This window comes from Shewanella sp. 10N.286.52.A9 (genome assembly GCF_041468985.1).
GTDB classification, from domain to species: Bacteria; Pseudomonadota; Gammaproteobacteria; order Enterobacterales; family Shewanellaceae; genus Shewanella; species Shewanella japonica.
In genome coordinates this window covers 57,672-115,342 of record NZ_JBFRJQ010000016.1, presented here as the reverse complement: position 1 = coordinate 115,342, position 57,671 = coordinate 57,672, and the positions used below count along the sequence as shown (strand labels likewise).

General features: G+C 40.8%; 44 protein-coding genes (2 of these 44 cut by a window edge). 24 read left to right on the top strand and 20 right to left on the bottom strand.

Going from position 1 to position 57,671, the window contains the following annotated elements:
• The 6 genes from aroG to AB4128_RS13715 all read right to left on the bottom strand — a co-directional run.
• Nucleotides 1–144: the beginning of a 3-deoxy-7-phosphoheptulonate synthase AroG gene (gene aroG / locus AB4128_RS13740; protein ID WP_080914932.1), read on the bottom strand. Its footprint begins 909 nt before the window's first position; only the first 144 of its 1,053 coding nucleotides appear in the window; the start codon lies at nt 142–144; its stop codon lies off the left edge, out of view.
• A gap of 385 nt (nt 145–529) precedes the next feature.
• A complete protein-coding gene (locus AB4128_RS13735; RefSeq protein WP_080914931.1) occupies nt 530–1,750 on the bottom strand; it encodes a lipopolysaccharide assembly protein LapB in 1,221 nt (406 codons plus the stop codon).
• Nucleotides 1,751–1,937: 187 nt separating this feature from the next.
• Nucleotides 1,938–2,222, bottom strand: a complete 285-nt coding sequence (locus AB4128_RS13730; protein ID WP_225442173.1) for a hypothetical protein — start codon at nt 2,220–2,222, stop codon at nt 1,938–1,940.
• A gap of 167 nt (nt 2,223–2,389) precedes the next feature.
• Nucleotides 2,390–3,640, bottom strand: coding sequence for an ammonium transporter (locus AB4128_RS13725; protein ID WP_055022617.1), 1,251 nt, complete (start codon nt 3,638–3,640; stop codon nt 2,390–2,392).
• A gap of 10 nt (nt 3,641–3,650) precedes the next feature.
• Complete coding sequence (locus tag AB4128_RS13720) at nt 3,651–3,989, bottom strand: P-II family nitrogen regulator (RefSeq protein WP_055022618.1); 339 nt, start codon at nt 3,987–3,989, stop codon at nt 3,651–3,653.
• Between the two features lie 450 nt (nt 3,990–4,439).
• Nucleotides 4,440–5,798: a polymer-forming cytoskeletal protein gene (locus AB4128_RS13715; RefSeq protein WP_372038008.1), complete on the bottom strand. Its 1,359-nt coding sequence runs from the start codon at nt 5,796–5,798 to the stop codon at nt 4,440–4,442.
• 226 nt (nt 5,799–6,024) lie between these two features.
• On the opposite strand from AB4128_RS13715, the gene AB4128_RS13710 reads away from it, so the two are divergent.
• Both AB4128_RS13710 and zapE read left to right on the top strand, forming a co-directional pair.
• Nucleotides 6,025–6,645 carry a response regulator transcription factor gene (locus AB4128_RS13710; protein ID WP_055022619.1) on the top strand — a complete coding sequence of 207 codons (621 nt, stop codon included), beginning with the start codon at nt 6,025–6,027 and terminating at the stop codon, nt 6,643–6,645.
• A gap of 293 nt (nt 6,646–6,938) precedes the next feature.
• On the top strand, nt 6,939–8,135 hold the full coding sequence (gene zapE, locus AB4128_RS13705; RefSeq protein WP_372038006.1) for a cell division protein ZapE: 1,197 nt from the start codon (nt 6,939–6,941) through the stop codon (nt 8,133–8,135).
• Nucleotides 8,136–8,205: 70 nt separating this feature from the next.
• Here the strand turns inward: zapE and AB4128_RS13700 are convergent, their stop codons facing one another.
• The 3 genes from AB4128_RS13700 to glnE form a co-directional block, all read right to left on the bottom strand.
• On the bottom strand, nt 8,206–8,487 hold the full coding sequence (locus AB4128_RS13700) for a DUF3081 family protein (RefSeq protein WP_055022620.1): 282 nt from the start codon (nt 8,485–8,487) through the stop codon (nt 8,206–8,208).
• Between the two features lie 179 nt (nt 8,488–8,666).
• Nucleotides 8,667–9,635 (bottom strand): sensor domain-containing diguanylate cyclase, encoded by a 969-nt coding sequence (locus AB4128_RS13695; RefSeq protein ID WP_372038004.1) that lies wholly within the window; start codon nt 9,633–9,635, stop codon nt 8,667–8,669.
• A gap of 210 nt (nt 9,636–9,845) precedes the next feature.
• Nucleotides 9,846–12,707: a bifunctional [glutamate--ammonia ligase]-adenylyl-L-tyrosine phosphorylase/[glutamate--ammonia-ligase] adenylyltransferase gene (glnE, locus tag AB4128_RS13690; RefSeq protein ID WP_372038077.1), complete on the bottom strand. Its 2,862-nt coding sequence runs from the start codon at nt 12,705–12,707 to the stop codon at nt 9,846–9,848.
• Between the two features lie 238 nt (nt 12,708–12,945).
• Between glnE and AB4128_RS13685 the strand changes: the two genes are divergently transcribed.
• The 8 genes from AB4128_RS13685 (at nt 12,946) to AB4128_RS13650 (ending at nt 19,738) form a co-directional block, all read left to right on the top strand.
• Nucleotides 12,946–13,914, top strand: a complete 969-nt coding sequence (locus AB4128_RS13685) for a hypothetical protein (protein ID WP_055022623.1) — start codon at nt 12,946–12,948, stop codon at nt 13,912–13,914.
• Nucleotides 13,915–13,923: 9 nt separating this feature from the next.
• Entirely contained in the window at nt 13,924–14,823 is a 900-nt protein-coding gene (locus tag AB4128_RS13680; protein WP_055022624.1) for a DUF350 domain-containing protein, read from the top strand.
• A gap of 4 nt (nt 14,824–14,827) precedes the next feature.
• On the top strand, nt 14,828–16,576 hold the full coding sequence (locus tag AB4128_RS13675) for a polyamine aminopropyltransferase (RefSeq protein WP_282167260.1): 1,749 nt from the start codon (nt 14,828–14,830) through the stop codon (nt 16,574–16,576).
• 81 nt (nt 16,577–16,657) lie between these two features.
• On the top strand, nt 16,658–17,071 hold the full coding sequence (locus AB4128_RS13670; RefSeq protein ID WP_055022625.1) for a YjfI family protein: 414 nt from the start codon (nt 16,658–16,660) through the stop codon (nt 17,069–17,071).
• A gap of 10 nt (nt 17,072–17,081) precedes the next feature.
• The gene (locus tag AB4128_RS13665) at nt 17,082–17,771 is read left to right on the top strand and encodes a PspA/IM30 family protein (protein WP_065109827.1); all 690 of its coding nucleotides are present in this window, start codon (nt 17,082–17,084) and stop codon (nt 17,769–17,771) included.
• Nucleotides 17,772–17,778: 7 nt separating this feature from the next.
• Nucleotides 17,779–18,435: a hypothetical protein gene (locus AB4128_RS13660; protein WP_055022627.1), complete on the top strand. Its 657-nt coding sequence runs from the start codon at nt 17,779–17,781 to the stop codon at nt 18,433–18,435.
• Nucleotides 18,436–18,465: 30 nt separating this feature from the next.
• Nucleotides 18,466–18,789, top strand: coding sequence for a hypothetical protein (locus AB4128_RS13655; RefSeq protein ID WP_055022628.1), 324 nt, complete (start codon nt 18,466–18,468; stop codon nt 18,787–18,789).
• Between the two features lie 124 nt (nt 18,790–18,913).
• Nucleotides 18,914–19,738 (top strand): ion transporter, encoded by an 825-nt coding sequence (locus AB4128_RS13650; RefSeq protein WP_372038002.1) that lies wholly within the window; start codon nt 18,914–18,916, stop codon nt 19,736–19,738.
• A gap of 63 nt (nt 19,739–19,801) precedes the next feature.
• On the opposite strand, the gene AB4128_RS13645 is transcribed toward AB4128_RS13650, so the two are convergent.
• Nucleotides 19,802–21,283 carry an inorganic triphosphatase gene (locus AB4128_RS13645; RefSeq protein WP_372038000.1) on the bottom strand — a complete coding sequence of 494 codons (1,482 nt, stop codon included), beginning with the start codon at nt 21,281–21,283 and terminating at the stop codon, nt 19,802–19,804.
• Between the two features lie 224 nt (nt 21,284–21,507).
• Here AB4128_RS13645 and AB4128_RS13640 point away from each other — a divergent pair, with 224 nt between their 5' ends.
• The 8 genes from AB4128_RS13640 (at nt 21,508) to AB4128_RS13605 (ending at nt 31,372) form a co-directional block, all read left to right on the top strand.
• Nucleotides 21,508–22,191: a TIGR00153 family protein gene (locus tag AB4128_RS13640; protein ID WP_055022631.1), complete on the top strand. Its 684-nt coding sequence runs from the start codon at nt 21,508–21,510 to the stop codon at nt 22,189–22,191.
• A gap of 25 nt (nt 22,192–22,216) precedes the next feature.
• On the top strand, nt 22,217–23,485 hold the full coding sequence (locus tag AB4128_RS13635; protein WP_065109824.1) for an inorganic phosphate transporter: 1,269 nt from the start codon (nt 22,217–22,219) through the stop codon (nt 23,483–23,485).
• Between the two features lie 310 nt (nt 23,486–23,795).
• A complete protein-coding gene (locus AB4128_RS13630) occupies nt 23,796–24,317 on the top strand; it encodes a TIGR04211 family SH3 domain-containing protein (protein ID WP_231919176.1) in 522 nt (173 codons plus the stop codon).
• Between the two features lie 374 nt (nt 24,318–24,691).
• The gene (locus tag AB4128_RS13625; protein ID WP_156669182.1) at nt 24,692–24,832 is read left to right on the top strand and encodes a hypothetical protein; all 141 of its coding nucleotides are present in this window, start codon (nt 24,692–24,694) and stop codon (nt 24,830–24,832) included.
• A 107-nt stretch (nt 24,833–24,939) separates the two neighbouring features.
• Nucleotides 24,940–28,116 (top strand): bifunctional proline dehydrogenase/L-glutamate gamma-semialdehyde dehydrogenase PutA, encoded by a 3,177-nt coding sequence (gene putA / locus AB4128_RS13620; RefSeq protein WP_372037997.1) that lies wholly within the window; start codon nt 24,940–24,942, stop codon nt 28,114–28,116.
• 352 nt (nt 28,117–28,468) lie between these two features.
• Nucleotides 28,469–29,797, top strand: coding sequence for a Na+/H+ antiporter NhaC family protein (locus AB4128_RS13615; RefSeq protein WP_372037995.1), 1,329 nt, complete (start codon nt 28,469–28,471; stop codon nt 29,795–29,797).
• 211 nt (nt 29,798–30,008) lie between these two features.
• Nucleotides 30,009–30,656 (top strand): hypothetical protein, encoded by a 648-nt coding sequence (locus AB4128_RS13610; RefSeq protein ID WP_055022635.1) that lies wholly within the window; start codon nt 30,009–30,011, stop codon nt 30,654–30,656.
• Between the two features lie 14 nt (nt 30,657–30,670).
• Nucleotides 30,671–31,372, top strand: a complete 702-nt coding sequence (locus tag AB4128_RS13605; RefSeq protein WP_055022748.1) for a pseudouridine synthase — start codon at nt 30,671–30,673, stop codon at nt 31,370–31,372.
• A 22-nt stretch (nt 31,373–31,394) separates the two neighbouring features.
• Here AB4128_RS13605 and AB4128_RS13600 read toward each other — a convergent pair whose 3' ends face one another.
• The 6 genes from AB4128_RS13600 to AB4128_RS13575 all read right to left on the bottom strand — a co-directional run bounded on the left by AB4128_RS13600 (nt 31,395) and on the right by AB4128_RS13575 (nt 40,853).
• Nucleotides 31,395–33,551 carry a S46 family peptidase gene (locus AB4128_RS13600; RefSeq protein ID WP_065109820.1) on the bottom strand — a complete coding sequence of 719 codons (2,157 nt, stop codon included), beginning with the start codon at nt 33,549–33,551 and terminating at the stop codon, nt 31,395–31,397.
• Between the two features lie 216 nt (nt 33,552–33,767).
• A complete protein-coding gene (locus AB4128_RS13595) occupies nt 33,768–34,973 on the bottom strand; it encodes an amino acid permease (RefSeq protein WP_080914913.1) in 1,206 nt (401 codons plus the stop codon).
• A gap of 423 nt (nt 34,974–35,396) precedes the next feature.
• Nucleotides 35,397–36,860 (bottom strand): catalase KatB, encoded by a 1,464-nt coding sequence (katB, locus tag AB4128_RS13590; protein ID WP_055022638.1) that lies wholly within the window; start codon nt 36,858–36,860, stop codon nt 35,397–35,399.
• Nucleotides 36,861–37,452: 592 nt separating this feature from the next.
• Nucleotides 37,453–37,704 (bottom strand): YgjV family protein, encoded by a 252-nt coding sequence (locus tag AB4128_RS13585; protein ID WP_055022639.1) that lies wholly within the window; start codon nt 37,702–37,704, stop codon nt 37,453–37,455.
• A 59-nt stretch (nt 37,705–37,763) separates the two neighbouring features.
• Complete coding sequence (locus AB4128_RS13580; RefSeq protein ID WP_055022640.1) at nt 37,764–38,210, bottom strand: PaaI family thioesterase; 447 nt, start codon at nt 38,208–38,210, stop codon at nt 37,764–37,766.
• A gap of 141 nt (nt 38,211–38,351) precedes the next feature.
• The gene (locus tag AB4128_RS13575; RefSeq protein WP_372037992.1) at nt 38,352–40,853 is read right to left on the bottom strand and encodes a S8 family serine peptidase; all 2,502 of its coding nucleotides are present in this window, start codon (nt 40,851–40,853) and stop codon (nt 38,352–38,354) included.
• 635 nt (nt 40,854–41,488) lie between these two features.
• Between AB4128_RS13575 and AB4128_RS13570 the strand changes: the two genes are divergently transcribed.
• A complete protein-coding gene (locus tag AB4128_RS13570; protein WP_119967665.1) occupies nt 41,489–43,027 on the top strand; it encodes a curlin in 1,539 nt (512 codons plus the stop codon).
• A gap of 131 nt (nt 43,028–43,158) precedes the next feature.
• Here the strand turns inward: AB4128_RS13570 and AB4128_RS13565 are convergent, their stop codons facing one another.
• Together AB4128_RS13565 and AB4128_RS13560 are read right to left on the bottom strand one after the other, a co-directional pair.
• Nucleotides 43,159–43,824, bottom strand: a complete 666-nt coding sequence (locus AB4128_RS13565) for a LuxR C-terminal-related transcriptional regulator (RefSeq protein ID WP_055022643.1) — start codon at nt 43,822–43,824, stop codon at nt 43,159–43,161.
• A 227-nt stretch (nt 43,825–44,051) separates the two neighbouring features.
• Nucleotides 44,052–44,657, bottom strand: a complete 606-nt coding sequence (locus AB4128_RS13560) for a DUF2238 domain-containing protein (RefSeq protein WP_055022644.1) — start codon at nt 44,655–44,657, stop codon at nt 44,052–44,054.
• Between the two features lie 151 nt (nt 44,658–44,808).
• On the opposite strand from AB4128_RS13560, the gene serA reads away from it, so the two are divergent.
• Together serA and ygfZ are read left to right on the top strand one after the other, a co-directional pair.
• A complete protein-coding gene (serA, locus tag AB4128_RS13555; protein WP_065109814.1) occupies nt 44,809–46,038 on the top strand; it encodes a phosphoglycerate dehydrogenase in 1,230 nt (409 codons plus the stop codon).
• Nucleotides 46,039–46,220: 182 nt separating this feature from the next.
• A complete protein-coding gene (gene ygfZ / locus AB4128_RS13550; protein ID WP_372037990.1) occupies nt 46,221–47,183 on the top strand; it encodes a tRNA-modifying protein YgfZ in 963 nt (320 codons plus the stop codon).
• A gap of 95 nt (nt 47,184–47,278) precedes the next feature.
• Here ygfZ and AB4128_RS13545 read toward each other — a convergent pair whose 3' ends face one another.
• Together AB4128_RS13545 and AB4128_RS13540 are read right to left on the bottom strand one after the other, a co-directional pair.
• The gene (locus AB4128_RS13545; protein ID WP_055022647.1) at nt 47,279–48,298 is read right to left on the bottom strand and encodes a two-component system response regulator; all 1,020 of its coding nucleotides are present in this window, start codon (nt 48,296–48,298) and stop codon (nt 47,279–47,281) included.
• Nucleotides 48,299–48,368: 70 nt separating this feature from the next.
• Nucleotides 48,369–53,648, bottom strand: coding sequence for a PAS domain S-box protein (locus tag AB4128_RS13540; RefSeq protein WP_372037989.1), 5,280 nt, complete (start codon nt 53,646–53,648; stop codon nt 48,369–48,371).
• A 397-nt stretch (nt 53,649–54,045) separates the two neighbouring features.
• On the opposite strand from AB4128_RS13540, the gene AB4128_RS13535 reads away from it, so the two are divergent.
• The 3 genes in view from AB4128_RS13535 to AB4128_RS13525 are tightly spaced (each overlapping or abutting the next) and all read left to right on the top strand, a layout consistent with a single transcriptional unit that may run on beyond the window.
• Entirely contained in the window at nt 54,046–54,714 is a 669-nt protein-coding gene (locus tag AB4128_RS13535; RefSeq protein WP_055022749.1) for an ABC transporter ATP-binding protein, read from the top strand.
• Nucleotides 54,707–57,340 carry an FtsX-like permease family protein gene (locus AB4128_RS13530; protein ID WP_372037987.1) on the top strand — a complete coding sequence of 878 codons (2,634 nt, stop codon included), beginning with the start codon at nt 54,707–54,709 and terminating at the stop codon, nt 57,338–57,340. Before AB4128_RS13535 ends, AB4128_RS13530 begins: the two co-directional genes overlap by 8 nt.
• Nucleotides 57,340–57,671: the 5' portion of a lipocalin-like domain-containing protein gene (locus AB4128_RS13525; protein WP_372038076.1), read on the top strand. 895 nt of this gene lie beyond the right edge of the window; only the first 332 of its 1,227 coding nucleotides appear in the window; the start codon lies at nt 57,340–57,342; the stop codon falls past the right edge of the window. The genes AB4128_RS13530 and AB4128_RS13525 overlap by 1 nt, the downstream gene beginning before the upstream one ends.

Genomic DNA, 57,671 nt, shown 5'->3' with positions numbered 1-57,671 from the left:
GTTTAAAATACGGTGAATGCCATCACGTGCGTTAAAGACTGTTGCTGATGCAGTTTCTGATGCTGGAAATCGCTCTAAAATGGCAATTGGAGGCAATAGTTCTTTTATTTCATCAATTCTAACGTCATCATTTTGGTAATACATAGTTTATAAAACTCCAGCAAACAGTTTATTTATGCCAACGTTTAACATTGGCAGTAAAGCATAGCGATCAGCTCTATAATTCAAACAGTACCACACAATAATTCGTTCAATCTATGGTTTTATCAGTTTTATGTATTTAAATGACTGTTAATCAATAAGTTTAGATAAACAAAAATAAAATATATAATAAATTCATTAAGTTCGGTTTAGTTGAATAAATATGAAATTTTTATTATCTGCGCTTATTTGGCTAGATTGAGTTAATATCACACAGCGTGCTCAAAGTCATAAACGAAAAAACCATGAGCAACACACGTTGAGCATGGTTTTATAATGAGCCACGACGAGGCTTTTGTTTTTCACACTTATTTGCTGGGCTATCGGACTAATGGCGCATCATAGCTTGCAACTTGCCTTTGTAGCGATGTTGGTTTACTTCATCAATACTCAAATCCAGTGCTTTTTTCATATTCTTTTTCGCACGCCTCTCATCACCTGTCGCCCAGTAAGCGCGAGACAGGCCAAAATAAAACTCATGTCGATAGTCGGCTCTTTCAACCGCGCGCTTATACCAGACTAGCGCCTCTTGATACTGCTTTTCAAAATAAGCTTGTTGCGCCATATCAAAGTAGTAGAAAGGGTTTTTAATCCGTGCAAGCTCCAATACTTTATGTACTTGTTGCCATTCATCTAATCTGTTTTGTTCACCTAATATCAAGGCTAAGTTATATAAAGTCGTAATGTTCTCAGGCTCAAGCTGTAATACATGCCGATACGCTTGCTCTGCGAGTTTGTTTAAACCTTTATGGCGATAAATCACAGCTAAGGTATTAATGCTATTTACATAATATGGATCTAATTCTATCGCTCTTTTAGATAGTGCATAAGCTAAGTCATACTCGTTTTTAACTAATGCTTCTGCTGCAACGTTATTGAAGTACATACTCGATAAAGTCTGCTTGTTTATCTGCTTTATTCTATAGGCTCTAATTGAACGCTCAGGTAAAAAGTCGACTAAAATTTCAGACCCTCTAAAGCTGTATGAGTTGATGTCGTCTCGATGGAGCAGCTTCATATTCACATGACCATTAACAAGATAAAAACCGCCACGTCTATCCCAAATAGGCTCGACATCTATGTCTTGATACTTAACAGGGACATTTAATGCCTCAGCTATTGCAGTGGACAGCACAACTAAAGACATGCAATTGCCTGCTCGTTCTTGTGCGGTAACGCTGGCCATTCGCGTATAATGATCACGATATTCAAATCCACCATTTTCTGCATCAATGTACTCAGCAAGCCAAACATTAACCGGCTTTTTATTTCCAACAACTCCACCTGAGCGGGCATACGCTTTCTTAATCTCATTAACCATGCCCTCAGGTAACTCATAGATTGTTTCTGTTGCTGGTATTGCCGTTGGTGTGAAATAGCTGTCATTAAACAACTCCGTGGCATTGGCTGAACTTTGATGGGTTTGAGTGCTAGAGCAGCCAAAAAGAAAGAGAGGTAATAGCAATGCCAAACAAAGGCTTAGCTGTATATTATTGCGAGGTAAAATTGCATTATTATTTTTTTTGTTATTTTCATATTTTTGAAACATATTTATGCCCCGCACAAAACACCTTTATTAAGCATAGATGCATGTACGAAAATTGAGATATATAAATGTGACAAAAAATATTTTCAATAAGGTTAAGGCTGTTCAGCAACAATCAACTGAAACGGAATAAACTGGGCAATGTATATCGCTAAGAACATAGCGAAGCACATTACCAAGAAGATAGTAATTACTTTACTTGTGGTATTTTAGGCGGGTCAATTTGAATAAATAACTCTTGATTTTGATGCATATAAGGTCGGTACATACTGCCTGCACAATTATAATAATGGTATGGAACAGCGACTGCGAGGCACCCTAAAGGCAACGCTTGAAGGATTTGAATTTGTTGTTGCATACGTAGCATTTCTTGCCACTGATGATCTTGCTGAACCGCATCTCTAACGGCAAAGGCATCAAAAGGTTCAGATGATTTACGAACCACAACTTTACCCGCATGACTTAGCGTACTCATCGTTATTCCTGCAAGTGCTATAACACTAATAAGAAGCGTTAACCTAAGTGACTTAGCCATAGTGAGACCTATTCAAATAAGAGCATTGGTATTTCATCAGTATAACAAAAAAGCAGAGCTAAATAGCTCTGCTTTTATACACGATTTTATAAACGATTTTTCAGTTATTAACCCGCTGATTTAATCGATACAAACTCTGGGTATGCATCAACACCACAGTCTGATGCATCCATACCGTTATACTCTTCTTCTTCAGTAACACGAATACCAACAGTTGCTTTAAGGACAAACCAAACAGCAAATGAAGCGGCAAATACCCAAGTGAAGATTGCTGCAGCACCAAATAACTGCGAGCCAAAGCTTGCATCAGCATTTGATAATGGCACTAGCATTAAACCTAGGAAACCACATACACCATGCACTGAAATTGCACCTACTGGGTCATCGATTTTAATGCGGTCAAAACCAACGATTGAGAAAATAACCACACCACCAGCAACGACACCGATAACTGCAGACATCAATAATGAAGGTGATAATGGGTCAGCGGTAATAGCTACTAGACCAGCTAATGCACCATTTAAAATCATGGTTAAATCAGCTTTACCCCAAACAATTTTACAAACAATGAGTGCTGATACTGCACCAAATGCGGCTGCAGAGTTTGTGTTAACAAAGATTTTTGCTACTGCTGATGCATTTTCAGCATCTGATACTAATAACTGAGAACCACCGTTAAAACCAAACCACCCCATCCATAGGATAAACATACCTAATGTCGCCATTGGTAAGTTTGAACCAGGAATTGGGTTTACTGCGCCATTCGCGCCATATTTCCCTTTACGAGCCCCAAGTAACAGTACGCCAGCAATCGCTGCTGCTGCACCAGCCATGTGCACGATACCACTACCTGCAAAATCAACAAAACCAGCAGCAGAAATAAAACCACCACCCCATGTCCAGTATCCTTCAATTGGGTAAATAACACCTGTTAATACCACTGAGAAAAGTAAAAATGACCATAGCTTCATACGTTCAGCAACAGCACCAGACACAATCGACATTGCAGTAGCGACAAACACAACTTGGAAGAAGAAATCTGACTCAAGTGCGTGATCCGCATCGGCTGATTGTGACCCTATTAATGAACCAAATGAAGGTAACCAACCCGCTTCAACATTATCAACATACATAATGTTGTAACCGACAAGTAGGTACATGACGCAGGCAATTGAATATAAACAAACGTTTTTAGTTAAAATTTCAGTGGTGTTCTTTGAACGAACTAAACCTGCTTCAAGCATGGCAAAACCTGCTGCCATCCACATCACTAACGCACCTGAAATCAAAAAGTAGAATGTATCTAGTGCAAATCGTAATTCTGTTACTGTTGTTCCTAACGCTGCTAACTCTTCCATTTCAGCCCCCTTATAATGCTTCGTTATCAAGCTCACCCGTACGAATACGGATTGCTTGTTCAAGATCAGTTACGAAAATTTTGCCGTCACCAATCTTGCCGGTGTGAGCTGCTGTTGTGATAGCTTCAATTAACATGTCTAAATTTTCAGATTTTGTCGCAATTTCTAATTTTACTTTAGGAAGAAAATCAACTTGATATTCTGCGCCACGATAAAGTTCTGTGTGACCTTTTTGACGTCCAAAGCCTTTAACTTCAGTAACAGTCATTCCCTCAATGCCCATTCCTGCAATTGCTTCTCGGACATCATCCAATTTAAACGGCTTGATGATAGCGCTGACGAGTTTCATCTCGACCTCCAAAAGTGTGATTGTTATAAATTTGTTTGCAATAACAATTCAATCATTAGGCCAAACTTGTAAGATAATGTTTTTGTTGAAATATTTAATTTATTGCATTCAATAACCTCAAACTTTCGCACCATATAAGTGCAGCGCTATTTCGGTGCGCACAAGATTAGCGCATCCTTCTCGTCTCCAAAATTGACTCAAAAGAGCTATTAATTCATTCGTGTTCTAATAGAAATAAGCACTCAATAACAATTGAAACTCCAAGAAGAAACGTAAACTTACGGATAAAAATCAAAACAACGATAGATCAAAGGATGGGCTAAAGAAGTTGGTATGTTGTCAAAATCTGAGGAAAAAAAGCGTTGCGCCGAGTGGTGTCACACTGGGTTTCAGGCATAAAAAAGACCCTCAAATGAGGGCCTTTAAACATGTAAAATTAAGCATTACGGCTTATAAATTACCCGCTGTTGTCGTTGCTTCTTCAGTCGCTTCAGTCGCTTCTGTAGAGTCAGCTCGCTCTTCTGCTAATAAATCAGCAAGTAGGCTATCAACTTTTGTTTTATCATCTTCAACTGACGCTACAGCACTTTCGACAATATCATCAGCTTCTGTATTGATGTCGGCAGTCAATTCACTGTCAACGCCTTCTAGTTCTGCTAATAAATCAGCTTGTTCATCAGCCAAAGTCTCATTGATAGACTCATCAACACTGTCAGAAGACGTTTCGCTAACGTCTGCAACAAGCTCTGTCGCCGCTTCAGCTTCAACGGCTTTAGCTGCTGCAGCTTGATCTAACTCAGCGAGGGCTGTTTCAGCATCAATAACTTCAACTGCTGCAGTAGTTTCAACGTTGGCAATACTTGCATCTTCTACTGCTGGTTCAGATTTTGCTGATTGCGTGTTCGTCGTTGAATTAATTTTCGCCATCACGGCTTCGCCTAATTCAGGCTTTATAACTACTGCACCAGCTGCGGCTGCAGCTAATACCACACCGGCAACAACAAATTTAGTCGCACCTGATTTCTTTTGTTGCGCTTTTTCTGCTGCTGCTTTTGCCGCTAACTGAGCTTGAGGATTTGGTTGTGGCTTAATCTCAAGTTTTGACATCGGCTTAGGCGCTGGCATTGGTTCGCTTTCTGGCACGCTATTTAATGGTGCAGGAGTACGAATCTCTTGTGCTTGAGCCGGTTTTTCTGACTTGACTTCAGTCTTAACTGTCATTTCATCAGCGACAAACTCTGGCTTAATCTCAGGCGTTACATCAGGCTTTATTTCAGTTTTTACTTTAGGAGTGTCAACAGCAACGTTAGTAATAGGCTCGGCCATTACGTTAACATTACTCACTTTTGCAGCCTGAGCTATCGGCGCCTCTGCAATAGGCGCTTCAGGCTTTGGGGATGCGTAAGCCGGCTCGTCATTAAAAGGTTGAGAATAAGGAGCTACAGGCTGTTCATCAGCTGCTAGCTCAGGTAATACACCTTGCTCAGGGCCTTTAGTTCTTGCACCTAAGAATTGACCACCATCATAAATTTCCATTTTATGACTCGAAACATCACCTTCAACCACACCAGAGCTTACGATAACGAGACTGTTACAGTGTAATTTTCCTTTGAAAACACCACAAACACGTAACTCTTGACAGTAAAGTTCACCGTCAATTTCGCCACCTACTTCAATTTTAACTTGGTCTGTTGAACGAATAACACCTTTGACTTGACCAGCGATCAAAGCAGGTCCTTTTACCGTCATTTCTCCATCCAATGAAGTCTCGGGACCGATAAAAGTCACCCCATTTCCTTTGTTATTCATACCCAGCAGTATCCTTTTATTATAAATTTTCGACTTATAGTAAACTAACTAATTAAAAACAACAAATAACATTACGTTTACATAAAGTTCACCTTGTAAACATTTCGGATCAATTAAATTGATAACTCATCACTTATTGCTGGACACTGTGATTAAGAATAATTATTATTCACGAACCTATTGTTAAGGATCTTCAATAGTCGAGTTTTATAAACAAGGATGTGACATGATTGTATCGGATATTTTTTTAGGTGAAATACCTGAAAGTTTGACCCAACAGCTTTGCCAGATTACTGAACTTTTAAAATGTAATACCATTAGCCACGACCCGCTTAACCTCCAGTGGCAACAAGCAGAGCACCACAAAAAAATTCTACTGCACTATGTCAGTGATCCTAAATTACACATCCCTAACTTATCGGCAGAATTACTTGCAGACGGCAAACATTTGGCTTTTTGCCCTCAATTGACCTCTGACACTGAAAGTTTGCTCATCGCAAATGGGTTTCATGGTGGACTGTCTTTTGATGCATCGATTATTGAGATCATCGAAGCCTTTAAGAATCTGGACAATAATAAATTGTATTTCAGTCATGATGCGATGTCTCATTATATTCAATCAAGAAACCGCCAACCTATTACACAACGTCAAACAGAGCTACTGTCATTAACCACCAAAAAAGAACAGCAAGTGCTGTCTTTGGTTTGCCAAGGCTTATCTAATGAGCAAATTGCAGCAAACTTAAGTATTTCGATTAATACAGTCAAAATGCACATTCAAAACATTTTCAAAAAAACAAATGTTTCAAGCCGTGGACAGCTTTCTTACGTCTTTACACAAGTGTAATTTAGGTTAGTCGCTTATATAGATGTTTGACGTACTAACGGGGTTTACGAAGTTGATCGCGTTTTAGCAGCCGATTGGTTTTAGCACTTTCTTATTCTCGTCTTATTTCGCTCGATATAGACAAGATAGTAATGAAGCCTGAACCATGGGTATGCCTATAAGGGTAGCAAACTACTTCAAGTTGTTTTCAACTCGACGGCTCACACATAGCGCTAGTTATATTTCCCTTAAATACTTGAGCTTGTTTTTAATTGATATATTGTGACTCATAAACCAATCAATATGGTCTTGGCGTGACAACGTTATTAGAACTCTATCAAAGCAAAATAGCACAATCTCAATCATCTCAATTGCGATTACACGATGATGCTGAACAGCATACAGCGCTACTTGCCCTCAACGAGCTATTTATTCAACTCCAACATAATGTGAATGTTAATGAAGAAGTAGCAGAACTCGGTGATACCAGTCTTCAGCAGCAAGCTGCCAAAGGTGTTTACCTTTGGGGGGATGTTGGTCGTGGTAAAACATTTTTGATGGATTTATTTTTTAATCATCTTAAACAGCAAAATAAGCTTAGATTACATTTTCATCGCTTTATGGCTATGGTGCATCAAGAACTCAATCTCACAAAAGGGATTGCCGATCCTTTAGTGCATATTGCTCGTCATTATGCGGCTCAATATCAAGTCATTTGTTTTGATGAGTTTTCTGTCAATGATATTGCAGATGCAATTATTCTTGCTAGGTTGTTTGAACACCTTTTTGCTCATGGAGTCATCTTAGTCGCCACCTCCAATATTGAAATTAGCCGTTTATATGAAGGTGGATTGCAGCGTGAGCGATTTTTACCTTTTATTGATATTTTACAAACTAATGTAGACGAAATTAACTTAACTGGCGCCACTGACCATCGAATAGCTGCGCAATCTGACCGTTCGCTTGAACAACAAATACAGTTAACAAAGCACATGAGTCACCAAGATTTTGTCACTATTGCAGGACAGCATTATCCCCATCAAGCCGCGGTTTGTGAAACACATAGCTATATCGAAATATGTCATCGTACAATTGCTTTTCAAGCTAAAGTGAATCAAGTGATTTGGTTTAAATTTGACCAACTATGTGACGGGCCTCGATCTGCTTTAGACTATATCGAGCTCGCAGGCTTATTTAAGCATGTGATTATTGATGAAGTGCCCCAACTTGGAGGTGAAATTAGAACTTGGATAAAAGCACGTGGTACGGAAGATGGGGCTGAAAGTAATAAAACTAGCGAGCGTCAATTAGAATATGCAACCAGTGACGACCCTGCTAAACGGTTTATTAGTTTAGTCGATGAACTCTACGATCAACGCGTATCATTAACGGTCTGCTCAGAATGGACCATTACAGAACTGTATTCAGGCGGCGCCTTATCATTTGAGTTTCGTAGAACGGTGAGTCGCTTAGTTGAAATGCAGCGCTGGCTCAAACCAGCAACCAAATAAGCTTTATCAGTAACTTATGATTTTACTGATAAAGCATAACAACTCTAGCTAAGGTGTTTCATACTGTCGATTATTGCACAGTGTGTTTTATCACATCACCGAAGCGACGCATGAAGTTTTCAAACGCTTCGTTATCAGGGTAATCAAATTGATATTTATTATGGAAGTAGATATTCAGTGAAGTTCTGCCATCACTCAGCGTTATTGTGTAACCATCAAAGCCTGTTTCAGCTTGCAGTCCACATAAATGATAGCGAGAGTTGTAGCCATTTTCAGCTTTATGCTTTTCACCACATTCAACGATTTTATTAAAGACCTTTAACGCTTGATAAATATCGATTGCATTTCGCATGCTACATCTCCTGATTGATACCTCTATGATGCTTTCTATAAACAGGCTCGACGATTGCACCATTGAGGTGAATACGAGACGAGCTCATAGTTAGATCAGTCTAGAATAATCGCAATTCAGAACAGTGATAGAGAGCAAGAAAACATCAATGATATGGGATTAAGGTGTAACAAATTGAATCAACGTTGTTGATGATGCTTGGATTTCACTTGATACATTTCTCGATCTGCAATTTCTAAATACTCGGCTATATCAAGTTTTTGATTAGCATGTCGAGTCGCAACTCCCACACTGTATGCCAGCTCAAATACTTCTTCACTCTGTGAGTTATGGGCATTCAAGGCTGTTTGAAAACGAGCAAGTGCGACGTCAACCTGACCCTTACTGCACTCACTAAACAATACTAAAAATTCATCACCACCAAAACGAGCGATCACATCAGAATCGCGAAATTCTGAGGTAAGCAGTTGAGCAAACTGGTTTAAGGCTCGATCGCCCGCCTCGTGGCCATGATTATCATTAATTTCTTTGAAATAATCTAAATCGAAAAACACTAAGCAACTATCAATATGATTGCGATCCCATGTCGATAATGCTTGCTTCGCTAGCACTTCAAAACCACGACGGTTGGAAATACCTGTCAGCTGATCTAGGGTTGTTTGCTGGATAGAAATCAGCTCTGATACGACCATCTCTGCAAGGTCTTGTAGCGCTAGCATCTCGTCTTTATCTAGCTCTTTGGGTTTATCATCAATAATGCATAAGGTCCCGACTCTCATCCCATTTGGCATTGTCAGTGGGTGACCTGCATAAAAACGAATATGAGGCGCTTGAGTAACCAGAGGATTATCGCTGAAGCGTGCATCTTTTGAGGCATCGGTAATGACGAATGCTTCAGAGTATTGGATGGCATGACCGCAAAATGATATATCTCGAGGAGTTTCATTCGCGACTAACCCTTGGCAGGATTTAAACCATTGTCGATTTTCATCAATTAAACTGACTAGACAGATAGAAACTGAAAATAACCGTTTTGCTAGGCGGGTAATGCGGTCAAACCGTTCTTCAGCGGCAGTATCAAGTACGTTTAAATTTCGCAGTGTCGCTAAACGCGCAGCGTCATTTTCTGGTATTGGTGCGGTAAGCATAATCCCTGCCAATCAATATTAAACACAATATACTAACGTTAATATCAAATAGCAGATATGGCAATAAATCAATAGGTTAAATTTACTAGTTAGGGTGAACGAATTGACTAACTAACAAGTATGTAGCGAACCATATCAACGTTAAAGCCACTAGAATATGCGAATTCGATTATTGCCTTTCGGGTTTCAATATTGGTATTAAGCGTATTATTAATCCGCTTCTCCCAAGATATGCTGATAAATATCAATCACCTGAGCGACGTGTTTTTCTGCCTCTGAAACATCAATTTGTCCTTTTTGCTGTTGCAATGTCAGTCGATGGTTTTCATCTCTTAGCCAGCAGTAGGTCTGCGTTAAGTGCTGCGCAGTCATAAATGGAATCATTTCTAGTTCAGCTAACATTTGAAAGATACGCACGTTATCAGACCAAATAGCCAACTCTTTATGGCTGCTAGCATGGGCTAGCACCAAATACTGCGCCATAAATTCAATATCAGCGATGCCGCCAGGACTCTGTTTTAAATCGAATTTATCAGGACTTACCTTTAATAGATGATCGCGCATTTTAATTCGCATATCCCGAACCAGCTTAGCTAACTCAGGCAAATCACGTGGTTTAGATAAAATCTCAGTTCTAATCTCACTAAAACGGGCGGCCAACGCATTATCACCATAAACAAAACGGGAGCGAACTAATGCTTGATGCTCCCAGTTCCATGCCTCAGCTTGCTGGTACTCTTTAAATTGCTCAACTTCAGTAATTAATAAACCAGAGGCACCAGAAGGTCGAAGACGCATATCCACTTCATATAGTTCACCCGATGTTGTACGTGTTGCAAACAAATGCACAATTCGTTGAGCAAGCTTCAAATAAAAATGGCCAATACCTATGGGTCTTTTGCCACCAGTTTCACCAGTATTGATGCTATTTCGCAGAAACACTAAATCCAGATCGGATCCGTACCCTAGCTCTATTCCACCGAGTTTTCCGTAACCAATTACCGCAAAGCCCATTTTGTCTGGGCTGGTACCAGCAGGAACACCATGTCGACTCGCCACTTGGTGCCATGCTTGCAATACGACTTGTTCAATGATTGCTTCCGCTAAAAAAGTCAGGTGATCGCTGACTTCCATTACCGGTAATACACCTGTGACATCCGCAGCTGCAATTTTTAATTGTTGAGATAACTTAAACTGGCGCAACGCTTCCATTTGCTGCTCCATATCTTCTTCTGGCACCCGCAGTAAATATTGTCTTAGCTCACTAGGGTAATCATCAACAGAGGTGGTGTCGTATAATTGCGCAGGATCAATCAACTCATCCAATAACATTGGGAAATTGGCAAGTTCTTGGGCAATCCATGGGCTAGCACAACATAAACTAATTAACTGCTGTCGAGCACCAGGGTTTTCGCACAATAATTCAAGGTAGGTAGTGCGGGTTAAAATCTGTTCTAAAACCCCTGATACGGCAGTTAATGCCGCGCTAGGTGAAGCATGCTCTAATAGCTCGGACAATAATCTTGGCATCAGCTTTTCGAGGGTCTCTCTTCCTCTTGGGCCAATTGAACGTTTAACCGTTATAGATCGCCACTCAGTTAATGTCGGCCAAAAATTAGCATCGTCCACTAAGTGTTCTTCTAATAGCGCTGCGGCGTTGTCGGGATCTTCAATGACCCATAATTGACTAGTCCAATGTTCCGTTTGTTCATGTGCATCATCGCCACCAACAGTATCGTTGAAGTGTCTATGAATTTGTTGCATTGCTCTATCAATGTCAGCACGCAGCACCGTTTCATTTTCGCAGTTCATCGCAAAACATAAACGCTGCCAGTCGACATCATTATCTGGCAATGTCTGAGTTTGCTTATCATCAATAGCTTGCAGTAAGTTTTCTACTCGGCGCAGTAAGATATAGCTCTTTTTGAGTTCATCAACGGCAAGGTACTCGAGTTGACCTAAGTTATATAACGTATCAATAGCACCAAAAAGGCTTTGCTGACGCAGTGCAGGCTCCCTTCCACCTCGAATAAGCTGGAAGCTTTGCACCACGAACTCCACTTCTCGAATCCCGCCCGCCCCCAGTTTTATATTATTGGTAAGCTGACGACGGCGCACTTCTTGCGCAATTAATTGCTTCATTTTACGTAATGAATCGATTGCTGAAAAATCGATGTAACGTCGATAAATAAAGGGTCTTAATAAGTCATGTAAGTCATCGCTAAATTGAGTCCATGGGCCTAATACTCTGGCTTTGACCATGGCATATCTTTCCCAATCTCGGCCTTGTTCTTGGTAATAATCTTCAAGACCGCTAAAACTCACCACTAATGGGCCACTCTCACCATATGGGCGCAGACGCATATCAACCCGAAAAACAAAGCCATCAACGGTCACTTGATCAAGTAGGTTAACTAATCGCTGACCCATGCGTATGAAAAACTGCTGATTAGCTTGGGCACGACGGCCTCCGACAGTCTCGCCATGCTCAGGAAAAGTAAAAATTAAATCAATATCAGATGAAAAGTTAAGCTCGCGCCCACCAAGTTTACCCATACCGAGAATTAATAATGGCTGAGGATTACCTTGTTCATCTGAGGGTGTACCAAGCTGCTGACACATTTCTTGATATAGCCAATCTCTCGCGGCAATAACGAGGGCTTCAGCTAACGCAGATAAATCCAGTATTGACTCTTCTAATGCTGAATAATTGCCAAAGTCGCGCCAAGCTAATCTCACCATCTGGAAGTTACGATATTGACGCAGGATTGATTTAACTTCATCTTCAGACTTTATCGAAGCAAGTTTATTTGCTAATTCAATCGCAAAGCTTTGCCTATCGACTTCTGTTAATAAGCCATCAAGTAACAAGCTTATCCATTCAGGGTGGCGACACAATTGTTCTGCAATGTAGTCACTCAAACCAAAGACTGACTTTAATGCCTTTTGCTCGTCGATTGATAACGTATCAATGACTTCGGGGGAAGAATTACCTAACCTCAACCAGTAACGTTCTGCAATTTCTGATAATTCGGCAGATAAAATAGAGTTACTTTCGATTAGCATTATTATTCGATCCCTTCGGCAATTTACACATGATATGGCAGGTTTAATTCGACATAATATGTCGAATTATGCTATACCATTCATAACAAAAGTTTAATGTAAGTCTTAATTGTATATAGCATTAAGATTACTATAACCTGTATAGCAGTTATACCTAACCGTATAAATATTTGGTCGAATATGAATACATATTTATTCGGTTTGTTAATTATTTTAATTTGATTTTTATAGCATTGGAGAAAACATGGCTGGTTTGTTACCCCGTGTCCTCACAGTATTTTCCGGGTTGATATTATGCATCTCACTTTCAGGTTGCGGCGATGACCGTCCTGAAAAAATTGCGCAATATCAGCAATTGTCTCAACAACGAATAACTCAGCTTGGCGCCATGCTAGATGCTGGTGAATTGCGTAATGCCACTTTATTAAAGCAATACACGCAATTATTAAAAAGCAGCAAACCCGATCTGGTGCCGCTTTTAGATGAGTTAGCAAAAGATGCTGGCACCACAGGGCCAATGTTTCAATCGCTAAAACGACGCACAAGCGAGCTGTCTGATTCAGCCAACTTTATCGATTTAGATCAACAGCTCGAAGAAGCGCAGAACATTTATCAAGCTGCAGACTCAAGTCTCTATAATGACATGTTGTCTGATCCTGTTAACGTTGTAGCAGACTTATCTGGCGGGCAATTAGCACGGGTGAACTCAATAAGTCGTGAAGCCGCTGCACTGGCTAATGGCAGTGAAGATTTTGGTGCAGGTAGTCAACTCGTCGGTAACCCTTCATATGGTAGCTGGCAAACGAATTCAAGTGGCATGTCTTTTTGGGCGTGGTACGGTATGTACTCGATGTTTTCAAATATCATGAACCCAGTGCGTTATGATCGTTGGTCAAACAATCGTGGTTACAGCTATTACAATGACGTTGGTCGTTATCGCTACACGTCTCCAAAACAAGCAAGTGCTCAAAATCGCACTTATGAAAACACCAAGAAAACCTTTAACTCTCAGGGTAAACAATTTAATAGCCCGTACGCTAAATCCCGTACTGGCTCAACGAGCTTATCACGTCAAAGTACTTCTGCTCCCAAAGCAAGTACCACAGGCACTAGAAGTGCTAGCTCAAGTAAATTCCGTTCGACCTATTCAAAAGACAGCAGTTTTCGTAATTCATCTAGCCGCACAACTCGCGGTGTACGCCGAGGCAAATAAGGAACAATCATGACATTTTTAAGTGACTTCGGACTTACCCTAGACTTAGCGATTATTTTAGCTATCGACATTACCATTGCTGTAATTTTGTTAGCATTAATGCGCTACTTACAAGGTTGGAGTGTGCGTGTTAACAGCCGTGCAGAATTAGCAGACCGTGATAATTTTGCCTTTGGTGTTAGCACCGCTGGTGCAGTATTAGCCTTAGGCATTGTGTTAACTGGCGCCATTACAGGTGAAGCAGCAAACTCATACGCAATGGAAGCAATCGGCATGACCTGCTACGGCGTATTTGGTTTAGTGCTAATTAAATTTGGCCGTTTTTTACATGACAAAGTGGCACTCAATGAATTTGATAAAAACAGCCAAATTGTTAATGGCAATATGTCTGTTGCTATCGTAGATGCAGCAGCTGCAATAGCAACGGCTATCATTATTCGCTCAGTATTAATGTGGGCTGAAGATATTACGGTTGACACCTTTATCGCAATTTTCACTGCATTCTTGATTTCTCAATTAATGCTAGTGCTGCTAACTCGATTCCGTGAACACCAGTACGCTAAGCGTAATCAGGGTGATTCAATGCAAAAGGCGTTAGAGCAAGGTCAAGTTGCTATTGCTGTTCGTCATAGTGGTTACATGATTGCAATGGCATTTACTTTTAATGCAGCAAGTCACTTTATCATTTATGATCCGACTGCTTATTTAATGAATATTGTCGGCTGGCTGACATTCTCAGTGATCATGCTTATCGCACTGTCAGTGTTATTAGCCATCGTCAAAAAGTTAGTGTTAGCGCAAATTAACCTCACAGATGAAGTTGAAAAGCAGCATAACGTTGGCGTAGCAGCTGTAGAGCTTGCTATCAGTATTGGTATCGCACTTATTCTTGCGGCATTAATGGCTTAATTCAATGAATAATACTTTGCTTGAACATGGCCAGGAGGGCAGCAACAAGCAAAGCAGTCCTTCTAAACGCAGCTTAGCATGGTTCGATGATGCCCTTTTACTGGGCATCATGGCGCTACTTGCAGGCTGCGGTCTTATCTACGAATACCTATTATCTCACTATGCAGGCCGCATTCTTGGCGCACTAGAAGCTGCGATTTATACCATGATTGGCATTATGATCGTATCTATGGGTATTGGCGCTTTTGCCGCCCGTAAAATTCGCTGTGCGTTTACCGGTTTCGCCTTGCTTGAACTCACCGTCGCTTTTTGCGGTTCGCTCGCCATTTTAATCACAGCGGCCGTTATTGGTTTTGGCCAGCAATTACCCTTGATAATCGCCAATACATTAGGCCTGCCACCCGATCATATTCCTGATGGCGGTTTTATCGGGACACTACAAAATCTCAGTGAGTATTTACCTTATATTTGGGGCGTCATTTTAGGCTTGATGATTGGTATGGAAATTCCACTCATCGCTCGAGTTCGCCAATCCCTATCTGAAGAACACCTTCTCCATAATGCTGGTACCATTTATGGTGCTGACTACATCGGCGCTGGTGCAGGCGCTGCAATATGGGTAATGTTTATGCTCTCGCTAGACATTCAGTTAGCAGCAGCATTAACTGCCAGTGTTAACTTATTGGCAGGGTTTGTTTTTATATGGCGTTTTTGGCAACAAATTCGCTGGGCTAAATTGATTCTTATTGGTCACTTTGTTGCCAGTGGTGTACTGGTGCTATTGGCGATGCACGGCCCAAGTTGGGAACAAAACTTCAATAATTTATTGTACAAAGACAAGGTTGTTTATGCCGAAGCGACCCGTTTTCAGCAATTAACCTTTACTGAACGCCTACGTGGTAATGGCCAAGAACCTGTCTACTCTCTTTATATTAATGGCCGTTTGCAGTTCTCCAGCATTGATGAGCATATTTATCACAGCTTCTTAGTACACCCAACGATGGCAGCCAGTGCTAGACAAGACAAGGTACTCATCATTGGTGGTGGAGATGGGTTAGGCCTTAAGCAAGTGTTCAAATGGCAACCTAAGTCGGTCACCTTAATGGACTTAGACGAGAAATTAGTCGAGTTATTTACAGCCCCTGATGAAAAAATGCCAGCCCATGTCAGCCAAGCTATGCTGTCACTTAATGGCAATGCGTTAAATGACCCGAGAGTCAACTTGGTATTCGATGACGCATTTAATGGCGTAGATAACCTGATTAAAGAGAATCAGAAGTTTGATGTCATCATCGTGGATCTTCCAGATCCAAGTCATCCCGATCTCAACAAACTATACTCTGATTTATTTTATCGAAAGCTCGCTGAATTATTGAGCGCCGATGGTGCGATGACAGTACAGTCTACCTCGCCATACCATGCGCAGCAGGCATTCATTTCTGTCGGAAAAACCATAGAATCGGCTGGTTTTACCGTACAGCAATATCATCATAATGTGCCAAGTTTTGGTGAATGGGGCTGGAGTATCGCAACTCGCGCAGGAAAAGATGCCAAGTCTCGTTTAGCCCATAATCAGCCACTGCCAATAGAAGAAGACTGGTTAACACCGGGCTTAATTCATGGTGCTTTTGAGTTTCCTGGCAACTTTTATGACGATAAAGATAAGATTAAGACCAATAAAATTGGCTCATTACAGCTTTACCATTATCACTTAGCGTCTTGGTCTGATAACCAAGGGATGAATCTTTTTTAATCTAATAAAGAATAGCCTTGACATAATATGTCTAAGTGCTATCTTTGAAACCTAAGACATAATATGTCAATAAGGACAAATATGAATATCCATAAGATTGCTAACCACTTAACTGAACTAGGCGATGAGAGCCACACAGGGTTGAAGTTTGATTGTTTCCCAATTGATGGTGATGTTGAGGTGTTACAAGTCAACGTTGCTGGTCGCGAAGAGTTACCAGTATTTGTATCAGTAACTGACAACCAAGTTTTGTGTATCAGTTACTTATGGGATGAGAGCGAAGTGAAAGAAGAAACTCGCACTCAAATGTTTGAAACCATGTTGGAGTTAAACATTCCAATGCCACTATCATCATTTGCAAAAATTGACGATAAATATGTGGTTTACGGTGCACTTTCAGTCACCTCAAGCATGGAAGAGATTGAACAAGAATTATCAGTATTGTCTGATAACTGTTTAGAAGTCATCGACGAACTCGTCGAATTTTTGAAGTAAGGAGCCACACATGGGCATTTTAAATAAAATTTTAACGGCGTTTCGCGGCGGTGCTAATGAAGTCGGCCAAAACATTGTCGATGCAAATTCTACCCGTATTTTTGAACAAGAAATCCGTGATGCAGAAAAGCATTTAACCAAAGCTAAGCGTGAATTAACTGACGTAATGGCGAAAGAGATGCAAGCTAGCCGTGAAGTTGACCGCTTAAAGCGCAGCATCACTGAGCACGAAGGTTACGCTACACAAGCGCTTGAAAAAGACAACGAAGCTTTGGCTATCGAAGTTGCTGAAAAGATTGCTCAACTGGACCAAGAACTCGCTGACCAAGAAGCCGCTAACGCAAGCTTTTCTGCTCATGCCGTTCGCCTTAAAGATTTAGTTAAGAAAACTGAACGTCAGTTAACGGATTACCAGCGTCAGCTAAGCATGGTAAAAACCACTGAAAGTGTTCAAAAAGCCACTGCCACGATTACTGACTCATTTGCGTCAAGTAACTCGAAGCTAATGAATGCAAAAGATTCTTTAGAGCGCATCAAAGCACGTCAGCAATCATTCGATGATCGCTTACAAGCCTCTGAAGCATTAGCTGAAGAAAACAGCGATAAGTCATTACATGCCAAGCTAGCTGAAGCAGGCATTGGTGAGCAAAAGTCTAGTGCTAATGCTGTTCTTGATCGCCTTAAAGCGAAAAAAGGTTAATTAAGCTATGGGATTTCTAAGTGGCCTTTTCGGCAAAAAAGAAGCCCCAAAACGTCAGCTTGACCATGTGAACAAGCTACTCAAGGGAGACATGATCTCCCTTGATGATAGCTTTGCTTTACCTGAGCAACTACGTGGGCAGCAGCTTAAAGTTGAAGAAGTCCATACTTATGAGTATGAACGCTCTCAGCAATGTGAGTGGTTACTTAGAGGCCACAGCGGTACTGCAATTTATCTCTCGTATCATCAAGAAGATGAGGCTTACTTGAGTTTTTCAATCAAAGTAAACCGAGCGGTGGTAGAGCAGCTGTTTGACTTGGAGCAGTTTAGCCAAATATTTGAAGAACCTGGCAATGCAGAGCTCACGACACTTTCGTTGTCGAATGAGTTAGATAGCGAATACGGACGTTGGCTTGCTAGCGCATACCATCAAGTAGAGTTTGGTTGTTTTGGATACTTCCACCGTGAAGATTATCGTGGCCAAAAACCACCTCAAGATGATAGCAGCCAACACCGCGGAAATGCCTTTGAAAGCTATTCTTTAGTCAATAATGAAGATTCTCAGGCTGTCGATATTGAGGTCTACGAAGGTGGCGATACCGATGTCATGTTAACACTGTACCGCCCAGTAACTGACATTCGTGAGTTTTGGCCAGCGAGTTAACACTGGCAGTATAAAGGAGTAACACCTGACATGAGTAAAGGTAAATCATTACCAGATACATGGATTAAAAATCAGCAAGCAGCAAAAGCGACACAAGTGGCTTTTGACCTCGATGAAAAGTTTCAATACTTAATTCGTAAAGCAGCGCTAGATGCAGGTGTTAGCCCTTCAGATCAAATTCGCTCAATCTTAGGCTTAGAAGTGACTAAACGCCCTAAGCGCCCAAGGTTAACAGTGTCATTAAGCCAAGATGACTATGCAATATTGGCACACAGATATGGTTTAGAAGCTGATGCTCAGCTAGAAATCAAAAAACGTGTGCTAGATGATTTAGTTCAATTTGTTGATGAATAAGCACTACAACCAAGCTAAACGCAAAACACGCCCTTTGGCGTGTTTTTTTATACCTTTAGATTGTCTCTAAAAGGTTACATTGTTAGCATCACCACAACGCAATATTCTCAAAACGGATTTTACTATGATCGAAAAAAAACGTTGGTCACTAAAAGCATTAAATGGCCCGAGCCCTTTTGACTTAGCTATGATGATCCTGTCGCTGTTCTCTGTCATCGTGGTGCTAATCCTGACATTTGGAAACGTTGACGCAGAAACACGCAGGCTATTACTGTTTATCGATCTCAGTATTTGTATGATTTTTATGTCGCGTTTTTTTTACGGTCTCATAAAAGCCAACAACAAAAAATTCTATCTTCAACATCATTGGATTGACTTCGTTGCCAGTATTCCCGCCATTGAAGCACTGCGTATTGCGCGTGTATTCCAAATTCTTCGGGTTATACGCTTAATACGTGTTAGTCGCACCTTAATTATTCCACTGATTAGACAACGCAAACAAACCACTTTAGCGAGCTTGTTGTTAGCAATGGTCTTCATTTTAACCACTGCCTCTATTGTCATCTTATTGGTTGAAGCAGGTACTGAAGGCGCTAATATAGAGACCGCTGAACAAGCCATTTGGTGGACCTTGGTTACCATTTCAACCGTGGGATATGGAGATTACTACCCTGTAAGCACTGTGGGGCATGTCGTTGGCGCCCTTGTTATTATGAGCGGCGTAAGCTTTTTTGGTGTGATATCGGGCTACATGGCCTCAGTCTTTGTCGCACCAGATGACCATGAACGAAGCGAGAATAATAAGAAAGAAATTAAATTTGAACTTGAAAAAGCCTTATTGAGAATGGAAGAAAATCAGCAGCAAATGGAGCAAAACCAGCAAGTCATGTTAGCTGAAATCACTCGATTACGGGAAGAACTTAAGCAACAAAACAAGACTCGTGAATAGCGCAAGTGACATAAAAAAACCTATCGTAATGATAGGTTTTTTTTGGGGGCGCTAATCCAATGCTTACCAATAAGGCTGATTATTAAGCGCGCTTTTACGTGAGTGCTCCATTGCAAAGAGTAAACTGGCTTCTTTGTCTTGAAGCCAATCGCTGATATCCACTTCACTTTGCTCAGTTAATTTAGCTAAAAGCTGATAGCAACCTAACGTTTGAATACCTAATGCCAGATCTTGCCATGGCGCTCTAAATGCTTCTCGATCATCAGATTGGTAAAGCTCGCCATAAGCAAAACCGACCAAAATACTTTCATCTAACCCTTGTGCGACTTGTTGATAATCTAAACTGTCCATTGCCGCAGATATTGGCATTAAATCAACAATTTTTTGCCAAGAGTCCTGCTGAAGATGATTAGCAAATAAACCTAATTCGGGATAATCAACTAATTGGTGGCTCCCATTCACGGTTTTTAGTAACAACTCAACCAGTGCCAATTGTAATTGACCGTATTCAGGCAGTTGCCATAAACAGCTTAATCGTTGGTTTAAAACCAATTCATTGACGCTTTGCTGCGCGAGTGGAATGATTTGAGTTTTATCGATGCGTTTGCCCAGCAACTTTTGTGGCTCATCGAGTAATAAGCTCAAACTTTGCAGTGGCTCGATAAATTGTAATTTTTGTTCAATCACATCAAAGTGGGTTAACACATCGCTATTAAGTAAGCCAAATTGCATCAAGGTTAATCTTAATAACCTGACACATGCTCTGAGCTGACTCCATAATTTTGCTTGTTGAACAATATCATTGGTATCAATAAGTAAGGCTTCTATAACCTGCCAGCGCTCAATACCAGTTTCAAGTAACACCTCTAATGTTTTAGATAAGCTTTTATCAGTAGGCAAACAAATATAATCAATCTGTTCTAGTGCTATGGCTGGCAGGTGTCCTGCTAAATGATAGCCGCGTTGCGCTTTACTCGCCTTACCTAAACGGACAGGTATATGCTTAGCAACTTCAATTGCAAGGTGCAGTAACGCCGATGTCTCTCCAGCTAGTAATTCAAACTCAATCTCGCAAATCGGATCAACCTCTCCATTTGCGATCACTTTTCCAACATCAAACGCCACTTCAACTAAACTGCCTTCAATGTATATGTGCCATGCCTGACGGGTAAAGTTCGTTTCAAATACGCAGGTTAACTCAGCTTGTAGCGCATCAATATCCGCTTCTTGAGGCCATACTTCTTTCGGAAAAAGCGCCAACTCGGGTGTATCTTGGGAAATCGGCACATTATATTCAGGTCGAGAGTGAATCCCCCCCGAAACTGTTCCAGCTGTTTTAATGGTTTGCTCGGTGAAATTTTCACCCTTTCTGATACGCAAGCCCATTTTCCAGCTGCGAAGTTGTAACTTGGCTGTATCAAAATATTTATTTGTTAAACTTGTGATATTTTGTGGTGTTGAATCACTCATTCCGTTAAGTAATTTAACAAGCAAATCATTGTGTTGCGACTGCATAAACAGCTTAAGTTCAATCTCTGCGTCCATTGACTTTCTACTCATCTTGTCATTAAATCTTCATCAATGCGTCATAATAAATTCACAATGTCACATTTCTGTCATAAAAATCCCTTAGGATTGCGCAACTCAGTTCTATATACTGAGCCGTATTAACTGTAGATTAAATTAAAAACACAGTTTCATTATGCGGACGCTTGAGGTAACATGCGCCCGTTTTTCCAACATTGGAATCATTAAATAGGTTAACCGCAATGCCAGTAAACTCTATTTTAGGTGTGTTTGCAAAATCACCCCTTAAACCATTAGAACAGCATATAGATAAAGTGCACGAATGTGCATCTTTACTCGTACCATTCTTTGAAGCAACCACTGCTGGAGATTGGGATAAAGCTGTAAGTGTTCGTAAGCAAATTAGCTTATTAGAAAATGACGCTGACGCGCTAAAGCGTGAAATCCGTCTCACCCTTCCTAGTGGGTTGTTTATGCCAGTTGAGCGTACTGACTTGCTTGAGTTGTTAACTCAGCAAGACAAAATTGCCAACAAAGCTAAAGACATCTCAGGCCGTATTATCGGTCGCCAATTAGTGTTCCCTCAACCAGTTCAAGCACCGTTTAATGCTTACCTCAAACGTTGTTTAGATGCTGTCTCTCTTGCTAAGCAAGCAATTAACGAACTCGATGACCTTCTTGAAACAGGTTTCCGTGGTCGTGAAGTCGAATTAGTAGCCAAGATGATCAATGAATTAGATCTAATTGAAGCTGATTCTGATGATTTGCAGATCCAAGTACGTCGTTTACTACTAAGCTTGGAAGCAGATTTGAATCCTGTCGATGTCATGTTTATGTACAAGATCATCGAATGGGTTGGAGGCTTGGCTGATCTAGCTGAGCGTGTAGGCTCTCGCCTAGAGCTAATGTTAGCTCGCAGTTCATAACTAAAAAAGTTATCAAGGAAACAACATGGTTGATGTATTAGTCACCAATGGCCCAATGCTAATTGGTATTGCGGCTGTATTTGGATTTTTGATGGCATGGGGTATTGGCGCGAATGACGTTGCTAATGCTATGGGTACCTCAGTAGGTTCCAACGCCATCACAATCAAACAAGCAATTATTATTGCAATGATCTTCGAGTTCGCTGGGGCTTATTTAGCCGGTGGCGAAGTTACCAGTACTATCCGTAAAGGGATTATTGACGCTAGCTTCTTCGTCGATTCACCAGAACTTCTGGTTTACGGCATGATCGGCGCACTACTCGCTGCGGGTCTATGGTTAGTTGCGGCATCAGCATTAGGCTGGCCAGTATCAACAACTCACTCAATTGTTGGTGCGATTGTTGGTTTCGCTGCAGTAGGTGTAGGTACTGAAGCGGTTGAATGGGGTAAAGTTGTTGGCATTATCGGTTCATGGGTGGTCACACCTGCGATTTCCGGCTTTATTGCTTTCATGATTTTCCAGAGTGTTCAAAAGTTAATTTTTAATACTGACGACCCTTTAGCTAATGCAAGACGTTACGTTCCTTTCTATATGGCACTTGCTGGCTTCGTTATGTCACTTGTTACCATTACTAAAGGTCTAAAACATGTTGGTCTACACTTCTCAACCGTTGAAGCGTACGGCTTAGCAATTGCTGTTGCTATTGGTGTTGGTATTTTCGGTAAAGTCGCTATTGCTCGCTTAAACATGAGCACTGATATTAATCGTCAAACTGAATATGCAAACGTTGAAAAAGTCTTCGCAATCTTAATGGTTGTTACAGCATGTTGTATGGCGTTTGCTCATGGTTCAAATGACGTTGCTAACGCAATTGGCCCATTAGCTGCAGTTGTATCTGTTGTTAATAGTGGCGGTGCAATTGAATCGAAAGCAGCACTTGCATGGTGGATTCTTCCTCTAGGTGCTATCGGTATCGTAATGGGTCTAGCTATCTTTGGTAAGCGTGTCATGCAGACCATTGGTAAAAACATTACTCATTTGACTCCAAGCCGTGGTTTTGCCGCTGAATTAGCTGCTGCATCAACCGTGGTAATTGCTTCTGGTACTGGTTTACCCATTTCAACAACTCAAACATTAGTTGGTGCGGTATTAGGTGTGGGTATGGCACGTGGTATTGCTGCAATTAATATCGGTGTAGTTCGTAACATCGTTATTTCTTGGGTAGTAACGTTACCAGCCGGCGCTGCATTATCTATCTTGTTCTTCTTCACCATCAAAGGTGTATTCAGCTAAGATTGCTGAGATAGATAGCCAAAATAAAGCCAGTCCTTGTGACTGGCTTTTTATTGCCTAAAACAAACCGAACAGATGATGGAGCATAAAAAAATCCACCCAGTTATTAATTGATGACACTTTTGCAGCAATTTTCACGTAAAAGTCGTCAAAAAATCAGTAATCCCGCTTATTTAAATAAGACTTTGCGGTTCTTCCTTGCAATCAAGACAGTAAATAAATAGCATGACGGATAGTTCTAATGGTATGGAAAAATAACGTGTTCAGAATGCTTACAATAGTAGCTTTGCTACTGCTCTCAAAAGGTTTAATGGCTCAGACGCATTACATTACTGACGATGTGTTTATTTACATCCACGGTGGTCCAGGTACCCAATATCGTATTTTAGGCAGCATTGAGGCTGGTCAAACGATTACCTTATTAAATGAAACTCAAAATGAATACAGTAAAATTCGTGATCATAAAAATCGTGAAGGCTGGGTAAAGTCTGATTTAATTGAAACAGGAACGAGTTTACGAAATCGCTTACCGCTACTAGAAGCTGAGTTAGCAAAAACTAAAACCACCTTATCTCAACTTGATCAAAGTTCAGAGTCTGTTGCTCAGGAGCTGACTTCAGCTAACAATCAGATTGCTTCTTTACAGTCTGAATTATCAAGAGTGACAAATGAGCGTGATAGCAGTAATCAACAACTGCAATCAATGAAAGATAACGCCCAGTCAAAGATGTGGCAGCAAGGTGCAATGATTGCCGGTTTAGGCGCCTTGATTGGTATTATCTTGGTTTACTTGCCAAGACCACAACGCAAACAAAAAAGCCGCTGGATGTAAGTTTTAACGGCTAAATGAAATCTATTGCTCCAGGCTTGTATTACGACAAGCGGCTCGACTAGATTCAATCAACAATTAAACCAGTGCTTGCACTGGTTTTTTTATTTGTAGACAGCATGAGGCTTTTGTATCGCTTATTGTCTCCAGCTTACCTCTGACAAATTTCTATTAAAAATAGTTATCTTGAAACTTTCCACCTTACATTTCACTACCATTAATCCTGATCAACGGGTTGTACGACCAAAGTCCTCTGTACCAAAACATGCTATCGGGTGATAGTAACTAACACGCTAAAAAGCCGTAAAGAAACGAGCTTTGATATTTTTCAACGCAAAGTAATTGATTGTCTTTTAACGTGTTTATAGCAGGCCTCAATGAACTCAACTCTGATGCATTTACCTAAAAATGTTGATGGGATCTTAGCCATTATCATCCGAATTATTGAGCATAAAACAGTCGACACTTTTATTTACAATCACATTTCTTTGCAAACATTGCTCAATGTCACATTTTAATATTATAATCGCCTCGATTTTCGTACATTGTATACAAAATAAAAAATATCATAATAAAACAACTTGTTTACATCAGGTAGTAAACAGCTAAAGACGGAATGAAAATTATGTTTAAAGCTAGTGAAGTACTAAACGGCCATTACGACAATGCCAGCCTAGATGAGCTATTCTCAGCCATAACAAATAATTACATCGTTGATGAAGAGCAATATCTTACTGAACTCTTGAAGTTAGTACCGTCATCTGACACCGATATTAAACAAGTGACGGATCGAGCCCATGAATTAGTCACTAAAGTTCGTCAGTACGAAAAGAAAGGCTTAATGGTAGGCATTGATGCCTTTTTGCAGCAATACAGTTTAGAAACACAAGAAGGCATTATTTTAATGTGTCTTGCTGAAGCATTGTTGCGTATTCCTGATGCGGCGACTGCCGATGCGTTAATTGAAGATAAGCTTTCTGGTGCTAAGTGGGATTTACACCTTAAGAAAAGCGATTCATTGTTAGTCAATGCATCCACCTGGGGATTAATGCTTACAGGTAAAATCGTTAAGCTCGATAAGAATATTGATGGTAAGCCAAGCAGTTTATTAAATCGACTCATCAATCGCGCAGGTGAACCTGTTATTCGTCAAGCCATGAATGCCGCAATGAAAATCATGGGTAAGCAATTTGTTTTAGGGCAAACCGTTCAAGAGGGCCTTAAAAACAGCACAGCTAAACGTCAACAAGGCTATACCCACAGCTACGACATGTTAGGTGAAGCAGCATTCACAGCTACAGATGCACAAAAATATTATCTCGACTACAGCAATGCCATTCGTCAATTAGGCGCTCAGTCGTATGAAGAATCAAATACACCTTTACCGACTATTTCGATCAAGCTTTCAGCTCTTCATCCGCGATATGAAGTCGCCAACGAGGATAGAGTACTAAGCGAGCTTTATGACACTGTGATTAAACTTTGTGTTCAAGCGCGTGAGCTAAATATCGGTATTTCTATCGATGCAGAAGAAATGGATCGCTTAGAGTTATCGTTAAAGCTATTTAAAAAGCTGTATAACGCTGAAGAAATTAAAGGATGGGGATTATTAGGTATTGTCGTCCAGGCTTACTCTAAGCGTGCTCTGCCCGTTCTATGTTGGTTGACGAAGCTTTCTCGTGAGCAAGGAGATGAAATCCCATTACGTCTAGTAAAAGGCGCTTACTGGGATAGTGAATTAAAATGGGCTCAACAAGCTGGCGATGGCGGTTACCCACTTTTCACCCGTAAAGCAGGTACTGATGTGTCATACCTTGCCTGTGCAAGATACTTGTTATCAGAAGCCACTCGTGGGGCTATTTACCCACAGTTTGCCACTCATAATGCACAAACTGTTGCCAGTATCAGTGCAATGGCCGGTGATAGAAACTATGAATATCAGCGTTTACATGGCATGGGCGAAGAGCTTTATGACACCATGCTCGCTGAAGCTGGCGCTAAAGCTGTCAGAATTTATGCACCGATCGGTGCGCATAAAGATCTCTTACCATACTTAGTCAGAAGACTACTTGAAAATGGTGCCAACACTTCTTTTGTGCATAAATTAGTTGACCCTAAAACCCCTATTGACAGCTTAGTGGTTCACCCTGTTATCACACTCAAATCCTATAAAACTTTAGCCAATAATAAAATCGTCTTGCCGGAAGATATCTTCGGCGAAGAACGTAAAAACTCTAAAGGACTCAACATGAATATCATCTCCGAATCCGAGCCATTTTTCGCAGGAATTGAAAAATTTAGCCAAACTCAATGGCAAGCTGGCCCATTGGTTAATGGCGAGACGCTAACGGGTGAAACGATTAATGTTGTCAGTCCTTTTGATACTAACCAAGCTGTTGGTAAAGTGGCCTTTGCAAATAACCAAGCCGTTGAATTAGCACTAAGCTCTGCTCAAGCATCGTTCCACAGCTGGAGCCACACTCCAGTTGAAGAACGTGCCAACGCTCTTCAAAAACTGGCGGATTTGCTCGAAGAAAATCGTGAAGAGTTAATCGCACTTTGTACCCGCGAAGCCGGAAAAAGTATTCAAGACGGGATTGATGAAGTCCGTGAAGCCGTCGATTTTTGTCGCTACTACGCCATTCAAGCTAAAAAAATGATGGCTAAACCTGAACTACTCCCAGGCCCAACGGGTGAGCTAAATGAATTATTCATTCAAGGACGTGGGATTTTTGTTTGTATTAGCCCATGGAACTTCCCTTTAGCGATTTTCTTAGGCCAAGTAACAGCTGCACTTGCTGCAGGTAACACTGTAGTTGCAAAACCAGCTGAACAAACATCAATTGTCGGCTATCGCGCAGTACAACTGGCTCACGAAGCGGGTATTCCGACTGATGTTTTACAATTCTTACCGGGTACAGGCGCAACGGTAGGCGCAGCAATTACCTCTGATGAACGTATTGGTGGTGTGTGTTTTACAGGGTCAACAGGCACAGCAAAATTAATTAATCGTACTTTAGCAAATCGTGAAGGCGCAATTATTCCATTAATTGCTGAAACTGGTGGCCAAAATGCCATGATTGTCGATTCTACTTCACAGGCTGAGCAAGTGGTTGCTGATGTTGTTACTTCATCATTTACCAGTGCCGGACAACGATGCTCAGCGTTACGAGTGCTGTTCTTACAAGAAGATATTGCCGACCGTGTGCTTGATGTCATGCAAGGGGCAATGGAAGAACTCAGTATTGGTAACCCTAGCTCAGTTAAAACCGATGTAGGGCCTGTGATTGATGCAACAGCTCAAGCTAACCTCAATGCGCATATTGATCATATCAGCCAAGTGGGCAAATTGATTAAGAAAAATCAACTTCCTGAAGGCACAGAAAATGGTTACTTTGTTGCACCAACAGCGGTTGAAATTGATTCAATCAAAGTGCTTGATAAAGAGCATTTTGGACCAATACTGCACGTTATACGTTACAAGGCTGCTAACCTTGCAGAGGTAATTAATGAAATTAATAGCACAGGGTTTGGGTTAACCTTAGGGATCCACAGCCGTAACGAAAGCCATGCACTTAATCTAGCGGATAAAGTTGATGTGGGTAATGTGTATATCAACCGTAACCAGATTGGCGCTGTCGTCGGCGTACAACCTTTTGGTGGCCAAGGTTTATCTGGTACTGGCCCTAAAGCGGGCGGACCTCATTACCTTACTCGCTTTATCACTGAGAAAACACGTACTAATAACATTACTGCCATTGGCGGTAATGCGACATTACTGTCTTTAGGCGATGCGGATTAACCTTATCCAAAGATAAGGTTGACTGTCTAAGCCTTCATTTAAAAGCTCGCCACAGTGCGAGCTTTTTTTTGCCTACGAATTTATGTTCAAAATAGCATCGCCACGCTGAGTTTTTGCACTCAATTGTTAACCCAATTAAACAAAACATAATGAACAATGTAAAAGTCGCCAGAGAAGCAAAGAAGTCTAGACGTCTAGATTGACACTAATTTATAGATCTCCTATGCTTGCCAGAACTTAAGAAGTCATCATAATACTGATTATTAATACAGAGCTTGCTAAAGTAGCTTTGAACTTCGAAAGACTAGAACACTGCACTTTTGACACTAAATAAACAATAAGAGAGACAACCTTGACGACACAACAAACAACAACGAGCCCAGCCTCCTTTATTGCTTTATTGCCTCTATTTGCTTTTCTTGCATTATTTATTGGCGCGGGCGTTTACTTTCAAAGCCAAGGTGTAGACTTTGCGTTTTATCAACTACCAAGTGTAATCGCCATTTTACCAGCGATTATTCTGGCGCTTCTGCTTTCTAAGCAGAAACTAAACCAATCTATTGATACCTTTATTGCGGGTATCGGCCATAGCAATATCATTGCAATGTGTCTTATTTATTTGCTTGCTGGCGCATTCGCCTCTGTTGCAAAAGCAACGGGCGGCGTTGATGCAACTGTTGCTTTGGGACTGTCAATGATCCCATCTAGCATGTTGCTACCTGGCTTTTTTGTTATCGCCGCCTTTATTGCTACTGCAATGGGTACATCAATGGGCACCATTGCCGCCGTTGCACCTATTGCTTTATCCGTTGCCGACCAAGCCCAAATTGATTATGCCTTAATGGCGGGTGCTGTTATGTCTGGCGCATTATTTGGTGATAACTTATCGATTATTTCTGACACTACAATTGCTGCAACTCGCACTCAGGGTTGTGAGATGAAAGATAAGTTCCGTGAAAACTTAATCTTTGCCTTGCCTGCATCGATAATTACATTGGTTTTATTTGCTTTTGCAGGCCAAGGACAAGCAGAAGTTGCGCCACAAGAAATCGACTTAATCAATGTCATTCCTTACTTAACTATCTTATTTTTAGCTGTCGCAGGCGTAAACGTCTTCGTCGTGCTAACTGTCGGTATATTGCTTGCTGGTGCAACTGGACTGTTTATCGCCGATTACAGCGTTATCCAGTTCGGTCAAGATATCTATGCTGGTTTTACTAACATGCAAGAAATCTTCATTCTTTCAATGTTAGTTGGTGGTTTAGCTGCGTTAATGCAACAACAAGGTGGCTTGAAGTTTGTTAGCGAGAAAATCGAAGCACTGATTAAACGTTTCTCAAAGGCAAAAGGCGGCACTTCAACCCGCGCGGCAGAATTAGGGATGGCAAGTATTGTTGCAGCAACCAACACTTGTGTTGCTAACAATACCGTATCGATTGTTGTAGCCAGTGATATTGCTAAAGAGCTTGCTCAAAAGCATGGTGTTGCGCCTAAACGTGCAGCAAGTGTACTGGATATCTTTGCTTGTATTATTCAAGGCCTAATTCCACATGGCGCTCAAGCACTACTAATAGCATCGACGTTTGCCATTAGTCCACTTGCTGCAATTTCAAATGCTTGGTACTGCATGATCTTAGCCGTTGTTGCTATCGCTATTGTAATTCTGCGTAAGCGAGCTTAATCAAAACTATCTAATACACGTCAACAATACATCTTTAAAGCCTGATATCTCTGCCGCAACGCTGGAGCAATATCAGGCTTTTTTCGTTATTTTTGCTGATTAAAACACGTAAACAGTGATATTCTGAGTTAAACATTTAGTTAACAATGGCCCCATGTCTAGTTCAATCGAATCAAATAAACATTACGACCTTCATTTAATGATTATTTTCATGTCGTTAGCGACGGCTGTGATCAGTGGACTAGGAATTGGAACCGCATTAATCGCTGAAGTGGCACGATTGGGCGTCAGTCCGTTAAGTATACGTGCAGACACCTTGGGCGATTATATGACCTCCCCTTTAGCAATCGTTTATAATATGGGCTTGGTCATTGGTGGCGCTTGCTTAATGCTATCTATGTTAGCTCGCTATTATGTTTTTGAGGACTTTTATAGCCGTACAATCACCGTAACCGGGGCGACATTAGGCGTGCTCATTGTGTTAATTGGTATCTTTCCGATCAACTTTTTAGAACAACATCGGTTCTTTTCTACCGGATATTTGATTTGCACCTTTGTGCTACACAGCTTTTGTTTTATTGATTATTTCCGCAAGAATAGCTCTCTTTCCGCTTCCTTATTCGCTTTCAATATCATCGGCCTGATTTTTTCAGTCGCACTGATGTATTTACTGAATTGGTCTACATTGGATTTTGACCCATGCTCTCATAAGGCTCACGAAATTTGTTGGGTCTCACTGGTCATGTGGGTGCTCACTCAAGCCAATATTTTATGGTGTGTACTGCTTGGATTAACTATGCGAAAAATGATAAAAACTCAGCAGCGCCAGCTCTCGACACTGACCTTTGCGAGTAACTAGCCTTGACAGTAAACATGCGTTTAGAACAATATCTAGCTCATTGCGGCGTCAGTTCACGTCGTCAGGCCCAGCGCCTCATTGCGGCAGGAAGAGTGACATTTAATGGTCAATTAGCTAGCCCTCTTGATAGGGTCAATGCCAACGCTATCAATCCGAATATTTTATTAGACGGCGCCCCTATCGCTCCCATCGAAACCAAGCAATATTGGTTGTACCATAAACCGGTTGGTATTGATTGCCGTTTATTACCCGATTTACCTTCCAGCCTGATTCATATTCTACCAGCAGCCCCTAGACTGTATCCTGCTGGACGATTGGATAAGGATTCCCGTGGTTTGTTATTGCTGACTAATGATGGTGAGCTTACCCATAAATTAATGCACCCAGACTATGGGCATCAAAAAGTGTATTTGGTTACTGTAGATCGAGACTTTTCAGCTGAATTTATTGAAAAAATGGCAAAAGGGGTGAGCTACAAAGACGTCACTACTAAACCATGCGATGTAGAAGCAGTTTCGAGCAACCAATTTAAAATCACACTGACTCAAGGGCTGAATCGTCAGATCCGAAGAATGACTAAGGCCTTAGGTTATACTGTCATTGATTTGGTCAGATTAAGCATGATGAATTGTGAATTATTAGACTTGCCAGAAAAACAAATGCGGCCATTAGAGGCCGCAGAAATTAGCTTATTAAGGCATCAACTTAAGCTGTAGATGCCCGTTAAATAAGGCTTGCTTAATGGACGATTTCCATCTCTTCCAATAAGTTTTCAGCATTATCTAAGTACTTCATCACCCATAGCATGTAGCGGCTATCAACTTGAATTGAGCGATTAGTTTGTGGGTCGTAGCCCCAGTCGCCAATAATTGATTCATACACACCATCAAATAACAGACCGACTAATTCAGCACGGCCATTTAGTGTTGGAGAGCCAGAGTTACCACCTGTGGTGTCAAGCGTCGATAAGAAGTTAACCGGAACAGAATCTAACGATTTAACGTAGTAATCGCCATATTGTTTGTTTTTGATTAGCTCAAGCTGTTTAGCTGGCGCATCAAACGGATCTGCACCAGTGTCTTTAGCAAGGATACCTTCTAAGCGAGTAAATGGCACTGCAACTAGTCCATCTTGTGGGCTGTAACCTTTCACATTACCTACAGTCACACGTAAACTTGAGTTAGCATCAGCATATACTGGCTTACCTAACTCTTTATTGTACGCGATAATTGCATCCATATATTGAGGGCGCACCTTCATTAAATCACCAGCAAGTTGTTTACGTGCCTTTTCTTGCTTCATTCTTTCATCATAAGTGCTAACAGCATATTGAATAAACGGATCTTTTGACTTTTTAAACTCAGCAACAGACTTATCCATCCACGCCAATCGAACCGCTTTATCTGAAAGTTCAGTTTTGGCATACATCTTATCAAGGGTCTTGCTCAATTTAGCGTTATCGGCACTTTTACCAATAGCGAATGCTTTATCAAATGCTGGTAAGCGATCAGCTTGAGGTAATGCTGCGTAACGGCTCATTAAGTCTAATAACATCGCTTTATCAACACTGGCAGCATATCGACGCTCAATACGCTCCATACCAGAAGTAAAGCGAGTCATATCTCGCTCTTGATACCCAGGTTCACGATCCATATCTGCCAATGTTTTCTCGTTCGCTAAGCGATATAAACGTTCAGCTGTCGACATCATTGAACTGTAACCCATATAGCTCATGATTAAATCGCGCTCTTGCTGTTGCTGGCTTTGCTTAATTAGCTTATCCAGTTGTGCTAAGACTTCGCCATATTGTGATTTACGCTTACTATCAGCTTTTATCCACTGCGACAGTTTTAGCTCTAGCGCTTTACGATCATCAAGCATGGTCGACTTGCCATAAAACTCAATCATTGAGGTAAAGTTTTTCGCATAGTTAGCTAACCCAGCGATAGCACTCTCATACTTAATTCGTTCATCACTGCCTTCTGGCGCGGTCTCTTTGATGATTTCAATTAGGCGCTCACGAAGTACTTTCCCTTCTGGGTAAGCCCATTCAAATTGGTTCTCAACTTCATTAGCTGTGCGGTAACGATTAGTGCGACCTGGATAACCAGCAACCATTACAAAATCACCGTCACTAACCCCTTTAGCAGAGACTTTTAAAAAGCTTTTAGGCTCGTAAGGAACGTTATCCTTACTAAAGTCAGCAGGCTTACCGTCTTTACCTACGTATGCGCGATAAAAAGAGTAATCTCCCGTGTGGCGAGGCCACATCCAATTATCGATATCACCACCATATTTACCAACACTACCCGCTGGATTATAGGTTAAGCGAACATCACGAATTTCCATTTGTTTTACAAGGTAATACTCTAGACCACCATGAAAACTATAAACTTTACAACGATATCCATCTTCAGCTTCACATTCAGCAACTAATGCTTTTTCTTGTTGCTCGATACCTTTATAGAACTCATTACCGACTTTATTCATTTGACCTGACTTCACTCTATCAGTCACATCAGTTACCGCCTCGGTAACATAAATTCGTGAACCAGGGGTTGCTGGTAATTCCTCTGCGTAAGTTTTCGCTAAGAAGCCTTCTTTTAACAGGTTTTTTTCAGGGGTAGAGTTGTATTGAATTGAGCCATACGCACAATGGTGATTGGTTACAACCAAGCCTTTAGGAGACACAAATGATGCAGTACAACCACCAAGGCTTATCACAGCATTCATTGGAAATTCCGTTAACTTAGAGATTGATTTTGCATCAATTTCTAACCCTTTTGCTTTAAGTTCATCAGCCATTGCTGGTAATTGATAAGGTTGCCACATCCCCTCATCAGCTTGTGCAGAAAAAGATGCCAAGATTGCGGCACTTAATAACCATTTTTTCATGTTGTTAATTCCATTTGATTCACAATAGTGAGTGTGTTGTTTGTTATACCTATTTAATAGCAAAAAAATGAACAAAAGCAGACCACTAAACTTACTTTTAGGCCAATAAAAAAGTCAGGCATATAGCCTGACTTTATCATATTGAAACAAAGGAATAATAGCCTTAGACAAACTCAGTTACATTCCTTTCTAAAAAACGTTAACTGACGTTTACATTTAGCCCAGTGCGACCATTAATTGCGCTAGCACAATCATCACACCTAAGAGCCCTGTTACGCCCAGCGCAAGATTTCCACCAGCGACTTCATAGCCACCCATTTGCGCTTTACGTTGCTTCAATGCCATTGCAATTGGCAAAAATATGATCATGACAACTAGCGGTATAGCCGCAAAACCCAACACTTGGAAGAACCCATCAGGATAGTAAAGCGCACATAACAATGGAGGAACAAACGTGATTAACCATGTTTTAGCTCGGCCCGCTTTATCATCTCTTGCACGAGTTAATTCAGCCACATAATCAAACAAACTCATGGTCACACCCAAAAATGATGTAATCAACGCAAGGTTAGCAAATAAGTCGATAAACTGACTTACGATAGCTGACTGAGCAACACCTTGAAGAGCATTAACGAGATCAGGTAAAGAACCAGCAAAACCATGAACGGTTTCCCCACCTAAAGTACCCAGCGTCACAAGTAGCCACAATATGTAGCAAAATAGCGGTATTGTAGAACCAATCAGCAATATTTTACGTAACGATACCGCATCGCCATCTAGGTATCTGACGATCGTTGCAATACATACATGGAAACCAAATGAGGTAAATACCACAGGTATCGCAGCTAACCAAAGTTGATCCAATTTATCGCCTTCAGCGACATTGGCAGAGAAGTTAGTCAATGAAGCAACAATATTCACTTCTGGCAATAAAAAGGCAACCACAAGTACAAGCAACACCACCATAGCGGTGAATAAGACTCTTGAGACCTTATCAATCCAAGTCACGCCGATAGCAATAAAACCACCGAAGATTAAAGTAAATAGCAATACTGAGACTTGGTTATTTAAATCCACACCTAATAACGGCTCTAAACGGGTTTCAAGTAATGAAGAACCGCCCATTAGATACACCATTGTCAACGCAAATAGCAGGCTTAAAAATGAAGCACCTTGAATTAACTGACCCACTTTGCCTAAGGTTTTACCCGTTATGCCGTGAACATTATCACCCACACCAGCGCGTAAATTTATCTCAAGCATGAGTAAAGAGGTATAAGCCGATAATCCCCAAATGACAACCAGTAACATAATCGCAGGCATAATCCCTAATGCTGCAGTCGCTAGCGGCAACGCTAGCATTCCTCCCCCAATTGCAGTACCTGCAACAATGGCTATTGAGCCAAGCATTTTTAAGTTCAAAACATGAGTCCCGTTTAATTTTTATTTATTGGTCGTTATTTGGCTAGATTGAAAGTGTGTATAACATTTCATCGAGCTGTTTTGACAGTATCAGATGCTTCTTGTAACAAGCAAGACACTTAGTTATATAAAGGCTTACAAGCCTGTTAATAAACAATTACGCAACATTAATTTAAAAACTTAAATGCAATAATATTGCAATGGCGTAGCATTACGCCGCTACAATCAATATTTACACTAAATCGGCATAAAAAGACAAGTGAAGCAACTAAGAGGAATGACGTTAAGGAATAGAACAATTAGGCTAACAGCTTAGAAATGAAAAATAAACGCAAAAAAGGGAAGGCATCTGCCTTCCCTTATATTTTGAACATAACACTCTGTTTAATACTATTTAAGCATTAACAAGATTAAAGGGCATGATTACGCTTCTAACAATGCTTTAATGCGTTGTCCGTAGTCAGCATCAGCTTTAGTGAAATGTGCCAGCATTTTTTGCTGAACATCTTGAGTCACTTGACCGAGTGTACCAGCAATCGTTTCCGCAAGGCGTTGTTTTTCTTCTTCACTGAAGATGCGATATAGATTTCCAGCTTGAGTATAATCATCTTGGTCATAACGGCTGTATCTATCAGCTTCCCCATCAAGTCTTAGTGGTGGCTCAGCAAATTGGCTCGCATCTTGTAAACCCGTGTCAACTGAATTTGGACCATAGTTAGGTGTTGCATCGCCGCCTGTTTGGTTACCGTTATAAGGGCATTGCGTTCCTGCCATCGCGCCGCCACGTTGATGGTGGTTAGCCTTCGCTGCATGCGGACAGTTAACCGGAAGTTGATTATAGTTGGCACCAATTCGATAACGCTGTGCATCTGCATAAGCAAATAAACGGGCTTGCAACATCTTATCTGGAGACGCGCCCACACCTGGTACAAGGTTACTTGGTGCTAAAGCCACTTGCTCAACTTCTGCAAAGTAGTTTTCAGGTAAGCGATTAAGCTCAAGTTCACCAATTTCAATCAAAGGATAATCAGCATGTGGCCATACTTTTGTTAGATCAAATGGATTGATCGCATAAGTATTCGCTTCAGCTTCCGGCATAATTTGGACATTTACAGTCCATTTAGGGAAGTTTTTATCGTTAATTGCGGCAACCATATCACGCTGCGACGAATCAGGGTCAATCCCTTTTAATTTATCCGCTTGCTCGCCAGTTAAATTAACTACACCTTGTTGCGATTTAAAGTGGAATTTCACCCAGAAACGCTCACCTTTGGCATTCCAGAAAGAAAACGTATGCGAACCATAGCCGTGCATTTGGCGATAATTAGCAGGGATCCCACGGTCTGACATTAAAATTGTCACTTGATGCATTGCTTCTGGGTTTAATGACCAGAAATCCCACATGGCTTGTGGATCTTTTAGGTTTGTATGTGGGTTACGCTTTTGTGTATGAATAAAATCAGGGAATTTAATACCATCTCTTAAAAAGAAAGTTGGCGTATTGTTACCCACAATATCGTGATTACCTTGCTTGGTATAAAAACGTAAACCAAAGCCACGAGGATCGCGTTCTGCATCAGCAGATCCCATCTCACCGCCTACTGTTGAAAATCGAACAAATGTTTCAGTTTCTTTTCCAACGCCATTGAAGTGCTCAGCAATGGTGTAGTCACTTAAATCTTTGGTTAAGGTAAATTTACCGTAAACCCCCGTTCCCTTAGCATGAACAATACGCTCTGGAATTCTTTCACGATTGAAATGAGCTAGTTTCTCAATTAAATGCCAGTCTTGGAGTAAAACGGGGCCTCGTTCTCCTGCTGTTAATGCATTTTGATCGTCAGCTATTGGTGCGCCACTTTGGCTAGTTAAATAATGTGAAGTAGTCATTCTCTATTTATTCCTTTTAGTTATCTTGTAGCCACATTTCAATTAAGTCGTGGACGGTTGCCATGATGCTCTCTCCTGGCTCAGTATTTATTGCGATAAATCAATAATAGTGACAAAAGGTAATTAACCAAAGCGATTAAATACGATAATAACAATAGAAAATAACGATTCATGGTTAATATCTGATTTATATAGTAAAAGTGTGTAAATTAGTTTGTAATTGAGATTCATTCACATTAAAAAGGAAAGTTTTGATAAAAATAGCTGCGTTTTTCCTTCAAAAGGCGACTCTGAGCCGACAAAGAAAAAACTTAAAATGAGCTAAGAAGATTGCCGAAAATGATTCAGAAAAAATGCGATAGTTTGACTTAATTATCGCACTCAAATACCACGCAGTTTTCTGGTGTAATTTGACTGTAGAGTAATCTTTTGTGGTTTGAACTGTGGTTGGAACTATGGTTTGAACTAGCCAAGACGCTGGCTTAATAAATAAAGCCTTTCCAGGTTCTGAAAAGACTTAAGCTTGTTTCAAATCAAAGGCACAACACAACAACAAGTACCAAAAGAACGCTAGTTGATTAATCCTGTCTTATCAGGCCTTGTCATTTGAAGCAGGTTCGGGCTCTCGATACAGTTTCACTAAGTAATAAATATCAATCAATACAATAAAAAAGTTCACTAATGCCACAGGTATAGCACTAATTGCGAGTCCGTAAGCGACAAACAAAGCTGCACCAATTAAATTCCACCAGCGAAGCTTTTTAATATTCGACATCATGAGTGAAATAGCCACCACTACAGATGCTAAATAACCCACCCACTCCCATATTGTTGCAGATTCCATTCATTAATCCTTAATTGTCTTTATTACTTCAGTGTAGCTAATCTTCATAAGTTATGCTGCTAGCCTGCCTTTCTTGCCACAACAGCAGCTGTCATTCGAGAAATACAGCACAACTCGCCTGCACTATTGGTTATAAGAACCTCCCAGACTGAGCTACGCTTGCCAATATGAACAGGTTTGGTTGTAGCAATCAGCTCACCTTTACGCGATGCTTTTAAATGATTGGCATTTATCTCTTGGCCCACACAATAAAAGTTCTCAAAATCGACAACAAAATTAGCAGCATAGCTTGCAACTGTTTCCGCCAATGCGACATTAGCTCCGCCATGAACAATACCTAAGGGATTGTGAACTGCAGGGTCTGCTGGCATCGTTGCAACCATATAATCATCACCAATTTCGGTAATTTTAATGCCTAACGTTTTCATTAAGGTGCCTTTACCATGGAGCCCACTGTCCATTTTGGCGCAATTCTCTAAGGTAACTTCTCTAAACCAAATACTCATCTTGTCATCCATATCAAAAAACTGTCTTCAGTCTACTGGCTCGCTTTTTAATATCAACGCTTTTACAGATAAAGTTTTTAACAACAAAAAGGGATGGCAAGCCATCCCTTTTTCTACAGTAATCTTACTGTTTAGTGTTGATTAAAATGCTGCAACAATTGGATCAGAACATAAGCTCGTTTCTGTTTCACAGATTTTATATGTCACTTCAGCTGGAGCATTAGTAAAGCGATCACGATAACGGCCATCATTCGCTGTTGTCGCTACCATGACATCATCACGATAAATCGCCACATTGTCACCAACTGCACCACTCCAAGTTAGATCAACTAAAGCACTACCTCGACGAGACTTCATTGTACGAGTCACCGCTGCATCAATTGAATAATCAAATACTTCTACATCCATAGATACAGTGTCAGATTGGTTTTCACTATCAGTTACAACCAACGAGACATTATAGATACCACCAGCAGCATACATGTATGCTGGAGATTCATCTGATGACATGCTGCCATCACCGAAGTCCCACTCATAACTAACGATATCATCGTTGATATCTGAACTTGTGTTAGTAAAGCTAACCATTAGCCCATCAACATCATATTCAAAACCGGCAACAGGTGCAGCTGGAGCCGCTTCACCTAATGCTGAAATATCTAATCCCCAGCTATTAAGTGTACCCGTATCGCCAGTGGCATTATCTGATACAGATAGTGTCCATGTACCAGCTGCTATATCACCGTTAAAGTCTGATAGACTCCAAGTTTTAACAAGATCATCAGCACTACCACCTTCACGATCATGCAATACCACAACAGTCCCATCAGGCGATGTTAAGCTAACAATTAAATCGCCAATCCATGTGTGGCTGATATCAACGCTAACAGCTAAATCAAAGATTTGAACAGGATCTACAATTTCAATCGTGCTAGTAATTAGACTGTTATCGCTAATATCAACAGGTGAATCATTACCATAGCTGTAATCATTCAATCCAGCAGGGTAAATAGTAAGCGCAACCGCTTTATCTTTAACAGTTACGCCATCATCAGCAGAAACAGTTAATACATAGTCTCCCCAAGCAGCGTCATCAAGGGTAGCAACATCCAATGTAAAGTCATCACCAGCCATCGCTGTGTCTGTTGATAAGCTCACACCATCAAGCGCTGGTGAAGACGATACCGTTAGGCTTACTTGATCATTCCAGCCTGCAATACTGCCTACAGAGAAGTCGTAACTTACTGCACTTCCTGCTTCAACAGATTGTGAAGCTGGCGTCACTGATAACTTAAATGATGGGTCTGGATCAGCTGCCGCTAACGCATCAGCCACATTCAATCTTGTACCCGCAACCGTGATACCAGTTAAATCACCATTGACTTCACCCGAATCCATTAGCAACTGTTTCATTTCTGTCGGGCTAATATCTGGTTCAACCGACCATACTAAAGCAGCTGCACCCGTAACGTGAGGGGTCGCCATTGAAGTACCTGATATAGTGCCGTACGAATCATTAGGGAAAGTAGATAAAATCGCAGAACCTGGCGCGCCCATATCTACACTGGTTAAACCCCATTGTGAGAAGCTAGAAATGGCATCATTTCTGTCAGTACTCGCAATAGACATGACAACATCAGAGTCATAGCTTGATGGGTAATGCGGGTTAACGTCATTATCAATCGCGTCATTACCCGCTGCAGCAACAAATAAAATGCCTTGATCACCAGCTGAATCAATAGAATCTTTTAATGCTTGGCTGAAACCACCGCCACCCCAAGAGTTATTGGTCGCTTTAACATCAACGCCGTGGTTGACCTTGAGATTTGTGAAATAATCAATACATGCAATTGCATCTTCGGTTGTTCCCGTACCACTGTCCGATAGGAACTTACAACCGATCATCGTTACATCCCAGTTGACCCCCACGACACCGACGCCGTTATTACCTGTTGCACCAATGGTACCCGCAACGTGTGTACCATGACCATTGCCGTCCATTGGATCACCAGATCCAGTTATCGGGTTATAACCATGTACATCATCGATGACCCCATTACCATCATCATCTATGCCGTTACCTGCAATTTCACCAGGGTTAACCCACATATTACTGACAAGATCTGGGTGATTATAATCAACACCAGTATCAATGACGCCAATGACAACACTGTCGCTACCCGTAGTAATATCCCAAGCAGCAACGGCATCAATATCAGCCCCTGCGGTGCCTGAAGATTGACCAGTATTATGCAGGCCCCATAGGTCTACAAAGCTAGGATCATCCGGCATGCCTAAGGCTCTGTATGTGTAGTTTGGCTCTGCATATTTTACCGCTGGATGCTTGCTGATCATTTTGATTGCAGCATCTAAATCACTACCGCTTTTTAGTTGCAGTTTTGCAAGGCGACCTGATAATAAATGCTGAAATTTATCATCAACACCATCTAAATTTTTATCGGTTAACGTACCGCTAACTATGCGTTGAGCAGATAACTTTTCAAATTTAGTCACGTTGTCTTTATAAACAACGAGCAATTGATCCTTTTTATATTCAACGGTATTTTTTGCCATTGCAGGGGCGGCATTTAACGCCATAACTGAAGTAATTGCGATTGCAATTGGTGACATTTTCTTGATCATTTTCTGGCTTCCTATCTTCCATTATTAATTCCAGAACCGGTACCTCAACACTGGTAGCTTATCCATTAGCCTTATAAGCGAGTTGACATTCCACTGAGTGAAACCCGGAATTGTTGTTGCATTGTGATTGTTGTCATAGCAAAAGGAGTTTTAAAAGTGGCGAATCGTGAAATAGTAATAAACTACTAACCCTATTAGTCTAGATAAAATATCAACCTGCCAAAGTCCACAATTTAAATCTTTTATAAACATTAACTTAAACACAAATAGCACTAAAGTATTGTTGTTAACAGGGCAAATAAAAGTAGCCATTCTTCCGATTGAGCTATCAAGTATCTGTCCGTAAGTTAACCCATGTAGCTTGTCTCAGTTCATATAAAGGAAGTCATCAAGGTTCACGAGAATGCCAAAGATTTGCAAAGAAAGACGGAAGATTTCAATGCGGATTTTTCGACATTTTCTCAACAGACTTTTTGAAATGTACGGGTACCAAGTTCACTTCATGCTCGCAGTCAGGACTCATTCTGCAGCGGTTAATTCTGTATGCATTATCTGTGCTAGGAAGCGAATTTTACTATTGAGAAGGTAGTTACCAGCACTATCACTTGAATCAATATTCAAACAGGGAGCGTCTAATGAAGTCGCAAACAAAATTATCGTTAATTTCTCTCGCTATTACAGCAAGTCTTGCTTTACCGGTCAGCGCTACTGGCCTATCTCTGCCTGGTGTCACTGCTGTAGAAAAATCAGCAGAAGTCGCTGCAGCAGTTAACAGTCAATCGACTGTTGTTCAAACTGGATTAGGGCAAGATGCTTTAGTTAGTCAATCTGGTACTCGTCATGTTGCAGAGGTCACTCAAGTTGGTGATGACCAAATTGCTGAAGTGATACAGACAGGTGATTGGCAGGAGTCATACATTACTTCTGAAGGTAATGGTAATATTGTGTTAACCAATCAGGTTGATGACTGGCATATTTCAAACGTAAGTGTGAATGGTAATGACAACCAAGTTACTGTTGACCAATCAGGGTTTTGGAATACAAGTGAAACCACTTCTGTAGGCGCATCTAATATCGCTGATACAGTACAAGACGGGTTTCGAAACAACAGCATTATCCAGCAAGTGGGTGACAGCAACTTAACTCAAACCACACAAGTTGGTGAAACTAACTTGGCAATTTTTCGTGTAGAAGGTAATGACAATGACGGCATTATCTCTCAGCAAGGTAACAATAACCAAGCTGGCTTAGTATCTGCTGCAGGTGGTACAAACGTTGGCAATAACAACGATTTATTTGTCGACCAATCAGGTGATGAAAACTTTGGCGCTGTATTAGGTGTCACAGGTAATGATAACAGTTTTGAAATCGTCCAATCTGGCTTTGCTAACACAGGGGTTGTTGCAAGCTTAACGGGCTCAGATAACGATATTGTTATCGATCAAAGCGGTGACTTGAACAGCGCCGTTATTGAGTTTGCTACTGGCAATGGTAATGAAGTATTCATCTATCAAGATGGTACAGGCAACCAAGTTGGTGATAGCAACATTGCTGTAATTTCTGGTAATGACAACATGATTGATATTGATCAGTCAGGTATTGCCAACTTAACAGAGTTCGAAACAATCGGCGATTTAAACGTGATTAGTGTCGTTCAAGATGGCGAAGATAACTACGTTGCTTCAGGTACATATGGTGCTGATAACATTGTAGAAATTAGCTCAACAGGTAACAGTAATGAAGTTGCTGTGTTTGTTGAACTTGATCAAAATACAGTTTCAGTTAGTCAAGAAGGCGACACTAACTTTGCATATTCAGATACCTTTGGTTTTGAAAACAGCACGACACTTGAACAAGTCGGCTCTGACAACGAAGCCACTGTGAGCGTCGTTGGGATTGGCCAAAGTGTTGATATCGTACAAGAAGGCGAATTTAACTTAGCTGATGTTGTGTCTCTTGGTGAAGATCATATCATCGATATTGCACAAGAAGGCGCTGGTAACTGGGTTGGTGGCGATGACGGCTATTTCCTTGTCGATGGTACTAATAACAGCTTAACTATTTCTCAAGTAGGCAATGATAACTTAGTAACGGGTATGCAAGTAGGCAGTAACGATATGATCAATGTATCGCAGTCTGGCGACTTTAATACAGCAACTATTTACCAAAACTAATTATTGCTTTTACAAATAATTTGTAGATATAGAAATGAAAAAGGGAGCCATTTGGCTCCCTTTTTATGCAAACTTGTTGACTGCAATTTTAATGGAAAATCAGTAACTGTAACTTCTACCAGTATACAGATTTAAGCGAACTCAAAGTGAGCTTGATAAGTTTGCGCCCAACGCAATAATTCAACCCGATTGCGTGATTGCGTTTTACGGAAAATAGATGAAATGTGGGCTTTGACTGTATGCTCACTAATACACAACCTGTGGGCAATTTCTTTATTACGAGCACCGCTAGAAACAAGTTGAATAATCGTTCTTTCTCGGCTTGTTAGCATTTGTAGCATAGCAACCGTATCAGGCGGAATATCAATATTTGCATCCAGTTTCTGAACCAATCTGCGGAAAATCTTACTAATTAGCGGTCTATCATACCAAAGCTCATCTGCGACCATTTTTCTCAGCCCTGTTAACATCAGATCCATACGCTGATCGGCATAAAGTAAGCCTCTGACTCCTAACAATAGCGCTGACTCTTGATCAAGCGAGCCACGCTCAACTTGATATAAAGCAACAGGGACATGATTGACGAGCCGAGAAACCAGTAAAGGGATACCTTTACTGTCTAAAGCCGCTCCTTTTTGAGCGATTAGATAAAAACTATTGGTATTTTTCTCAACCTCTAGTTCACTCGCATGTTTAACTATGCGAGTTTTGAGACCAATAGACTCAGCTAAAATGGCCAAATGACATGGCGCTGCGACTTGGTGCAAAAAAACTAATTCATCAATATTTGAATTCATCACTTTTCTCCCTGAAAAGTATCCATCACATCTCGCGTCAGCGAGTTTCTTCCTGAAATGTTGAAAACATGTAACAACAATGTTCAATGATAGTATATTTTAACTAGTCCATAAGGTATTTTTGCAATACTAATGTATGAATTAATCATCTAAGTCCTTATAAAGTCCTCTATTAATAGCATAAAAAAACTTTCAGCACTGCCTAATTTAGTTTATTTACCTAAAAATTAGTGACGATTAAGTGATGCTAACTGCTTATTATGTAGTCCAGTAAGCAACACTAATGCACTAATTCCTCCTACTAATGCCATAAACATGTCAGATTGGGTATCCCAAACGTAACCTTGAGTGCCTAAAAAGGCTTCTGCATCTTCTCCCGTTAATAAAGCAACCCACCATTCTATGAGTTCGTAGAAAGCTGAAAACGCTAACACAAAACACACAGATAAAAACTGGCACCAATAGCCTGGTTGTAACACATGATTTCTCAACATCACTTCACGGGCTAACATCACAGGTATAAAACCTTGTGCGAGATGGCCAACTTTATCGTAGTTATTTCTATCACTATCCATCAGTTGTGCTAACCAATCGAATAACGGCACCTCTGCATAAGTGTATTTAGCGCCAACCAACAGCACACAGCAATGGATTAAAATTAACAGATAAGACAGTGAGGTTAAGGGGAATTTATTTCGAGTAAAAAATAGGATAGGAATAGCCAATAACGCAGGAAGCGCTTCAAGCCACCAAGTAAACATATCCTTAGGTGAGATAACAGACCAACAGAGCACGCTGCAATAAATCACTAGCCATATAACTTTCTTATTCAAACTAAATCCCTCTTAGATGATATTGTTCTAGAATTAGAATATTAACTTTAGCCATCTAGCCCTCTACAACCAGTTAAAAAAGTGCTATTTTGGTCTTGCATTACTATCAGCATAACATAAGCATAACTATTGATAAGAGGGTACCCATATCATGGCGAAACACTCGCTTGACAAGGATAAGATCAAAATCCTGCTGTTGGAGGGCGTCCACCAAACTGCGGTCGATGTACTAGAGCGTGCAGGTTACACAAACATTGAATATCACAAAGCTTCGTTACCAGAAGATGAGCTATTAAAATCCATTAAGGATGCCCATTTTGTCGGTTTGCGTTCCCGTACTCAATTAACTGCTGATGTGTTAAATCATGCTGAGAAATTAGTGGCTATTGGCTGTTTCTGTATTGGTACTAACCAAGTCGATATTGCTGCCGCTGAAAAGTTAGGTGTGCCTGTATTCAATGCGCCATTTTCTAATACTCGAAGTGTAGCAGAATTAGTATTGGGTGAAATCATCATGCTGATGCGTGGCATTCCGCAACGAAATGCCCATGCACATCGTGGTGGGTGGTTGAAGAGTGCAGCTGGCAGTTACGAAGTTCGTGGTAAAACCTTAGGCGTTATCGGCTACGGTCATATCGGTACTCAACTAGGTATTCTTGCAGAAACCTTAGGCATGAAAGTCGTATTTTTTGATATCGAAGACAAATTGCCACTCGGTAACGCGAGTCAAATTCACTCATTAGAAGCCCTATTGAATGAAGCTGACGTAATCAGTTTGCATGTACCTGAAACGCCTCAAACAAAAGACATGTTTGGCGCAACTGAGTTTGCTCAAATGCGTGAAAAAAGCATATTCATTAATGCGTCTCGTGGCACCGTTGTTGATATCGAAGCGCTATCTGAGGCATTAAAGTCTGGTCACCTTGCAGGTGCTGCGATTGATGTATTCCCTGTAGAACCAAAATCTAATGATGATGAATTTGTTAGCCCATTAAGAGGCTTAGATAACGTGATTCTTACTCCGCATATTGGTGGTAGCACCGCTGAAGCGCAAGAAAATATCGGTATTGAAGTCGCTGGCAAGTTAGCTAAATACTCAGATAACGGTTCAACTGTATCTGCAGTTAACTTCCCAGAAGTGACGTTGCCACAACACAAAGGCACTTCACGTCTACTGCATATTCACCATAACCGCCCTGGCGTATTGATCAAAATTAACCAAGCCTTCTCTGAAAAAGGTATCAACATTGCAGCGCAATATCTGCAAACCACTGCAGACATCGGTTATGTTGTGATGGAAGTTGACTCTAATCAAGCTGAACAAGCTCTTGGTGAATTGAAAGCGATTGATGGTACGATTCGTACTCGTGTATTGTTTTAATCGTTAAGTTAAACGGTCAATCAGCCCATTTAAACTTGATGACGAATTGACCAATAACATCACGAAAATATTGTGAACTAAAGCTATCTTCATTCAATTGAAGGTAGCTTTTTCTTTTGAGCATTAATGAATTCCGTTACACTCACTGTCTATCTTTTGATGGTCATCTTAAGGATCAGTTTATGACACTTGCAACAACACAGCCTGATTGGGACTTTCTACATACTTCCCCTGACTTATTTGTCGCCAATCTCACGCATTTAGGCTTAATTGAAATTACTGGTGAGCAAGGTAAAACCTTTATTCACGGCCAAGTTACCACTGATATCACCTCACTAACAGACCAGCAATGGCGTTGGGGAGCTCATTGTGATGCAAAAGGGAAAATGATCTCAAGCTTCAGAACATTCTCATGCAATGACAGCTTATTCACCCTTCACACTGCATCCGCATTACCGCTAAGTCTGGCTCAGTGGCAAAAATATGCTGTTTTCAGTAAAGCTGAATTAACTGATATCAGTGCGAGTAAATGTATTATAGGGATAGCAGGTAACACAGCAAGCCAGTTCGTTGAACAAGAATTTGGTGCGATAAATGACGAATTAACTATCGTCGATAACTCGATTATTTTAAAAGATAATGACCGATTTATATTGATTCTAAACGAAGATATAGCAAGCAAAGTCATTGTAGCTTCTAAGCAGCCATTACTTAATGCTTCTGCTTGGCAAGCACTAGAGATAAAAGCGGGTTATGCCAACATTGACGCTAACCATAGCGCTGAATTTGTGCCACAAATGTGTAATGTACAAGCTGTAAATGGGATTAGTTTTGAAAAAGGCTGTTACATGGGTCAAGAGACTATCGCCAGAATGAAATACCGAGGTGGTAATAAACGTGCCTTGTATATTTTATCTGGAACAGCCTCCGATACCGTCAATAGCGAAACACAAATCGAAGTTCAAATGGATGGTGACTATCGCCGTGCAGGTAAAGTCATTGAGTCAGTTCAGTATAATGGCCAAGTATTGCTTACCGCAGTCCTAGCAAACGACACTGATAATGATGCTGTACTTCGTATTAGCGATGACAGTCATAGCCTACTTTCAGTTGTACCACTACCTTATTCATTAGACGATGAGTAACAGCATAAGTAGTTGCGCTAATCAAACGTGATATAGAAAAGGCTGCTAATCCAATAAGGGTTAGCAGCCTTTTTATATTCTAAATAGCGGCAGTATTAAAAAGTTTCTTCGTGCTTCGCTTTGATTTCTTTCACATCATCGAGTACTGAACGAAACTGTTTTACCAAATCAGGATCGAAATGCTTGCCTGACTCTTTCTCAATTAGCGCCATCGTGTCTTCAACCGTCCACGCTTTTTTATAAGGCCTTGCTGAAGTCAGAGCATCAAATACATCGGCAATAGCAATAATACGTCCTTCTATTGGAATATCTTCACCGGATAAACCGTGGGGGTAACCACTACCGTCCCATTTTTCATGATGACTAATGGCAATGCGTTTAGCCATTTGCAATAAAGGGTCATCATGATCGCCGATAATTTCAGCACCGATTTGCGCATGCGCTTGCATCTCTTTCCACTCATCGGCATCTAACTTACCCGGCTTTTTTAATATCGAATCTGGCGTGCCTATTTTGCCAATATCATGCATGGGCGCTGCGTTATAGACTAACTCACAAAACCGAGAAGAATGACCAGATGCAATCGCTAATAATCTAGCGTAGTGGCTCATTCTAATAACATGTAATCCGGTTTCATTATCTTTGTATTCTGCTGCTCGACCTAAACGGCGAATGATTTCAAATCGAGTTTCACTCAACTCTTTAGTACGTTGGGCGACTTCTGATTCAAGTAAGCGTTTTTGATCATACAAAGATAGATGGGTTTTTACTCTCGCCTTTACCACTGCCGGGCTGACAGGTTTAGTGATATAATCCACGGCGCCTAACTCAAAGCCTTGTGCTTCATCTTCAGTCTCAGATAATGCCGTAACAAATATCACCGGAATGTGGCAGGTTAGTGGCTCACTTTTGAGTTTCTGGCAAACTTCATGGCCGTTCATGCCAGGCATCATAACGTCTAACAAAATAAGATCTGGAGCCGACTTTTGAGCCAAAGCTAACGCTTTAGGACCATCAATTGCGACTTTGATCTTGTAATCTTTACCTAAAATACCAACTAAAATGTCAATATTTTCAGGTGTATCATCAACTATCAGCACCGTCGCTTTTTCCATGTTAAATCCCTATAACTCTTCCTAGTGAATATGACTTTAAATACTTTTTCGGTAAGCTGTAAAAACCACATCAACCAATACTCTCACGAATTTTCTCAATATGTTCGACAGCATCTTCAAACTGGTAACCTTTAATCATTGCACCTACGGGCTTAAGTTTAGCCCAAGTTTGCTGATTCACCTGTAACTGTAGATTGTCGATCATATCGGTAGCTGATGCATCGCCATCGTCTAACAGCGCCAATAACTTATCGAGTAATTCCGCAAAAACTTCATCGCTGATAAGTTCAAGCTGAGTAGCCTCATCGCCAGTTTCATTGTTATTTAACCAAACATCGATAGCTTCGCAAATTGAGCTAACTAAGCTATCTAATTGACTAAGTTCATCTGAAAGCTCAGTTTCGTCAATCAAGTTCTTTTCAAGTTCTTTTGCCTGAGCGGTTAACTTATCGCAAGCTAAATTACCGGATAACCCCTTAAGAGTATGTGCATACCTGATAGCATCTTCTCGTTCATTGCTATCGATAGCATTCGTTATCTCTTTAACAATGTGACGCTTACCCTCTACAAATCGGGTCAATATTTTGCGATATAGGCGAGCTGAGTTTTGCACTAATTGCAAACCACGATCGACATCGACGTCAGGATGCTGAGGCCAAGTTTCATCGGTCTTAGTTGAACCCTTTGCGGTGAATGTTAGGTTTTCTGTTGCTATGTTTGACCCTAAATATTTAAGCAAGGTTTGATATAAAAGAGAGACTTCTATTGGTTTGGCAACATGATCGTTCATTCCAGCGTTAATACATTTCTCTTTATCACCGGCCATGGCATTAGCAGTCATCGCAATAATCGGCAGATTTTCAAATTCTGGCTGTAATCTAATTTGCTCTGTTGCGGTATAGCCGTCCATTACAGGCATTTGGCAATCCATTAGCACTAAGTCAAAATCTTGTTTCGCTACCATGTCTAAAGCGATTTGGCCATTATCAGCAATAGTTAATTCAATACCCACTTGCTGTAGAAACTCTGCTGCGACTTCTTGGTTCATGTCATTATCTTCAACTAATAACACTTTTTTGCCATTTAGCTGTTCAAGCAACTCTGCATTTAAGCTGGTCGCCTTTGCTCTAACTGGCATGTGTCCTTGCTTACCAAATGCCGACATTATGGCATCGAGTAGTCGTGAAGCGCTGATGGGCTTGGTGATATAACCGTTGATTCCTAGCTCATTTACTGACTGAGTAAACTCAGGAGTCGCATGAGCTGATACCATAATCGTTAACGGCGGATTCGCACTCTCTTTCATTATGGTTTCAGCCGTTTCCAAACCATCCATGCCCGGCATTTTCCAGTCAATTAAGGCCAATTTGTAATTGTTTGAATGACACATGGAGATTGCTTCAGTACCATCTTTTGCCAAGGAAACACTGAAGCCCATACCTTTAAGCATGGTCTGTAAAATATCCCGTGCGGTTTGGTTATCATCAACAACTAAAAGCTCCATCCCTTCTAGCTCTTGAGTTGCCTTTAGCTGTAGATCATCGGCTTGGCTGAGCTGCGCAGTAAAGTAGAATGTACTTCCGACTCCACGCTTACTTTCCACTCCTATTTGTCCATCCATCAACTCGACGAGTTGCTTACAAATAGCAAGACCTAAACCAGTACCGCCATACTTTCTGGTTGTTGAACTATCAGCTTGGCTAAAGGATTGGAAAAGCTTATTACATTGCTCTGGGGTAAGACCTATTCCACTGTCTCTTACGCTAAACTTGAGTTCTATCTCATCACCTTGTTGAACTAAAGTCTCGATAGTTAGAATGACTTCCCCACGCTCGGTAAACTTAATGGCATTGTTCATTAAGTTAATCAGCACTTGGCTTAATCTAAGGGGATCGCCCATTAAATGACTTGGAATATTGGGTGCGACAGAGAACAATAACTCCAACTGTTTATCGGCCGCTTTAACAGCAAACATATCACTGAGATCTTCTAACAATGTATCAAGCTGAAATGGCACGATTTCGATTTCCATTTTGCCAGCTTCAATTTTTGAAAAGTCTAAAATGTCATTAATAATACCCAGCAATGACTTAGATGCACGTTCAATTTTCTCCACAAAGTTATGTTGTTTTTTATCTAAATTGGTCTGTAGACAAAGGTGTGACATACCAATAATGGCATTCATAGGAGTGCGTATTTCGTGGGACATATTAGCCAAGAAATCACTTTTAGCTTTGCTTGCTGCATCAGCTTCATCTTTAGCAATTTTTAACTCATTGGAAACCGTCATTAAGCTGGTAATATCGGCCATAGACACAACTGCTGAGGTCACTTCACCTTGGTCATTATTGAGCGCAGCAAAGGTCATATCCATCCAAATAACATCACCTGATTGGCTCAGTATTCTTGGCTCAATATTAAAATTTTCAAATTCATTTTTGATCAGTTTATTAAACTGCTCTTTTGCTAGTACCTTGTCTTCAGGCGCCATAAATTCAAAGAATAATTTTCCTTCTAGCGCATTTGAATTTATTCCGATATTGCGGCCAAAGTGCTCGTTACAATTCAAAATCACGCCGTAAGCATCAATATTTACTATGCCCATTTCGGCGGTATTTAATAATGCTCTTAAATGTTTTTCACGATCAGCTAAGCGTGTTTCTGCTTGCTTCCTATCTGTGATATTCATTAAATAACCATTCCACATAATCGAATCGTTATTCCATGACTGCCCTTTCGCGCCAGCTTCTAACCAGATAGTCTCACCTGACGGATGCAGATATTGAAACTCTGTCACCCATTGCAAGCCATCAACACCTTTACCGGCTAAATCATCTAAAATCGTTTGTTTCTGGCTATCTACAATTCTGTCAATGAGCAAATCAAAGTTTTGCATTAGCATGTCACGAGGGAAGCCAATAATGCTGACACAAGCCTCTGATAAAAAACTAAATTCGCGCTCTGAATCAGAGTGCCAAATCATTTGATAAACTAAGTTGGGTAATGACTCGGTGATATTTTCGAGCTGTTTCTGGGAGTTTTTAATCGCTTCCAATGCATGCTTGCTGTCTGTTACGTCATGTAAACTACCGTCAAACCACAGCGGATTATCTTGCTCATCGTAACTGGCTTTACCTTTCTCATGTATCCATTTAATGCTGCCATCTCGATGATAAATTCGATATTCGACATCAAAACTTTGTTGAGTTTTAATCGCCTCACTGATTGCGGTAAAACAAGCCGCATCATCGTCTGGGTGAATAAGGGTGTTAAATCTAAGCTTATTACTCTCAATGAGATCTATGGCTGAATAACCTGTCATATCAGCGATATTGTCGCTGACATATTCCATTATCCAATGGTCTTCGATTCGAGTACGGTAAATCGCACCAGGAATATTAGCCACCAGCCCTCTAAAGCGGCTTTCACTGTCTTTTATTTTACGTTCGATAGCTAGCTGGCTGGTAAGATCTCGAATCGTCGCCGCAATTTGTTTTCTACCTTCATGGCGTATTGGTAACAATGCTAAGTTTATTTCAACCTGCATTTCGGTGTTATCTGATTTTAACGCTACCCAGCCTTCTTTAGGGGTGGCAAATCGGGTTAACTCTTGCTCTAAAAAGACAGTTCGAACAGCTTCATGTTTTTTCCTAAATCGTTCAGGAAAAAGTAACTCAACATTGAGGGCTAAAATCTGTTCAGCGCTATAGCCAAACAACTCTTGGCAGCGGCTATTGGTAAAGATGATATTCCCTAATTCATCAACAATTAGCATCGCTTGTGGTGATGACTCAATAACCGCATTGGACCATAGAGCAGCAGAAAATTGCTCCGTCACATCAGTAAATAACATCTCAACAGAAATTAATTCGCCAGCATCTGAAATTAATGGCTGCATAAACACATCGAGCCGTCTGATATGACCATCATCTGCAAGCATTTCAACTTGATGAGCCGGAACGGTTTTACCTGTTAATGCTTGTTCAGTGTAATGCCAATTTTGTTCATTGATTGGATCATTGGTAAACATGCGTTGGTATTTTCGTTTTAACGTATCAACGTCAACACCTAATACTTTTTGAACACCGTCACTCACTTGCGCTAATTGCCCTTGAGGATCTAAAGAACAATAAAATGATTTATCACTCATACCATCAATGAGACTGGCAAAGCGACTTCCGGTTGAATCTTTTAATGCGAGTTCCCTTTCAGCCAGTAACTCAGCGAGCTGATTGAATTTATTGGTTAAGGTTGCAACTTCAAAAATATTATTGCCACTGGTATCTAATCGGTTAACCTTACCTTCACCAAATGCAATAATGCCATTTGCTAAGTTTTCAAGCGGGCGGTTTAAGCGTTTAGAAGCAATAATACTTGTTAGAAGCAGTGCAATTGATAGTAATAATAAAATAAGGGCGAGCCTTGATATGTTCGTTAAGAAGTACTGACTTAACTCTTCGTCACTTGTCGCAATAACCACCTGCCAGCCTAATACTGGAACATTAGCAACACTGACTAAAAAACGATGTCCCGATTCAGTAATGGCATTAGTTTGGCCTGTTAGATTATTTTCCAGCAGGTTTCTTAGTTCATTATTAACGCCACTTTTAGACAGCCACTTATCGCTACTGCCTTTTAAGTCACTATTTTCAGAATCATAAAAAATGACTTGGTCATCTTTATCCAGTACCACTAAATTCTTACTGGGAATTTGCATCAACCTAGGTAAGTTATCTAACGCAATATCGGCAGTGACGACCCCAATGCGATCATCTATTTCACCAAACGCTTTTGAATAGGTGATCATAAGAATATTGCCCGCACCTTCATCAAAGTAAGGCGTTGACCATACACCTTCTGTACTGGCTATTGCATCACTCCACCAACTCCAACTGCCATCGGTATAGTCATAAGCCTCAGCACCAATATCAAGCATGCTTATTTCATTGCCATCACGAAAAACGTAAGGTGCGTAGCGTAGCTTTTCTGCTAAAAAGTTAGGACGATAGGCAATGGCGCTGCCAAAAATACTCGGATTGCGTCCAAGACGATTGATAAGCAGGTTTTCTATCTTATGAACATCGTCGTATAAATCATCACTGTCGACATAGGTGAGATAGTCAGAGAGGCCTCGCGTATTATTTTGAATCGAGTCCATCACAAAGTTAAGATGATTGGCAGATAAAACAGCTTGTTGCTCTAAGCGAAGGTAGGTATCTCTTTCATATTCTTGATAATTAATCCAGCCATGAAAACCATAAACTAATCCCATAATAAGGATTAATGGCAATGCAATATATGCCAATATTCGACTTCGAAAACTATGTAACTTGCGCTCATTTTTATCCATAAATATAAGTCTCATTTACTCAGTCAAATTTTAGCTCATCACGACATTTCACTTTCCTGACATTCAATGCTGACAATGGCGCGACAAGCCTCATCAGCACATGTTCACTATCACGATGCAGCATTGTATAAAAAACACCCACTCTACTATAACGGTTAACCCTATGAATGCAATTGTAAATATTGTTTAAATTTGACTCATTTATCTGTTTGTAAACGCCCTTATAAGCCTAGTAAGAGTTTCCAGCCACTACAACTTAAGTTGCAATTTTTTTATTCATGCAAACCTTAATGTCGATTCATTTAACTAAAGCGAAATCTCGCAGGCAGCATATAAAGATCTATTCTGCTAAAAATACCGTATGATGATGTTATTATGAGAATTACTGGAACACGTTATGTCCTCTGTTGTCTGTCAGTTATCACAAGTCACTAAAAGCTTTACCGACGGCGAGCAACGTCATCAAGTTCTTAATGATGTCGACTTAAGGTTACATCTCGGTGATACCATTGCATTAACAGGGCCTAGTGGTACAGGTAAAAGTACCCTGCTTAACATTATTGCAGGCTTTGAGCGTGTTGATGCCGGCCAGTTAACACTGCTAGAACAAGACACACACCTCTGGACTGATAACCAATGGGCATTATTTCGGCGCCAACAATTAGGTGTCGTATTTCAGCAGTTCAACCTCCTCACACCGCTAAATGTCATTGATAATATTAGATTTCCACTTCAGCTAAATAATCAAAAATGGAATATTTGGGGTGATGAACTCATTGAAAAACTTACACTTACTGAAGTCATTAACCGACCCGTTGAGACCTTGTCTGGTGGACAACAACAGCGAGTAGCGATTGCAAGAGCCTTAATCCATAAGCCTGCGCTACTATTAGCTGATGAGCCCACGGGTAATCTTGATGAAAAAGCAGGACAACAAGTCATGGGACTGTTGTGCGATCTAGCCAAAGCCGCTAACACAACAGTACTTATGGTAACGCACAGCGATACTTGTGCTGCGTTTATGCAAAGGCGCTGGCACCTTGAGCAAGGTAAAGTGCATGAATGATAAGCGAAGCAATCAAGACAATAAGCCTCAACTAGATGCAGGTACGAATCTAGGTACCATAAGCTGCACACCAACTGAACTTGATTATCGTTTAGAGCAAGACTCTGCTTCAGGCTATAGCTTATACAATAGTTTGGCCGTATTTGCTGCGCATTATCGCCATGCACCTTTACAAGCTGGTGCTATCTTACTTGGTATTATTTTGGCTGTTACGTTATTAATTGGGGTTAAATCCACCAACGAAAACGCAGTCCGAAGTTACAGTGAAGCTACGGAACTTTTAAGCCAACGAGCCTCGTTACTCATCACACCTAATACAGGTGAACAGTATCTGGATGAGCAAGTTTACTTTCGCCTTCGTCAAGCAGGAATAAGCCAAGCACTCGCTGTCATTAATGGGTTAGTGGTCGATAGTGAAGGACGACGCTGGCAACTTCAAGGTAGTGACCTGTTTGCAGCAATTAACCTTCAGCAGCATAGTGGCACTAATCAGAAAACAGATTCTGCAATTAACCCAAATATCCCCTTAGCGAAATTACTCGGCGCTAAAAATATTCTGCTCATGAGCCAATCCTTAGCCGATAAAGTCGCCCCAGATGGCCTGTTTTACCTTCAAGACCCATTAAATGAACAAGGGCATCCTATTTCACTTGAAGTCGTAGGCTTAGACGATGAGTTTGGCTTAGGAAATGCAATTGTTGCTGATATCTCTCTTGCGCAGTCTCTGCTAAATCATTCTCAAAAGTTATCTTATATTGCCTTATTTGACGAACCCAGCAGCTTGATAACTCAAATTAATCAAGCACAATTATTATTACAACAAGCTACGATAACAGAACAAGATCAAGGACAGGCACTCCAAGAGTTAACCCGTAGTTTCCATCTCAATTTAAATGCAATGAGTATGTTAGCCTTTGTTGTCGGCCTGTTTATCGCCTACAACGGTGTGCGTTACAGCTTGATGAAACGGCAAAAACTGTTAGTTCAACTGCTGCAATTAGGTGTCCAAAAGCACATGTTATTACTGGCACTTGTGGTTGAGCTCAGTTTTCTGGTGTTTGTCGGTTCAGTCGTTGGCTTCATTCTCGGTTTGCAGTTAAGTCTCTGGTTGCAGCCTATGGTTGCGATGACACTTGAACAACTATACGGTGCACGCTTAATGCCTGGTTCATGGCAATGGCAATGGTTAGTTCAAGCAATGGCATTAACCTTATTTGCAGGATTACTGGCCTGTTTACCTCTTTATCGCCAACTCACTAACCAGCCACTTGCTCGAATGATAGCCAAAAGCAATCAAGTATCGCATTTGGTCAAAACCCATCGTATGCAATTTATGATTGCCTGCATTGCATTAATTGGCTGTGCATTAGCATTTCCCTTTGCAAAACAGTATCAGGTCAGTTTGGGGTTAATGGGGATTGTGATCATTGCGATTCCACTGCTATTACCACTGACGATTTACCGTATCAGTGAATGGATGGCCAACCTCTTTCCTACTGGGTTATGGCATTACATGATTGCAGAAACAAAAGAGCTAATCGGCCCGCTATCTTTAGCTATGATGGCTATGCTACTGGCATTAACTGCCAATATATCAATGAATACATTAGTGGGCAGTTTTGAAATCACACTGAAAAACTGGCTTGAAAGTCGTCTTCATGCAGACTTGTATATGCGCCCTGCAAGCGACAAAATTCTTGAGATCCAAGACTTGTTATCAAAACAAGAAAAGGTTTCAGGTATTTACACGCAGTGGACTATCGCCTCGACCTACCAAGGAATGCCAATTGAGTTAGTGAGTCGAGACCTCTATTCAACCAAAGTCACAAGCTCTTTGAAGAGTCAGACGGATAACCTATGGTCAGAATTTGTCGCGGGTAAGCAAATCTTAATCAGTGAACCCATCGCAATAAAATATGGCTTAAACATTGGTGATAGTTTCAACATCGACCCCTTCAATCATGCCAGTACACATCAACTTCCAACGATTGGAGCCATTTTTTTTGACTATGGTAATCCCAAGGGGCAAGTCGTTATAGATAGAAGTTTATGGCAACAACTGCAATTACCACAGCAACCCAAAAGTATTGCAGCAAGTTATCAAGGCGATATCGGTCAACTTGAATCATTGCTGTTAGAAAGCAAATTGATCTCTAATGCCCAAATGTACAATCAAGCCAAAATCAAGCAGCAAGCCATTGCCATGTTTAAGCAAACCTTCTCGATAACCATGGTACTAAACAGTTTAACTCTGATTGTTGCTGCCATAGGATTATTCAGCGCTTGTTTAATGCTGATTCAGGCAAGGCAAGCTCCACTCGCCAAGCTCTACGCACTAGGAATTAATAAAAGAGAGTTACGTCTAATGACCTTTGTGCAAATGCAGTTGATTGTATTGCTAACCTGTTTAGTTGCGCTTCCTACAGGAGCGGTTTTGGGTTACTTGCTCATTAATAAAGTGACACTGCAAGCGTTTGGTTGGAGCATTGCAATGCTATGGGATTGGCCAGCTTATTTTCGAGTGGTCGTTATCGCACTAACAACCAGCGCTATCGCCATTGCGATTCCACTATATTGGCAAACCAGAAAACCGCTAATTAGTAGCTTACAGCAGGAGGCGTTGTGATGAACGATAACAAGCAAAATATTAACTCAATTGCTCATAAAATTAGCCTCTGTTGTATGACGATTTTAATGCTCAGCGCATGCCAGCCTGAACCCGAATCGAGTCAAATTAACATGGGCGGGATATTAGGAGACACTTCATCGAGTTTGACTCAATACACTAAGGTCGAACCGGGATATCAATTTACATTTCCAGCAGATCATTTAGGCCATGATGATTTTCGACAAGAGTGGTGGTATTTAACTGCCAATATGCAAACTCAATCTGGTGAACAGCTTGGCCTACAATGGACTCAATTTCGTATTGCGCTCACTAGTGAAGAGCCAAGTGG

Excerpts from the sequence above, each read along its gene's own strand:
- AB4128_RS13735 (WP_080914931.1), bottom strand. The coding sequence starts at position 1,750 with ATGTTTCAAAAATATGAAAATAACAAAAAAAATAATAATGCAATTTTA.
- AB4128_RS13730 (WP_225442173.1), bottom strand. The coding sequence starts at position 2,222 with ATGAGTACGCTAAGTCATGCGGGTAAAGTTGTGGTTCGTAAATCATCT.
- AB4128_RS13725 (WP_055022617.1), bottom strand. The coding sequence starts at position 3,640 with ATGGAAGAGTTAGCAGCGTTAGGAACAACAGTAACAGAATTACGATTT.
- AB4128_RS13720 (WP_055022618.1), bottom strand. The coding sequence starts at position 3,989 with ATGAAACTCGTCAGCGCTATCATCAAGCCGTTTAAATTGGATGATGTC.
- AB4128_RS13715 (WP_372038008.1), bottom strand. The coding sequence starts at position 5,798 with ATGAATAACAAAGGAAATGGGGTGACTTTTATCGGTCCCGAGACTTCA.
- AB4128_RS13710 (WP_055022619.1), top strand. The coding sequence starts at position 6,025 with ATGATTGTATCGGATATTTTTTTAGGTGAAATACCTGAAAGTTTGACC.
- AB4128_RS13700 (WP_055022620.1), bottom strand. The coding sequence starts at position 8,487 with ATGCGAAATGCAATCGATATTTATCAAGCGTTAAAGGTCTTTAATAAA.
- AB4128_RS13695 (WP_372038004.1), bottom strand. The coding sequence starts at position 9,635 with ATGCTTACCGCACCAATACCAGAAAATGACGCTGCGCGTTTAGCGACA.
- AB4128_RS13685 (WP_055022623.1), top strand. The coding sequence starts at position 12,946 with ATGGCTGGTTTGTTACCCCGTGTCCTCACAGTATTTTCCGGGTTGATA.
- AB4128_RS13680 (WP_055022624.1), top strand. The coding sequence starts at position 13,924 with ATGACATTTTTAAGTGACTTCGGACTTACCCTAGACTTAGCGATTATT.
- AB4128_RS13675 (WP_282167260.1), top strand. The coding sequence starts at position 14,828 with ATGAATAATACTTTGCTTGAACATGGCCAGGAGGGCAGCAACAAGCAA.
- AB4128_RS13670 (WP_055022625.1), top strand. The coding sequence starts at position 16,658 with ATGAATATCCATAAGATTGCTAACCACTTAACTGAACTAGGCGATGAG.
- AB4128_RS13665 (WP_065109827.1), top strand. The coding sequence starts at position 17,082 with ATGGGCATTTTAAATAAAATTTTAACGGCGTTTCGCGGCGGTGCTAAT.
- AB4128_RS13660 (WP_055022627.1), top strand. The coding sequence starts at position 17,779 with ATGGGATTTCTAAGTGGCCTTTTCGGCAAAAAAGAAGCCCCAAAACGT.
- AB4128_RS13655 (WP_055022628.1), top strand. The coding sequence starts at position 18,466 with ATGAGTAAAGGTAAATCATTACCAGATACATGGATTAAAAATCAGCAA.
- AB4128_RS13650 (WP_372038002.1), top strand. The coding sequence starts at position 18,914 with ATGATCGAAAAAAAACGTTGGTCACTAAAAGCATTAAATGGCCCGAGC.
- AB4128_RS13645 (WP_372038000.1), bottom strand. The coding sequence starts at position 21,283 with ATGGACGCAGAGATTGAACTTAAGCTGTTTATGCAGTCGCAACACAAT.
- AB4128_RS13640 (WP_055022631.1), top strand. The coding sequence starts at position 21,508 with ATGCCAGTAAACTCTATTTTAGGTGTGTTTGCAAAATCACCCCTTAAA.
- AB4128_RS13635 (WP_065109824.1), top strand. The coding sequence starts at position 22,217 with ATGGTTGATGTATTAGTCACCAATGGCCCAATGCTAATTGGTATTGCG.
- AB4128_RS13630 (WP_231919176.1), top strand. The coding sequence starts at position 23,796 with ATGGCTCAGACGCATTACATTACTGACGATGTGTTTATTTACATCCAC.
- AB4128_RS13625 (WP_156669182.1), top strand. The coding sequence starts at position 24,692 with ATGAACTCAACTCTGATGCATTTACCTAAAAATGTTGATGGGATCTTA.
- putA (WP_372037997.1), top strand. The coding sequence starts at position 24,940 with ATGTTTAAAGCTAGTGAAGTACTAAACGGCCATTACGACAATGCCAGC.
- AB4128_RS13610 (WP_055022635.1), top strand. The coding sequence starts at position 30,009 with ATGTCGTTAGCGACGGCTGTGATCAGTGGACTAGGAATTGGAACCGCA.
- AB4128_RS13605 (WP_055022748.1), top strand. The coding sequence starts at position 30,671 with ATGCGTTTAGAACAATATCTAGCTCATTGCGGCGTCAGTTCACGTCGT.
- AB4128_RS13600 (WP_065109820.1), bottom strand. The coding sequence starts at position 33,551 with ATGAAAAAATGGTTATTAAGTGCCGCAATCTTGGCATCTTTTTCTGCA.
- katB (WP_055022638.1), bottom strand. The coding sequence starts at position 36,860 with ATGACTACTTCACATTATTTAACTAGCCAAAGTGGCGCACCAATAGCT.
- AB4128_RS13585 (WP_055022639.1), bottom strand. The coding sequence starts at position 37,704 with ATGGAATCTGCAACAATATGGGAGTGGGTGGGTTATTTAGCATCTGTA.
- AB4128_RS13580 (WP_055022640.1), bottom strand. The coding sequence starts at position 38,210 with ATGAGTATTTGGTTTAGAGAAGTTACCTTAGAGAATTGCGCCAAAATG.
- AB4128_RS13575 (WP_372037992.1), bottom strand. The coding sequence starts at position 40,853 with ATGATCAAGAAAATGTCACCAATTGCAATCGCAATTACTTCAGTTATG.
- AB4128_RS13570 (WP_119967665.1), top strand. The coding sequence starts at position 41,489 with ATGAAGTCGCAAACAAAATTATCGTTAATTTCTCTCGCTATTACAGCA.
- AB4128_RS13565 (WP_055022643.1), bottom strand. The coding sequence starts at position 43,824 with ATGAATTCAAATATTGATGAATTAGTTTTTTTGCACCAAGTCGCAGCG.
- serA (WP_065109814.1), top strand. The coding sequence starts at position 44,809 with ATGGCGAAACACTCGCTTGACAAGGATAAGATCAAAATCCTGCTGTTG.
- ygfZ (WP_372037990.1), top strand. The coding sequence starts at position 46,221 with ATGACACTTGCAACAACACAGCCTGATTGGGACTTTCTACATACTTCC.
- AB4128_RS13545 (WP_055022647.1), bottom strand. The coding sequence starts at position 48,298 with ATGGAAAAAGCGACGGTGCTGATAGTTGATGATACACCTGAAAATATT.
- AB4128_RS13540 (WP_372037989.1), bottom strand. The coding sequence starts at position 53,648 with ATGGATAAAAATGAGCGCAAGTTACATAGTTTTCGAAGTCGAATATTG.
- AB4128_RS13535 (WP_055022749.1), top strand. The coding sequence starts at position 54,046 with ATGTCCTCTGTTGTCTGTCAGTTATCACAAGTCACTAAAAGCTTTACC.
- AB4128_RS13530 (WP_372037987.1), top strand. The coding sequence starts at position 54,707 with ATGAATGATAAGCGAAGCAATCAAGACAATAAGCCTCAACTAGATGCA.